Here is a 57,671-nt window from a genome sequence, read left to right as displayed (position 1 = left end):
AATGGTGCGGATCTGCACCTCAAAGATGAAATTTCCGGTGATTTTTGCGTCGTCTTGGAGTGCAGCCTGAAAATCTCGCACAATTTCTTCGCCGCGGGTCTTGAGGATCAGGTGGCGGCTTGAGTAGCCGTAGGTTCCGGATTCGACGGAGCCAATATCTTTCTCGCGATCCGATCGGCAGTCAAAGTCCGAGCGTCGGCGCTTGATAAGATTTGCCGCGTCCCTGATCTCGTAGGGCAACTTCACTATCACTCGCACACCCACGATGTCATGGATTTCGCGTAATGGGTGCGGAAATTCGAGCTGTGGGGCATCATCGGTTTCTTCCCGAGCGCTCATGCGCGAGGCCTTGTCCCTAAAGGATTCGACGGTTTTTACTCGCGCGACGACAAAGAGCGGCTCGGTGTCTGTCTCTTCAAAGAGTGCAGCGATTCGCCCACGCATTGCTTCGGCAACACGCTCAAGTTTGGGACGGGCCACCGCGTAGCGTTCTACGCTGCTCGCCACCGACTCGCGCAATGATTCGTCGAGTGTTTCCCAGGGGGTGCCCACATGTGCCTCCTACAGCTGGTTACTTAGATGCCTTGCCTTGCAAGGTTCTGCGCCTCGTGCCGATTGCAAGAACCCCAAGGCGGGGATAGCGGCACGGCACATCGCGGAAGTGATCTACGTTTCAGCCTATCAACACACAACTTCTCGTGCGGCGGCGCGCCGCACCCAAGCAACCCGATAGTCGCCTGTGAATACTCGGGGAACACAAAACCCCACGCCTACGACGCCGCAGCCCGGAAAATTCCGGTGCAACGCTCAAGGCGTGGGGTTAGCGAAAGCCTAGTTCTTGTTATCTACCTGCTGGGCAACCTCGTCATAGAGCGGGGATGCGCCGGTAGTTTTACCTGCCGGAGTCAGCATCTGGACCTTACCGGTCCCGGATTTTTTGTTTCCGTTAGGTACCGCAGCGGAAGCCGATACCTGTTGGGAGCCGGCGCCGGGCTGAGCCGGGTTTTTGGCAGCGGCACGCTGAGCTTCAACCTTGCTCTCGACACGTGCCCGAGCAATATCTTCTGCAGCCTTGAGGCGTGCTGCTTCAACGCGTTCGGCCTCCGCTACCTGCGCATCGGCCATGGCCTGGGTGAATCCATCGTCATAAGCAAGCGAGTACTTCTCCGATTCGATCGCTTCCTCGTCGTACTCGGCGGCCGCACGCAATTCTGCTGCCTCGGATTTCTTCTGGTACATGTGCACCGTCAGGTGCGTAATTGCCAGCAGCACGACCGGTGGCATCGCCGCAACCAGCGCGGAGACTAGCGGTGGAACCCCATCGGCAATCGAATCGACGGTCAGGATCGCGTGAGTTGAGTTAGCCGCCGTAGAAACGATGGCGCCAAAGAACAGCAACGTCCAGGGATAAACCATGGCACGGCGGTTGTGGCCGTTAAGCGCCACAATGGCGACGGTTGAGGCGACAATCATGCCGTCGATGATGATCGGCCAGATCCAGGCGAGGTTCGGTGCAATGCCCGAACGCTGGGCCAAATCGGTAAGTGCGGCAAACGAAAGGACGAACGCTCCAATGGCAATAACAACAGTTGCTGCAACTGCGGTACGCAAAACGGCCTTATGCGGTTCGTTTGGGATCTTTTCGGTGGTGCTAGCTGTACTCACTGGGCCTTCATTCGTCGTCTGGTCTATTCGCGGTGAACGTGGTTCTGATGCTGCGCATTCCCCAACGCGTTCCGATGATCACAAAACCTTGATGATTCTACGTGCTTTGCCCCCCAGCAGGTGAACAACGTGCGCCATCTCTCCCGTCTCTTTCGACCCACTACGACCAGGTCCTTGGGCTCAATGCCGAGCGGCTGGCCGCTGGCATGGCCGGATATCACCTTCACCGCCGGTGGCCAAGGGGAAATCCTGTGCCAATCATCACCAGCAACTGCCCGCGGCCCCATGCCCCCAAATCCGCACATAGCGGCTATTGTTAACAGTGGGCCTTCATCCCCGTTCTCCCCATGGCATTCCAGCCACCGGAACACAAAAGGCCCCACCCCCAAAAACCCCTAAGCAGCATCGGCATGTGTTCGGTGCGCGAATTCCGTGACTTCGCGCGCCCTTCCATCACCCAGCTTGCAGCTCGTTCGACCCAGCAGGAGAAGCGCACCTCAATGACAGCAATTGCCCCGGACCACGTCGAAGACTCCCTCATGGCACGCCGGTATGAAGAGCAAATCGAGCCGGTTAACCGTCTGCTCGACGAGACGCAGATGTTGCGTCCAGCAACCTCGGTCTCCTACGTGGACCCGGTGCATAACATTGAAGAAGCACGCATTATCTCGCTGTATTCAAACATTGGCGTTGCCAACGAATCGGGCTTCATTGATGCCGGTTCGCAGGAAGCTTCAACCCGCATGCTTGGCATGCAGTGGCAGCTGGGCCTGCGCCCGGAATTCATTCTGCCGTGGAATGTTTCCCCATGGCACACCCCGGGTGAAGCAAATGGCAAGTTCACTCCCCCGGAGATCACCTCGGGACTAAAGCCGCTGCTGCGCCTGCTCAAGGCAGTACCGCGCGCCTCGGTATTGATTGCTCACGGCACCGAGGCGCACCGCCTCTCCGAGCAGCTGCTCAAGACCCAGAACCCACTGCTGTGGCGTCGTGGGTTCAAGACCTACAAGGTCAAATCGCTCGATGGCCGCGCCTTTGCCGGTTCCCCGGAGCGCCAGCAGGCGCACCTAGAAGAAATCTACGCCGCCTACGCCGATGCCATGGCGCGCACCGGCCTTGCCGCAGCAAAGTAACTAGCACTCCCTTCCGTTAGACGGTACGTCGGACCGCCGGCGATTCCGCCACGCGCACCCACCCACGTACTGGATAAACTCGAGGATATGTCTATACAAACCCCCGCGACCATGACTCGCCCGCAGAAAACACAGCTCGGGCTTCTCATGGGTATCGTGGGGGTTTTGTACACTGCCCACTCGTTCCTGCGTTTTCGCAACTACGAATCACGCGGCTACGACCTCGGCATCTTCGATCAGGCCATCCGCCAGTATTCGATATTCAAGGCGCCCATCGTCCCGGTCAAGGGCGTTGACTTTAACCTGCTGGGTGATCATTTCCATCCGATTTTGGCCCTCCTGGCACCGCTGTACTGGATTTGGGATGATCCACGCATGCTCGGCATTGCCCTAGCCGGGTTGCTGGTCTCCACCGCAATCCCCGTTTACCTCTTCACCCGGGAACGTTTCGGACATCTTGGAGCGCTACTCACCGCCGCAGCATTGCTACTCTGGTGGCCATTCCAGGCCATCGTGAACTGGGAATTCCATGAGGTTGCCTTCGGCGTGCCGATCATGGCCTGGATCATCTGGGCGTTCGACAAATCCCGCTATTGGTTGGTCGTCGGACTTTCGGCATCCTTGCTGTTGGTCCGTGAGGACATGGGCATCACCATGGTTGCCGTGGGCATTGTGCTGCTCTTCCACAAACAATGGGCCAAGGCCGCACTGACCGCAGTGCTGGGCCTGGGCGGCTATGTTGTTGTGACAAGCTACCTGATCCCGCTCTTCTCCCCCGCCGGCGAATTCACCTATTGGCAGTACACGGCCCTTGGCTCTAGTGCCGGTGCCGCGATCGTGTACCTGCTTTCCCATCCGCTCAAGTCCCTGGCTATCCTCTTTGACCACCAGCTCAAGGCTGCCCTCTGGCTGTTGTCCTTGGCGCCGCTGGCACTGTTGCCACTTGCCTCGCCCTATGTAATCCTCGGCGCACCGCTACTGCTTAGCCGGCTTTTCAATGATCGGCTGAATACCTGGGCTCCGGTGTATCAGTACGATGCGATCATGGCCCCGATCTTCATCCTTTCCGCGGTTCACGTACTGGGCAAGCTCATCAGGCGGTATAACTGCTCGAAAATCAAGGTTATTGCCCCGGCCTATCTGTTGCTCTTCGGCCTGATTGGTTCACTCTTCTTCCACTCGGTATTCCCGCTGGGCCGCACACTCACCGGCGCCAATTGGGCTCCGGGCTCACTTGTAGCAGCCAAACAACGCGCCGTTGAGATGATTCCCGACGGAGTCTGCGTCGAATCGGCCGACACCCTGGTTCCGCACCTGACAACCCGCACCTACGTTGGTCTGCATGGAGATATTGGTACAGATCTTTCAAGCTGGATGATCATAGACTTTAACGAACAAGAACTCGGTGGCTGGGATCCACTGAATCCGCCCCAGGCTCTGCGCCGCGCTAAGGCGCTGGGCTTTGCCCAGGTTGCACCCATAGATTCAGGAATCATGGTGTTGCACCGTGACGTCCCGGTCAATCCAATCTGTTCGGATTACCTCAAGCGCTAAAGCGTAGGCAGTTTAGTTCCTCAAGGGACTTAAATTCCCTACGCTTTAGCTTTCTGATGTGCCATCTGGGAGCTGCGGAATACTCCTTTATGGATCGACCCAATACATACCCTCTTCCCTACTTTTTGCCTCTAGCCTGAGACCTCGGGAACTCAGAAATCCACTAGAGTCGTCATCAATTCCCTTCATCCCCAGACTCCGAGCGTTACCCTCACATGCGGGCGGGGTTCAAGGCCTCATGCGATGCAAAGATCTAAGCTCCACTTCCTAGCGAAAAGCACAGGACCCAAGATGCCCTAGACACGTCGGCATTGCAGGGCTTGGCGATTTCATGGATTTTGTCAGTTTGAGACACTCCACGTACACAAAAGGCAGAATGAAACTCGCCTGTGAGAGAGTCTCATCCTGCCTTTGTGAACGTGAATCAACGAATATTCCCGTTAGCTGTTAGGCCTTCGTGGTGGCCTTTGCACCAAGCACAAAGCTATCTGGAAGGTTTTCAAGTGGTCCGGCCAGCGGATCATCAATGCCCTCGGCTCGCACCAGATCTTGCTCAGGATTGCGGATGTCCCCGATGATCTTGATGCAGATGTAGCTCAGCATGGCCATGTGCGCCACGATACCGATCCCGTAGAGGATCTCAATGGTCCAGGAACCGCCGAAATATTCCATGTTGGAGACGTACTTGGCGCTCCAGAGCCACACGAACACCCAGTGGAACACCTCGATGGCCTGCCAGAGAAGGAATTCGCGCCACTTGGGCCGGGCCAGCACGTAGAGCGGGATCAACCACATCACAAACTGTGGCGAGTAGACCTTGCCGAAGAGCAGGAACGCGGCGACGATCAGGAACGCCAGTTGAGCCATGCGCGGGCGGCGCTTGGCGGTCAGCCCCAGGTAAGCGATGCCCAGGCAGGCCAGACCGAAGAGTCCGTTGGACAGATAAGACATGGTCGAACCATCCATCCCCGTCCAGACAAATGCCAGCCACATCGAGGAGTTGCCCGCTGGGCGATCCCCGGAGAATGTATAGAAGCGGCTCCACTCGTCGAACGCGGTGATCATGAACGGGACGTTGATCGTCAGCCAAGCCACGACGCCCGAGGTCAGCGACACCCAGAAATGCCGCATCCGCCCGGTGCGCAGGCACAGCACCAGGATCGCGCCGAAAAGGAAGAACGGGTAGAGCTTCGCGGCGGCGCCTAGGCCCAGCAGCACCCCGGCCAGCACGATGTGTTTGCGGGAGAACGCCAAAAGCCCGAGCATCGCCAGCATCACGGCCCACAAGTCCCAATTCAATTGGCTGGTGAGGATGATGCCCGGGGCCAATGCCACCATGATCGCATCGCGGCTGCGGTGCTTTGCCGCGTAGGCAACTGCAATAACCACTACGGCCCAGCAGATGAACGACAGTGCCGAGTTCAGATCAAAGTAGGCAAGCTGGCGTTCGGGCGAGAAGCCCATGCCGGGGATGACCATCGCGGTGAGCCCGGCCATGATGGCCAGCAGCACCGGGTATTCAAGCGCTTGCTCTGCCGGCAGCCCGGTGAAGTAGGGGAAGAGCTTGTCGGCCATGCCGCGGGTGCCAAAGAGCTGGGAGAAGTCCGAATAGCACATGTGCAGGTGCTGTTCGGCATCGGGCCAGCCGTTGATTCGGCACCATTGCTTACTCAGCACCGCAATAACGGCACCGATCACGGTGAGGATGAGCAGTCCGATGATGACCGGACGGGTTGCCTCCCGGGCATTAAACAGGTCTTTAACCGGTTGCATCACGATCCGGCTGCCTCATTTCTTCTTGAAATTTTACGTTTGGAAGTTTTTGTTTCGGTGCGTGTTTCACGGCAGCTGGTTCGCGCTCCGTGGAGGGTGCGTAGCGGATCGGCGCCAAACATACTTGCCGTCTTCGGGTCAAGGAAGACCAGATAGACCATGTAGGCAAGTCCGACGAGGGCCGCGAATATCCTCATCCAGAGCAGTGAGAACCATTGGCCAACCGAGATTTGGTCGACAACGCCAGCCAACACCAACAAGAGGCACAGCACGTAGAGCGCTCGTTCCCAGTTGATTGGATAACGTCGTGAGAGGGCAAAAAATGGGATCAACCAGAGCAGATACCAGGGCTGAATAATCGGGGCCAGCACCACTGCGGCGCCCAATCCGTACCCAGCATAGAGCAGTGGTGGACCAGCGGGCTTGCGGATGGCCAGCCAGAAGATCAATGCCAGCGAGCCGAGTCTAAACAGCGAGAAAACAATGCCGGAAACTGTGTGTAGATCGGCTCCGAAAAAGCTTGTCACCCAGCCGATCAGCATCCCCAGCAGACCCACCGGAGCGTAGGGGAATGCCGCACCTCCGGCATTCGCCATTGCCGAAATCCAGCCAAACCACAGACCAGATGTCCATCCCAAAAATGCTAGCAGAGCACCGGCAACGGCACCGGTAAGTAGCCAGGCACGAATCTTTGTAGAAAACTTCGCGTCCCGGGCGACCATGGCAAGGCCAAGAAATGGTAGGACAAGGACAACTATTGGTTTGATGGCGATGGCCAGGGCTGCCACAAGCACACCCAGGACATGCCGCCGATTATAGACAAGCAGGAAGCCCAGCAGCACCCCGCCAATCATCAACCCATCGTTATGTACCCCGCCAATCATGTTCAACAAGAACAGTGGGTTGGCAACGGAGATCCACAGCGCCCATGCTCCGTCTCCCCCGGTATGTACTGCAAGGCGTGGAATCGCGTATACGCACAGCAGCACCCCTGCTACAGCAACCAAGCGCATCATCGCAACCCCATACTCCGGCACCCCTGCGGAGAGGAAGTAGGTGATACGTGCATACATCAAAAAGAGTGGGCCATAGGGAGAAGAAGATTCGGCCCATAGCGAGTCGGAGCCCTGGGCAAACCAGCCAGGCAGCTGAGATACCCAGTCCTTATAGGGCGAGAGTCCCGCATGCATGAGCCGCCCCTGGCCCAGATACGAGTACACATCCTTTGAAAGGATGGGGAAGGAGAACACCAGCGGAATGCTCCAGGCCATAATTGCGCGTCGCAAGATCTTCAGCGGATCAATATGTGCAGCTTGTGATCGTTGGCGCAAGCGTAACCATGCCCTGAACAGCAACATCGAGCCAAGGGCCAGCAACAACGTGCACAAAATGACACCGAGGGTTTCAACACGTAACGGAAGTAAGTATTTTGAGCGGGAAAGTAGCGATTCCTGCGAACTAGGAATCCAGCCGACACCCCAAGATCCAACCATCACCATCAATGAAGCAAGCAGCCCCTGCCAGATGGCAATATCCGGACTATTTTCTCCGCCGCCGGTTAGACGGCGTAGCCCGGGCACCGTGGCGCTGAATACGCGCACCGATTCTAGGTTGCGTGTTGCTGCAACGATTCGTGAACCCAGAGTTACCCGTTCCACGCCATTGTTGTCTCCCCGGACCCGCTCATGGCGTTTCCCCGGAGCATCATCGGGCGTGGGCTTTTCTTCTTCGCCTACGATCGCCGCGCCTCCGAACCTTTACCGGATGCCGAGGGCCCGGCACCCGGGTGGCTTCCCCCAAAACGTTTAGGTACCAAAGAACTAAAGAGCACCTTGGTGCGCGGATCAATAAACGCTAGGTAGAACATCATGAGCCAGGAGATCGCCGTGGATAGGTGCTTGACCCACGGGTCCAATACTTCTAAGAATTGCCAGATGAAAATCTGGTCTGCTGCTCCAAAGGCAATAAAGAACGCGGTGGTGAAGTACACCCAAAGAAGCTGCCAGTCATTCCTGATTCCGGTGACGGCAAAGAATGGTAGCAACCACAGGATGTACCAAGGCTGAATGATCGGAGAAAGCACTACCAACGCGGAGAAGGCAAGGGCCATGCGTTGGACTAGGTGCGAATGTTTGCCCTTGAAGATCAGGAGCAAAACGATTCCCACCGAGGACAGACGTCCGACCAATTTCAGTAGCGGCAGGATCCAATCCGTGGGCAGCCCGATGGTTGACAGAGCACCGGAAAGTAGATGGTTCAGGGCACCTAGTGGTGCGAAGATTACCGCGCCGGTTCCGGTGCCCAGCATGACACCCAACCAACCAAACCCATACCCATTGGCCCAGCCAATGACCGCCATGATCAGCCCGACGAGTCCTGCGGTGTAGAACCAGTAAAGAATTCTTCGTCGCCAACTGGCTCCTGCCCCCGCCCATAAAAGACCAATAAACGGCAAGAGCACCAGGGTAATTGGTTTGATGCCGATGGACGCGGCGATCAGTACCACGCCGATCACACCACGCTTAGTAGCCGCATAATAGGTTCCCGCGATCGCAAGTCCCACCATCAACGCATCGTTGTGAGCCGAAGCTACAAAGCTAATGAGGAACAGCGGGTTAGCTACCGAAATCCAGGTCGCTTTGGCACCTGAAATTCCGTGCAGGGCTGCAAGTTTTGGAACGTAGTACAGGCACATGATCACCCCGACAAAGGCCACCAAGCGGAATAGGAAGATCGAAAGGTCCGGGCTGGTACCTACCAGCCGGTTTACCCAATATTCAACGTTCAGATACAGCGGCCCGTAGGGGGTTTCGGATTCAGCCCAAGTAATATCGGCACCCAGCTGGAACCAGTTGCTCAGCGTGGAAATACCGTCTTTGTAGGGGTCTTGTCCGGCCGCAACAAGACGGCCCTGCCCGATGTAGGCGAAAACGTCTCGTGAAAAGATCGGCAAGGCCAAGAGCATGGGGATGCTCCAGAGCCATACCGCTTTCTTGATCAATCCCAGGGAGCCTTCCGGCCAACCGGCAAGCTGCTGTCCTAATCGAAGCCAGGCCCTGAAAAGTATCCAGCAGCCCAGGGTCAGTAGCACGGTGCAAGTAATGACACCCGGATAGTCGGTGCGTACAGCAATGAGAAGCGGGTGCCGGTTCAGCGGTGAAGCACTGGCAAGCCAACCCACACCGAATGAACCAAGGGTAATCATCAAGGATCCGATGACACCCTGAATCAGTGGTGAGAGGTGAATACCCTGCCACTTGCGAGCCTTATGCTCCGATGCAGCTTTTTGTGAGCCGTTGATACTGGACCCGGTCTTGTTTTTAAGCAGTTTCTGCTCCGAAGTTACATCGTGCAGGGACGGGGCAGCCGAATCGCTGTGCGGTATCGGTTCCGGATCGGCCGGTATCATCGGATCCATTGGGCGCCTTCCCCCCTGTCTCATAAGTTTCTTGACTCTTTGCTGAATTCTTCGAGAACTTTGTGCGCTAGCTCATCGCCGCTTGATTTTTTACCAAGGCAACGGGTTGAGCGTCTCACAAAGCTGTCGCTAGGCAAGCAGTGACATTGAGCGGCTAGTTTGCCGTGTACCGCAGTCATTGGCGCTTCTGGCCCGTGCGGGGCACACAAAAACACATAAACCTAGTAAAAATCAAGTCCGATCCTAACATTGTGAACCCTGAATTCTCTGGATAGAAGCACGCTTGCGCGCTACCTCACACATCCATCGACTCGGATGTGCACGCCCACCACTCCTCAAGGGCCGAGCAGATGCAGCCGTCGCAGCGAACAAAGCAGAAGCGTACAAGTCATACCCGGAAGCACCGCGTGTGCTCCACACCAGCGAGCCCAACCGGCCATAGGCTTACTACCGTGCCGCTAAACAACCGGCGCTCAGCACTTTTCCCCCCTGCTCACCACAGTCTCAAATATTTCACACCGAGGAGCCTCATTCATGGGTCGACGAGCCAAAGCACCGGAGCAGGCACCGGCACGCAATCACTCACTACTTGGCTGGGGCATCTTTTTGAGCATATTGCTCGGTTTCTTTGCCCCGCGGCTGGGCATGAGCATCAACGCGTCAATAGCACTGGCCGGCACCGGCCTTGTGGTGTTCGTGCTGACCTGGTTCTTGGGTTCGGCAAAATCCTCTTCACGCAGCGGAACCTAAAGCAACATCACGCAAGCTGCCGAGTGGCTCACCGAACGCCGCCGCGTACTCCTAGCTCCCTGCGCCGCCCCGATGCCCCGGTGCATCGGGTAAATTGGGCTTGTGCCTATTACTAACGAAAAAATTGTATGGATCGACTGCGAGATGACTGGGCTGTCCCTGGAAACCGATGCTTTGATCGAAGTTGCGGTCCTGGTGACCGACGCAGAACTCAACATTCTCGGTGCTGGAGTCTCGGTGGTGATCAAGCCGCCGGTAGCGGCCATCGAACAAATGGGTGACTTTGTGCGCAATATGCACGTCGTCTCCGGACTGCTCCCTGAGCTCGATGCAGGTATGTCGATGCAAGAGGCAACCTCCATCGTTATGGATTACATCCGCTCCTACGCCCCGGAAGCAAACAAGGCGCTACTTGCCGGCAATTCCGTGGGGACCGATAAGAATTTCCTGGCCCGCGATATGCCCGAGGTCATCGAGCACCTGCACTACCGCATCTTGGATGTCTCAACTATTAAGGAACTTGCGCGCCGCTGGTACCCCAAGGCGTTCTTCAATGCCCCTGACAAGACCGGCAATCACCGTGCTCTGGGAGATATCCGAGACTCAATCGATGAACTGAAGTACTACCGCGCCACTGTGATGGTGCCTGCCCCGGGCCCAGATAGCGCTTCGGCCAAGGCTGCGGCAGCCGCAATTTCCGCGGAATCTCGGGCTGATTAGGCGCTGTGTCGCAGAACACAGGCCGAAAGGGGCAATCCGAGTTGGCATTGCACCCCCAAGTGTGTGTAATATAGTTCTCGTTGCCAAGCGCTACGGACAAGAGTTCGGAAGGGCAAAGCAACTAGCCTCACGGCGAACTTGGTGGGTATAGCTCAGTTGGCAGAGCGTCTGGTTGTGGTCCAGAAGGTCGCGGGTTCAATCCCCGTTACTCACCCCAATGAAGCCGCTTCCGGACAGTATTTTCCGGAAGCGGCTTTTCTCATTCCCGCACAACGACGTCTCCCCACAACTGGACGGCACAGTACGCAGGTGAGAGAGCATCGAACCAAAATTTGACCCCCTGGAGCTCGAACAGCACCTCGACTCCGCGAGCGGAAGGCCAGCGAGAATGAAACGCACACTCTTGGAAGAAGACCACGAGCAATTCCGCGAGTTGGCCACCGAATTCAACATCCGGGAAATCTCACCGCACTACGCCGCGTGGGACCAAGCGCACATCATGCCGCGCTCGCTGTGGAGTTCCGCAGGTGAGGCGGGCCTATTGGGTCTTGCCATCCCCGAGGAATTCGGCGGCATGGGCATCGATGACTACCGTTACCGCGTGGTGATGGATGAGGAATTCGTGCGCTCCGGACACCTCGGCGTCGCGCTGGCCTTCCACCTACAAGAAGATCTGGTTCTTCCCTACCTGCTGGCTTATGGTTCGCAAGAGCTCAAATCCAAATGGCTGCCGGGTATGGCCGCCGGTGACATCGTCACATCCTGCGCCCTGACCGAACCCGGAGCCGGATCGGATTTACGCTCGGTACGCACCAAAGCGGTACGCGAGGGAGATAATTGGCTGATCACCGGCCAGAAAACCTTCATCGGCAACGGTGTTTCCGGGGATGGCGCGGTGGTGCTGGCACGCACCGATGGTGGCACCGGACGTGGAAGCGAGGATTCTTACTCGCTGTTCATGGTTTCGCGCGGCCCGGGATACACCAACGGCAAGCAGCTGGACAAGATGGGCGTGCGCGCCTCCGATACCGCTGAGCTATTTTTTGATGCTGTGCCAGTTCCCGCCGCTGACCTCATCGGAGAACAAGGAGCGGGGCTTCGCTACGTCAAGGAACAGCTACCCCAAGCCCGGCTTGCCATTGCCGTTGCCGCCTCGGCCGTGGCACGTGCCTCGTATGATCAGGCACTTGCCTATGCCTCCGAACGTCACGCATTTGGTGACTCACTGCTGCAATTCCAAAACACCCGTTTTGAACTTGCCAACATGCTCACCAGCGTCGAGGTCACTCAGGGTTACGTGGATCGTGCGGTGCTTGCCTTTAATGCCGGTGAGCTAGATGAAATTGCCGCTGCGCAGGTAAAATTGTGGGCGTCCGAACAGGCCAAGAAGATTTCCGATGCGGCTCTGCAATTACATGGCGGTTATGGCTACATCCTCGAGTACCCCATCGCCCAAAGCTTCCTTGCCGCCCGCTTGCTGACCATCTTTGGTGGAACAAGTGAGATTATGCGCGAGAGCATCGGCCGCTCACTGGCCAGCGGCCGGTAACCGATACTAGCTTCCCTCCCCCACCCCGTCTTACTAGGAGAAACACCTTGAGCATTCGCCCGGTCACGATTTATGGCGAACCCGTGCTGCACACCCGCGCCGCGGAGGTCACCGAGTTCAACGATGAACTTCGCACCTTGGTTCAGGACATGTATGACACCATGGATGCCGCCAACGGTGTCGGCCTTGCGGCCCCACAAATCGGTGTTGGCCTGCGCATTTTTACCTTTGAGTTTGCGCATGAGGACGAGGCTCCAACCCGCGGTGTGGTGATCAATCCACGTTTGACGCTTTCAAAGATTTCCGGGGCCACCCCCGATGTCGATGAAGACGTTGAGGGCTGCCTTTCGGCTCCTGCGCTGAATTTCCCGCTCAAACGCGCCGAGTTCGCTCGTGTTGAGGGTTTCGATGTTGAGGGTAATCCCATTTCCTTTGAGGCAACCGGCTGGTTTGCACGGATCATGCAACACGAATACGACCACCTAGATGGCTACCTATACGTCGATAAGCTCAATGACAAGTGGGCGCGACGTTGGAAGAAAGCCCAGAAGTCACTCGAATGGGGACTTCCCGGGCTGACCTGGATGCCGGGTACCGATGAGGATCCCTTCGGTCATTAGACCAGCCCTTGCAGGGCTTTTCCCCCGCATGGTGTCCGCTAAGCGGTTGTCCAAGCCTGGCGCCACTACCAACAAGCAGTTTTAGGATAGAACCATGAGCAATTCCTCCACGGTGAATATGACACAAGCTGTGCTGGATTTGTGTGCGGTGCCCGCGGCCGAGCAAGAAATCTGCGCACGGATGCTCTCCGGTCAGGCCGATGCCGGTACGCGCAAGGCCATCGAGTTGCTTGCGGAGCGGTGGGGCGATGCCCAAGCGCCGCTGCTTAAGCACGTTGATGGAATCACCGAGCGCCAGTGGATCGAGGCACTGCTGCGTTTTTCCCCACTGGCAGCCGAACGGCTTGAAGAGGCCGGCGTTGTTCCGATGATCATCGAGGCAACACTCGCTGATTTTGGTAAACAACTTGAGCTGCATCGGCAAACCCATGGTGAATTTGGGCTGACTACCTGGTGGTGGCTGCTCCTACATTTCTCCGGCGCGCTTTTTAGACTCGGTCGGCTTCAATTCCATCTTCACCCGCAGAATCCCTCAGGGGAATCGGTGGTAGGAATCCACATTCCCGAAGACGGTGCCCTAGACCCGGCGGCGGTCGATGCATCACTGAACTTGGCTGCCCACTTTTATGCCGAGCACTATCCGGAAATCCTTATTGATCACGCCTATTGCGACTCTTGGTTGCTGGATCCTGCGCTGGCGGAAGGGTTACCGGGCAGCAATATTGCGGCATTTGCAGCACGTTTCAGTGATGTTCGCCTGCGCGATGCACAGGCCGACGCCCTCTACTTCACCTTCCGGGTACCCGCGGATGCCGATGTTTCCACCTTGCCACAAGATTCGTCGCTGCAGCGATTGGTGCTTGCGCGCATTGCCGCAGGTGGCACATGGCAATGCGGCAAGGGAACCAGCCCTTGGCCGGTGCCAACAAAACCAACGCTCCCGCCACCGGTAACAGTAAGAAACCTGTAGGCTTTTTGCTCTCAGCTTCGGCCAGCTATTCGCTGATCTGTTGGATGAAGAATACCGAACCGTTTTCAATGGCCCCGCTGCATTCCGTGATGGCTTTGCGGTCGGCGTCCGTTATCGGCACTCCCCCACCACCAAAACTAACTTCGTCACCTAGCTTGTATTTGTGTCCCTCAATATCGATTCCCAATGCTCCACCATTGGTTTCGGTCAATACCGTGGTGCCGGGGAACGCCGGAAGCGTCACGGTATTTTCATCACCCTTCACCCCGAGACAATTTCCGGGGCCGGTGACAAGTGTCCCCTCCAACAAGGCCTGCATTGAGGCTTCTTGCAATCCGAAGTTGGAGTGGACGAAGCGTGGTTTTGAATCCGAGACGCTCAGTGTCACTGCCATGGGGCTACTAGAGCTGGGCGCCGGTTCGGGTACATTGGCGGTACACGAGACCAGCAGCGGTAACACCAAAAACCCGGTCAACAACATCGACTTTTTCAAGATGGTCGCATTCCTTAGGTTGGTTGGCTTCCGCAAGCAGGCTGCATGGCATTGGATTCAGCGTAGCTTCTGAATCTGCGGGTTGAGAAGCGCCGTTGCGGCATCGTTAGGCAAAAAGGAACCAAGGGTCTCCCCCGGGCACAAGAAAGCGGGCCGCCCACACCAAGAATTTGATGTGGGCGGCCCGCTGACTAAGCTACTTCCCCCGAATTCATCGGGAGATATCGTAGGGCTTTAGACGGTTGCGGTCTGGGTTGCGGCAATCGCCGGAACCGCTACAGGGTGGGTACCGGCCATGGTTTCAATGACGCGGACCACCTGGCAGGAGTAGCCGAATTCGTTGTCGTACCAAACGTAGACAACTGCGTTCTTGCCGGTGGCAATGGTGGCAAGACCATCGACGATGCCGGCGCGGCGCGAGCCGACGAAGTCGGTGGAAACAACCTCGGGCGAATCGATGTAGTCGATCTGCTTGTGCAGCTCGGCCCCGACCGAAGTTTCGCGCAGGAAGGTGTTCAGCTCGTCCTTGTCGGTGGCGGTCTCAAGGTTCAGGTTGAGGATTGCCATCGACACGTCCGGGGTAGGAACGCGGATTGCATTGCCGGTGAGCTTGCCTTCGAGCTCCGGAAGAGCCTTGGAGACGGCCTTGGCGGCACCGGTTTCTGTGATGACCATATTCAGTGCTGCCGAACGGCCGCGACGCTCACCCTTGTGGAAGTTGTCGATCAGGTTCTGGTCGTTGGTGAACGAGTGAACCGTCTCAACGTGGCCATGGACGACGCCGAAGCGATCGTTCAGTGCCTTCAGAACCGGGGTGATGGCGTTGGTGGTGCAGGATGCGGCGGTGACAATCTTGTCCTCCGCGGTGATATCACCGTGGTTGATACCGTGCACGATGTTCTTCAGGTTACCCTTGCCAGGTGCGGTGAGCAGGACGCGGGAAACGCCCTTGGCGGCCAAGTGCTGGGACAGGCCTTCTTCGTCGCGCCAGCGACCGGTGTTGTCCACCACGATGGCATTGTTGATGCCAAATTCGGTGTAGTCAACGGTGGCCGGGTCATTCGAGTAGATGACCTGGATCAGCGTGCCGTTGGCCAGGATTGTATTGTTTTCCTCATCCACGGTGATCGAACCGTCGAATGGGCCGTGGACCGAGTCACGGCGCAGCAGCGAGGCACGCTTGACGATGTCATCATCCGACCCCTTGCGTACAACGATGGCGCGCAGGCGTAGGCCGTAGCCGCCGCGTTCGATGAGGATACGGGCCAGTAGACGCCCGATGCGGCCAAAGCCGTAGAGCACCACGTCGGTGGGCTCTGCGTCGGTAGCGCCGGCCTTGCCGACCTTCTCGCCCAGTTCTTCGGTGAGGAATGCGGTCAGATCGGTTGAACCGGATTCGCGGAACTTCTTGCTCAGTCGGCCCAGGTCAATGGAAACGGCGCCGACGTTGAGCGAATCGATGGCCTGCAGCAACGGCATGGTCTGCTCGATGGAGAGCTCGACGCCCTCAACACGGCGGACTACACGGTGTGCCTTGAGAATGTTAATTGCCGACTGATTGATCAGTTTGCGGCCGTAGATGGAGGTCACCACGTTGTTGTTGCGGTACAGACGACCGATCAACGGGATCATGGCCTCGGCGAGCTCTTCGCGCCCGCTCCATTCCTGTAGGGCTGCGACAGACTGCTGGGTCACTGAAAATCCTTCCAATTCAGCCGGCTGGTGATCCTTGAGCCGGTTGCTACCGTAAAAGCACCTTTGCAGAAACGGTTGTTTGGGGTATCAGGATCTTTCCCCGTGGGCTAGGCCCGCAACCTATTCTAGTCCGTGTCATGACACATGGGCGCCCATCGGCGGTGAGGTCGCTCACAGATCGGCTTCTTGCGGTCCAGGCCTATGCCAAGGCGGGCCCCGATGCACGCGGCTAAGCGGAGGGGTCTGCAGTATCGGCGATACCTATATCGCTTCCTTGACGAATGTCTGCTGAGACAGTGATTGCGTCACTTGAAGATGACTCCATGGGTTGTTCCCATTACCCAGCCAGTCGAGAGTCTGAGTCCAGAAAGTATCCGAAAATCGCGAATGAAACAAGGCAAAGTGCCCCAGCTCGCTCAGATCATAGGCTTGTGGTTCCAGACGGGCGATCTGGCCGGCAGCCCGCGGGGTGTAAGCCAAGGTTCGATTCATTGCGGCAACGGTAGCGAAGGGATCATCTGTGGCGGCGACGGCAAGAATTTTCGCGGTGAGCGCTTGTTGATGCGCCCGAAGGCGTTCACTAACGCTACGCGGTCGGATCTTTACAAAGTTTTTGCGACTACGCGCCCAATCAAGGGCAACACCGCGGGGTATATCTTCCAGCCAGCCACGTGCCTTGCCATCGACATAGCCATGCAGCAGAGCGATCAGCGGCATCTGCAGATGCCAGCGTGTCACAAATTCTCGACGGTGAGACGCTGCATAGTCCGGCAAATATGCGTGTTGGGCTCCAACCGTCAGAATGCGGGTTAGCCACCGAGATTCTTCTGCCAGGCCCACCCCGAAACCACCGAAACTATGGCCGATGACTTGCATTTCGACGTTCGGATAATTTTCACGTGCCCAGCGAAGGGCCGCATTGACGTCTTGATAGCCCCATTCATACCAGCGGGCGTGAAAGCCTCTGAGCGTTGTTGGTGCCGAAGCACCAATGCCACGATAGTCGAAGGTGATTGCGCAGTACCCATGCTCAGCCAGAAACTTTGCATACCGGTGATAATACTTAGCAAGTACTCCTGTGGCACCAGCAATTACCACGATGCCACGAACCGGCGAATCGACGGGTCTAAAGTGGTCCCCCGTGAGCACGTACTCATCCGAACACGTGATTTTGATAGTTTCGGACCCGATGTGACGGAGTTCTTGGGTCATATCCGCCTATTCCTTGTCCTCGGGATCCGAACCCAAAGATTCGGTCTCGATGGGTCCCGCTGCCGGTTTTGGCCGGGAAGTATTCCCGCTCTCCGCCGCATGGTGTTTGTGAACAAAACCCGCTAAAGGATCACGGTCTTGGCCCTGAGCGCTGCTGATAATCTGGCGTTTTTGCTCTTCGAGCGCCGTGCGGGCCGCGGTACTCCCGGGATTGTAGAGATCATTGAAGGCATCAAAAAGACCCGAGGAGCCACTGCCTGCGCCACTAGATCTTTCCGGGAATCTAAATTTTGAGGCTCCCCAGAGGACCAGTAAACAAAGCACCGGTACCACGATGATCCAAATCAACCACTCCACCCACTGAGTCTATCGAGCACCGTGCCGTAGAAAGCGGAAAATGACGTGATCCAGACTTTCTAGAGCCCACTTCATGCCGATGGCGGGCGGCGAATGTGAAGCAGTTTCGTGACGCAACTGGATCAGCGGCATTCATTGTGCCTCTGCCCCGGCTCCAATCGAAGCCATCCCCCCGTGCGGATCACTTCTGCTACGTATGTTGCCGTGACACTTTCCGTATTTCCGCTAGCTGCAACGCGCGGAAAGTACGTCCTTGATTCGTGAGTGTTCGGCCTTGGTCATCCACAACGAATAATGGTGTTTAACCTGAACCTGCCGAATGACATAGGAGCACCATGCTGAGCGTTGCGGGGGCAACCAGCTTGCTGCGTCACTATCCCCCTTAGACATATTTGATTTGCCGTCCACGGCCAACAGGTTCAGCGGGTCATTGGCAAACTCCACCATGGTTTCGGCATCTAGTTTTTGTGCGCCCTTTTGCCAAGCATCGGATAAGGCAACTACGTGATCAATGTGCACGGCAGTACTGGTGCCTTGGCCTCGTGTGAATTCGATCCTTTGGCCCGTGTAGGGATCCTGCAAGATGCCGCTCAGCACGACGCAATCGTGAGTGCCTGGCTTGGTAACCGTGGAGGTGAGGTCACGACGCAAGATATCGTTTCTGGCGTCGCATCCGTTGCCATCGGGATCTTTCCAGCCCGATCCGAAGTTTTTGCGTGAGTAGCCGGTCTTTGGCGCACGTCCTTTGATTGGAATTTCATCAAGCATCGCTAGAGCGCCACCCACCACTTCGAGCCCTTGCTGCTCGGGCAGGAGCCGTTCGGCAGTCTTTGTCTTATTCGAGCTGGTCGTTGATTCGACGGTGTTCTGGCTAGCCTGAAGAGTTTCCTCCGCTAGGAGTTCCGATCTGACAACCAGCGGTGGAAGCACCGGCTCCTCGGCTCTGATCACGGGTGCCACCGTTGGAGCTTCGGATCTGATCACTAGTGGCTCTGAAGCCACGCTGTTTGGGCTGCTACAGCCCGTAAGCACGAGCCCAAGCAATGCAATAGTAATACCTACGCGCGAAGCTACTACTCGCACGCAACTCCGTCACCGTCGCGGTCAAGCTTACGACTGTAACCCGGTTCACCTCGGTAAATAGGTGCCTTGCCGGCAGCTCGTACCGCCGAGCAGTTCTTGTAGTAGGCACTACCCGAGGACTTTGGCGTTGGCTTTGGTGTGGGTTTTGGAGTTGCCTTGGGTGTGGGTTTTGGAGTTGCCTTGGGTGTTGGCTTAGGCGTGGCCTTCACAGTTGGCTTGGGTGTCGGAACAGGCTTAGGAGCTACAAAACTTCGAACCGATGGAGATGCCGCAGAAGTTGTTGGTGCTGCTTTGGTAATGGTCAGCTCTTTTTTCTCGGCTGCAGCCTTTTCTTTTCTCTCCAGTTCCTGAAGTGCTTCAGCTTGGGCCTTCACATTGGCTTCTACTTCAGATTTGGCTTTAGCTGCAGCCTCGGCCTGTTCTAGAAAGAGTTTGTGGTTGGCAGCGCTGACCCAAATCAGCAATCCGTTGCCATCGAAATCACAGAACAGGGACTCGTTGCCCTGATCCATCACTAATTCGTCGCCATCGCACGTTTTTCCTTCAAAATCTTTCAGCAGGGCTGCTGCTTCTGCCGTGGGAGCAGCGGTTGGCTCCTCAACCGCAATGGCTGGAGCTGGCTCGGAATTTTCCGGTTGAGCTTTTTCTGCCGTTCCATCGGATCCATTGACGCACGCACTGAGAATAAGTACGGCAACGCCTATTCCGGTCCAGCCCTTCCAACCAAGCTTGCGTTTTCGTTTCATCAAATTCTGTGACATCGGTGAGCCCCTTCTCAAACACGAGTAATTTTGGCCCAGCCTATAGAGCAATATCGGTTTATTCCAATTGCCGTGGAAACAAGTGAATTATGACGATCTAGACCCATGTAGGACGCTCGCTTTTATCTCGGCAGACCATTTTCTTGGCTCCTTCATCGGGATGGTGCTTGGTGATGCACTCGGGCCAGCTTTCAGACAGGTGCATTCAGATACGACAAATTTTTGCTAGTCCCACTCACAGTCACGATGCCAACGGGCCACTGCCGCATGACCGCGCTTCACTGGCATAGACAGACAGAGCAATCTCCAAGTAGTTCGTTGACGGTCAAGCGATGCTCCTCGATCTGCCAGCAAATTGACCGAGATTCCTTTGGTGAGTCTCCAATTGAGGACCCGGTCTAAGCCATAGAATCGTTCGAGTTATTTGTTCTTCTGTGCTGTGGGCACTTCATCAAGAAGCTACTTGCGGGGGAATTGGTTGCGTGAAGGGAATCTCAAGCTGATGGGCGTTTCACGAAGGACCCTGCTTGTTTCCGGACTAGCAACCGCTTCCGTGGGGATTGTCGGTGTTGTAGGCGCCGCCGGCGGCCTACTACCCTGGCAACACAACGGCCCAGCATCCGCACCCCCAAATAGCTTGCCACTGCCCACGAATAGTGGGCAGAACATGTTCCCCGACACCAGCAACGTCTGGGGTTTCGGTTCCTCCACCATGGCGTTGTTGGGGCCACACCTACGCAATAGGTTTGTCGGAGCTACGTTCAATGCTCAGGGTAAGGGTGGGGAACGCGCCGAACATATTTGTGCGCGCATGGGTTCAGCACCGGCACAAATTTCTATCAAGAATCATCTGATCCCCGGCAGTGGTGCCGTGGCTGTTAGAGCATGGAACATGCCCGCATCGTCTTCGTTAAAGCCTTTTACGGGTACCCTGGCGGGAATTCGTGGTGTTCTGTCCTCGACTCGATCGACTCTCATTTTCACTCGGACCAAACCCGGGCCTACTCATGCGCTTCCGGCAGGAACGCCATTTATTCCGTTGACTTCCAATGAAGTGCACAACGCTGTGGTCTTATTGAACGCGGGAAAAAATAATCTACGTGATTCGCCGGCGGCCGTCGGGTTGGTCAATACTCTGACCAATGCCGCGTACCAATGGATGGCACCAAGCATCAAACGTTGTGTTGTCATGACGCACTTTGTGAATTCGAATGAACCAGTTGGTTCCCTGCAGTACACAAATGTTCAAGCCGTGAACCACAATATATTGCAAAACTACGGCGAGGTCGCCTTTGATCTGAACGCTTATGTGCTCTCCAAGGAAATATGGAAAGAATCTGGGATCCAACCTACGCGGGCAGATCTGCAGCAGCAGGCCATGGGCGTGAAAGCCACTGGGCTTTCGCGAGATGCAGGGCATCTCAACGATGCAGCAAATGCCGCGGTAGCCGCACGCATTGGTGCGCACTTCATAGCGCTGGGATACTACCCTGCCGCGTGAGCCTGCTGGTCATCACGGTGTGGCTTCAAACGCCGCCCGTTACGAGATCACCGCGAAGCCCGGAGGCATCGTAGGTAAAGATTATATGGACGGGATGACCGATACGCCGGGTTTTGTCCCGCGGCCGGTTACCCGGGATCGCGGTGACGATCATCTATCTAGGAGCGCCGTTACCGACACCCTCAAGCGGCCCACCCGACTACATTGAGCGAACAACCCAGTAGTCTGTCTGACCTTGCTCCGGGTGGGGTTTACCTAGCCACTCCAGTCACCTGGAATGCTGGTGGTCTCTTACACCACCGTTTCACCCTTACCCTTGCGGGCGGTCTATTTTCTGTGGCACTAGCCTGCGGGTTTCCCCGAGTGGGCGTTACCCACCACCCCGTTCTGTGGAGCCCGGACGTTCCTCGGGCCACTTTCGTGGCACGCGATCGTCTGGCCATCCCGTCCAGCAAACAAGTCTAGTCTCTTTTGCGCCATTTCCTGACCAATTGAAATAGCTCTGAGAGACAGTTCAAATAGGTGCAAAGAGTCGGCGGCTATTCTCTGCAGTTAACGAATCTGGGATTGGGTGCCCGTGAGACTAGGCTTGATGGGTGCTGATTTTGCTTCCGCCCTCCGAGGGCAAGAAACCCGCTTCCAGCGGTGAACCGTTTGATACCGACTCCTTGCAGTTCCCCGAGTTGAACCCGCATCGTCATCAATTGCTTGATGCCCTTGCCGAGGTTTCGCGTGGAGAACACGCACTTGAGGTGTTGGGGGTCGGCAAATCATTGGTTGCCGAGGTGACCCGGAATATTGAGTTGCATTCCGAGCCCGCCGCCGCAGCACACAGCGTCTACAGCGGGGTGCTGTTTGAGGCGCTTGGCTATGACAGGCTCAACGCCTGCCAGCAAAAGCTTGCCGATGAAAGCATCTTGGTGATCTCCGCGCTCTGGGGTGCCGTGGGTTTTGCCGATCAAATTCCTGCGTATCGATTGTCAATGTCGGTAAAGTTGCCCGAGGTTGGGAAGCTTGCCAGCTGGTGGAAACCGAAATTGGCCCCGGTGCTCGATGCTCGGGCCGAGGGTGAATTAGTGATCGATTGCCGTTCAAGCACCTATGCCGCGGCGTGGGTGCCAAATCCGGCGATGAGCGTGAGCGTCGCTGTCTTCCAGCTGCGTGGCGGAGTGCGCAAGGTAGTTTCGCACTTTGCTAAGCACACGCGTGGAGAATTAGCCGCTCACCTGCTGACCCGTGGCAGCGAGGTTGGCTCGCCCGAGGAATTACTTGCAGCGGCGCAGGAAAAGTGGGAGGCGCAACTTGTTGCAGGTACCAAACGCAAGGTGCACCAGCTGAACATAATTTTGCCCGAGGATCACGCATTTCGGGCGATTGGCTAAGGCCTAGCTCCCCATAGTTTCACTCCCCAGATGTTCCAGCGCTGAGGCTATTACCCGGCGACCAGTTCAAACTCGAAACCCTCGGAATCCACAAGGTACGCGGCATAATGCATCGGGCCGCCGGCAAAGGGGTGTTTGTCTTCGAACATCAGCGTGAACCCGCGGGTTAGCGCGACCTTGGTGATCGCATCGACATTGCCTTGCGATCCTGCGTGGAACGCAAGATGGTTCAGCCCCGGAGCAAGTCGCTGATGTGGTGTATCGAGGACATCGGGACCGGATTCCAGCACAATATAGCTGTGTGCGCCTTGATAACTGATCCCGGTGGACCACGGTTCGCCCGGCACGTAGCCCAGCTGCGCTAGAAGCCAGCCGATGGTGCTTTGGGAGCGCGCGAAATCACGCACCCAAAGCTCGGTGTGGTGAAGCCTTCCGCTACCGGAGGGCAGCATGGTTGTGCCGGGAATTAAGAGCCCCACTCGCTGTTACGCACCAGGATAGCTCCGGAATCCGGGCAGTAGACAATGTCATCGGCGGCAGCGGCCCTGATTTCGGCCAAGTCCCCCGCGGCAAGCGCGATGCCGCTGGCCTCCGAGGTTCCGTGGAAGAGTCGGGCCGCACCAATGCCACCGCGGGAACGAACCCGCTCGTAGGCACCGATAAGCACCTCGTCGAACGTTGCAGCAAGGTCTTTGCGCGTGTTTTCGGTAGCGGCAAGCTCCCGGGTGAGCGTTGCAACTGAAGCATCGCGACGCGCAGTGTGGTTTGCTACTTCCTCGGCGTGCGTGGCAAGGAATGCGGAGGCGGCATCGTGCTCTGCCTGAATTTCCTCAAGTTCACCCATGAGCTCGAGTTCGTGATCTTCGAGCTCATTGCGGCGCACCGTGAGCGTTTCAATCTCATGGGAGAGCGCCATCATATCGCTGGCCGATCCGGCATTGCGGTCGATACGGTCTTGGTCCTTGTTGATGTGCGCAACAACTTTTTCTACCGCGAGTTCCGATTCTTTCAGCCCCTGTGTCGCCGCGCTAAGCCGCGCACTGACCTCGGTGAGAGCCGCAGCAGATTCAGCATGCTGGGCTACTGCAGCATCAAGGTCGCTGTCCTTTGACGCCTCGGTGATAGAGCGCTTGAGCTTGGTGATCTGCGAATCAAGCTGAGCCACATCTAGGAGTCGAAGTTGTTCCGCCGGTGCTGCCTTTGCCATGCTTTTCCTCCGCCTTGCGCCAAGATTTCTGTGCCGGAGCGCAAAAAATCTTGGGCGATCGTTGATCACTTAGCCCTAAGACTAGTCAGTTCGCGCAAGTGGTGGGCGATTCGACCCGCCGAGATGACCTTTAGGGTGCCACCGGGTACAACGGCATTGCTGCCATACCCGGGGCCGGGTTGAGGTGATCTTTTGGTGGGGGTGTAGGAAATTTTAGGCGGCTTGGGCCTCGGGGTGGAAGACCCAGTTCCGTGTGGGCCTTTGCATGGGGTCCCGTGACTTTGCCTGTACCACGAAGGGGATGTCGTCGATGAAGACGATGGAGAAGTGCCCTGCGTGGTAGGCGGTGTGGCAGATGACGCAGAGCAATGCGCCCTTGCTGACTCTCGTCTGGCCGCCCTCGCTCCATGGGTCAACGTGGTGAGCCTCGGTTCGGTGTGCGGGCATGGAACAGCCGGGATTAATACAGCCACGGTCGCGGGCTGCGATTGCACGTTTTTGTCCCTGGGTGAAGGCTCGACGTTTGCGTCCAAGATCCAGTGGTTGGCCCTTGCCGCCCAGAATTAGTGGCAGGATTCCGGCGGTACAGGCAAGGCGTCGAGCATTTGCCGCGGTGATCAAATCGCCGTTCCCGGTGATGCCGGATCCTTCAAGTGCACCGCGCAGGATTTCGAAGTCAATGGTGACTAGCAGATCAACCCGTGATTTCATGGGCATTTGAGGGTCTTGGGATGCTGTCGGGTCTACGAAGTAATCGATGGCATCGAAAACTTCCTGGTAGAGGCGGCGGCCGCGGATCCTCACATTGGTTTCCGCGCGCGTTTCACCTGGGCGCGGCTCTTCACCGAGCAGAAAATACTCTGGCGGCCCGCCCGTGCTTTTTCCATCCGTACATCCCGTGGCAGGGACGCCAACATCGGTGAATGCCGCCTTGGGCCGATCCTGCACCGGGGTGTTGGGATTACTCGCCCATTCCGGTATTGGTGGTGCTTGCTCATCGGGGGTCTCATTCGACGCAGACGGTTGTGCGTAGGGCTCCGCATCCGAAGTTGGGCGTTTGCCGGAATTGGTGTGCGGGTTCGACAGGTCATCGGCGATGCTCATGAGCTTTGCATGGCCCTCGGCATCGGTAATGAGCTCCCAGTGGTAGCCATCGGCCCGCTTACCTTCGAAGCGCAGGCTCTTGTTGTATTCGATGGCGGCCGCTTCACGTTCTAGTGCGTGGGCATCGAGCCGGTTTTCCGTACTTTTGATCAGTTTGCCTACATCTTGGGCGTTACGTTGCCGCAGCGCATCGGCGACTAGGTCTTCGAGCTCGGTTTCGGCACGTACCGGGTCCGGCTGAGCTTCAAAAGTTGGGCTCATTGCATGAAGTTTGGCAACAGAATTTGCGATATCTTTAGGATCGGCGCTGCCTTCTTGCATGATTTTGCTAAGGGCTGGGAAGTTTGGTGCTTGCTCCTGTCCGTGAGCATCTCGATGAGCAAAGAGTTTTTGGTAGCTGGCGACACGGTAATTCGCCTGAAAGTAGGTGAGCTTGAGCCGGGATTTGAGCAGATCGGCGGTGTCGCGGGTCAGTAACTTACGGCCCGGCGGGATGGTGATATCGGCGGGTAGTTTCAGGGTTCCTACGGCAAATTCGGTGCGGTGCTCCAGCACATTATTCAGCTCGACGAGGGGCTTTTCCGCAAGGGTATGGGCCTGTGCCTCGGCGCAAACACCTGCCGCACGGTATTGTCCCAGTCCACTGAGCCGGTAAATGTCCTCTGTTAGGTGGGCTAGAGCGAGCGCGCGGACCGGTGAATCTGCGCAGGAGGTTGCGGCCCGTTCAAGTTCGGCTTTGAGGATGGGGATCAGGATGGCCAACCGGCGCAACGCATCGATGTGGCCACCTTGGGGTGCCTGAGCATCACTCTGCTCGGCAAGGGTGGCCTCGATGGCGAGGCTGACTGCCTCTACGATGGTGGGCTCTTCCCGCATGATGTCGGCGCCCACGGGGCTGTTGGACATGCATTAATAGTGCGTCAAAAGTAGCACCGATCGAGAAAAACCTTGAAATCTGTGGATAACTCTTGGTGGGGGTAGTTTGGTGCGGACAAGTTGGGCCTTACAGGGCTGTGGCCCACGTACCGAAAGACGGTGCGCGGGCCACAAAAGTATGCGTCGATTCCCAAGTTGACTAGGGCGTGAGGATAAAGTCCCAGGGGTCAGAATTCACCGTTGAGACTTCTATTTCTACCTCGTGTCCCATCTCATCGAGCACATTGGCAAGGGCCTTGGCCGCAGCGGGTAGCCACAGCCACTCACTGGCGAAGTGCGAGACATCGATCAGGTAGGGTTTGCCATTCAGTGATGCTTCACGAGCTTCGGAGGCCGGGTGATGGCGGAGGTCGGCTGTGACATATACGTCCGCTTCCGAGTCGCGGACAGCGTCAAAGAGTGAATCTCCGGCTCCCCCGCACACCGCAATTTTCTGCACGATGCCTGCAGCGTCGCCGGCAACACGCACTCCCCCAGCAACCGAAGGCATGGTCTCAAACACCCGTGCAGCGAAATCGCCGAGCTTCATGGGTTCGGGCAGCATGCCAACCCGCCCGATACCTTCCTCCGGCAGCCCATCCTTGGAAGGAACTAGGGGTGTGGTGTCGATGACGCCCAAGGCATCGGCAATGACATCCGAGACACCGCCGAGCGCCGAATCGGCGTTGGTGTGCGCTGTGACAAGTGCGCAACCGGACTCAATGAGCAGGTGCACGGCCTCGCCCTTGAAACCCGTGGCAGCAACCGAATTCACGGGTTTGAGCAGTAGAGGGTGGTGGGTGATCAGCAGCTGCGTGCCGCGGGAGATGGCATCGGCGATGACTTCGAGGGTGGGATCAACGGCGAACATGATGCGCGTGACGGGGCATTCGGGACGACCGACCACAGGTCCGACTTCATCCCAAGGTTCTGCCAGCGATGCGGGCCAGAGTTCTTCGACGGCAAGAAGCACATCTCCCAGGGTGGGGGTATTGGGTGAGGTAGCTCCCTGTGCGCGATCTGCGTCGGTTAGCACCGCATTGGGATCCAATGAATCAGTGTTATCGGTAGTCTGGGGCGCTTTCTGGGGGCCAGCTGATGCCTCGTGAGCCAATGCCGCTGGTGCACCAGCCGTCGGATCCGTGCTGGTTTCGTGGGGTTCAGCGCTGCCGGGAACGATTCCGGTGGTGCTGGTGGGAGTTGATGCGGGCGAAGATAAGGGCTCGGTGGCACCGGTACGTGCGGAGGCGTCGGCGGTGCCCTGATCGCCGACGATTCGCATACCGTGTGACTGCCCCTTGTTGCTTTGCATGATTCCACCTTAACTGGAACCGTGTGCATTTAGCGCATGTGCGGGAATGAATTGGCGTGGCAGCGACTTGTCTATGGATGTGAATGACTTTTCAATCTCCGCAGATCCGGTTCGTTTTTCTCCTACATCGATGGGTGAGCAGGGCGCATCGATGAGAACATTTGTGCTGGCCGGCGGGTGCTTTTGGTGCCTAGATGCCGTGTACCAGCGCACGCGTGGGGTCACTTCGGTGATCTCCGGATACACCGGTGGGGCCGATCCGGCACCAAATTATCGTTCCGTGTGTAGCGGGAACACCGGGCATGCCGAGGCTGTAGCCGTAACATTCGATCCAGCAATTGTGCCGGCCGAGGTCATTCTTGACATGTTCTTCACAACCCACGATCCGACCACGCTCAATCGTCAGGGCTACGATGTGGGAACCCAATACCGCTCGGCCATGTTCCCGCTTGACACGGAGCAAGACGAACTTTTCCGCGCGATCGCGGCGAAGTTTGCACCGTTGTACCCGAATCCGATTGTTACAGTATTTGAGGAACCCGCAGACTTCTTCGTTGCTGAGGGCATCCACCAGGACTATTACAACCGTTTTTCTTCCGAGGGGTACTGCCGCGTCATTATCGACCCGAAGTTGGCCAAGGCAAGGAAATATTACGCCGCGTGGCTTCAAGAGCCCACTTCGCCACGTGGCTGACTAGGCTTATAACAATCAACTTGACCGTGGGGGCTTGAGCCCGCGGGACCACTTGCACGTAAGGACGAAAGACCCATGGCAAAGATTTACAACGACGTCACCGAGATCGTAGGCCGCACCCCGTTGGTGCGCCTGAACCGTTTGGCCGAGGGCCTGCCGGGCAATGTTGCTGTCAAGCTTGAGTTTTACAACCCAGCAAACTCGGTCAAAGACCGCATCGGCGTGGCCATCGTTAATGCTGCCGAAGCATCCGGTGCGTTGAAGCCAGGTGGCACCATCGTCGAGGGAACCAGTGGAAACACCGGCATCGCCCTGGCCATGGTGGGCGCTGCCCGCGGTTACAAGGTGGTGCTGACCATGCCCGAGACCATGAGTACCGAGCGTCGCGTGATGCTTCGTGCTTTCGGTGCCGAAATCGTGCTGACCCCGGGCTCCGAGGGCATGCGTGGCGCGGTAGAAAAGGCCAAGGAAATCGTTGCAACCACCGAGAACGCGGTGTGGGCACAGCAGTTCGCCAACTCGGCGAACCCGGATATTCACGAGACCACCACGGGTCCGGAAATCTGGGAAGACACCGACGGCGCGGTTGACATCTTTGTCGCCGGTATTGGTACAGGTGGCACCATTACCGGCGCCGGCCGCTTCCTCAAGAAGCAGAAGGCTGATCTGCAGGTCATCGCCGTGGAACCAAAGGATTCGGCGATCCTCAATGGTGGCAAGCCGGGCCCACATAAGATCCAGGGCCTTGGTGCTAACTTCATTCCCGAGGTACTAGATACCGAACTCTACGATGAGGTGCTCGATGCATCGATCGAGGATTCGGTCTCCGTTGCCCGTGCGCTTGGCGTGCAGGAAGGCATCCTCGGCGGCATCTCCGCTGGTGCCGCGGTCTGGGGTGCGTTGCAGGTTGCAGCTCGTGAAGAAAACAAAGGCAAGCTGATTGTCGCGGTGATCCCCGACTTCGGCGAACGCTACATCTCCACCCTGCTCTTTGATGACATCCGCGGCTAAGTAACTAGTCCGACCTCCGGTGGGCCGTTCCTCCATTCATGTTTCATTCCCTGTTTAGCGGGGACGAAGCAGCGAAAGTGGGCGGTCCGCCCTTTGGTGTTTTACGCCCACTAGCGGCAACGCTGATGCAGGATTAGTTGATGCTGCGTTATGGGGATCCACAATTATTTACCTACACGAAGGCCACGAAGTGAGTTTCTTTTCCCGATTGCGTGAGGACCTAGTTGGCGCGAGCGCGCACGACCCGGCGGCGCGCGGCAATGCCGAGAACTTCTTGGCGTATTCAGGTCTACACGCGATTTGGATTCACCGGCTCACCCACCGCATGTGGCAAAAGCCGCAGCTGCGTTTTGGTGCCCGACTAATTTCTCAGGCGGGCCGCTTCATTACGGGTATTGAAATTCATCCCGGGGCCACCATCGGACGACGTTTCTTCATTGACCACGGCATGGGTGTGGTCATTGGTGAAACCGCAGAAATCGGTGATGACGTGATGATCTATCACGGAGTGACGCTCGGTGGACGTTCGCTGGCGAAGGTCAAACGGCACCCGACCATTGGTGACCGCGTAGTTATTGGTGCAGGCGCCAAGGTCTTGGGCCCCATTACCATCGGCGCGGATTCTGCCATTGGCGCCAATGCGGTGGTCGTCAAGGATGCCCCGGCAGATTCGATCATTACCGGAATTCCGGCGAAGAATCGTCCGCGTACCGCCGAAGAGCACAAGCCAGCCGTTGACCCGGCCGAGTACATTGACCCGGCCATGTGGATCTAGGCTACTGAAAAACTAGCGAGCAAGGATTTTAATGGTCTCGGCCCTTCTAATTTATCGGAGAAGGGCCGAGACCATTTTTAGTGTTCCCGAGCGATGCTGTCGGCGAGTTCCGCAACAAGAGGATTCGGTACGCTCATCCGCGTGTCGCGTTCGACCTCAGTCATGGCCGGCAGACGTTTATGTGTCGCTGGCATCCACGTATCAGTTCGGTTGGGATTCTTAGCAGGCGAGCTTAGGCCGGGCGCTTCTCCGGGCTCACGGTCTTGGCCGGATCTCGCTCCACCACATCCCCGAGCGCCTCGTCGATTGCTTTCATGAGTTCCGGAGGGATCGCTACCCCGGAGGCCTTCACGTTCTCTGCGACTTGCTCGGGGCGTGAGGCACCCACCAGTGCTGTAGCAACATTTGGGTTTTGCAACACCCAGGCAATGGCCAGCTGCGAGAGTTTGAGTCCCAGCTCCGCGGCGATGGGCCTCAGCAATTGCACTCGTTCAAGCACCGTCGGATCCATAAACCCGGCAATGTTTCGTTGACCCCCGTGCTCGTCGGTGGCGCGGCTCCCGGCGGGAGCGGGCCGCCCGGGAAGGTATTTGCCCGAGAGTACGCCCTGTGCCATCGGAGACCAGACGACCTGGCTCATGCCCAATTCACTGGCCGCCGGGACAACCTCTGCCTCGATCACCCGCCAAAGCGCGGAATATTGTGGCTGGTTAGACACCAGCGAAAACCCAGCGCTCTGAGCCAGGGCTTGACCCTCACGAAGTTGTTGGGCGTTCCATTCCGAGACCCCAATGTAGAGCGCCTTGCCCGCACGAACCACGTCGGCAAAGGCCTGGATGGTCTCCTCTAAGGGAGTTTCATGATCAAAGCGGTGCGCCTGATAGAGATCGACGTAGTCCATTCCCAGCCGACGCAACGAACCGTTAATGCCTTCCATAATGTGCTTGCGCGACAATCCAGTGTCGTTGGCTCCCTTGGGGCCCACCGGCCAGTAGACCTTGGTGAAAACCTCAAGGGATTCGCGGCGCTGAGACTTCAGTGCCTGGCCCAAGACGGTCTCGGCGGCACCATTTGCATAGACATCGGCGGTGTCAAAAGTGGTGATGCCCGCATCGAGCGCCGCATTCACGCAAGCGATTGCCGTGTCGTTTTCTATTTGCGAGCCATGCGTGAGCCAATTTCCGTACGTAATCTCGGTGATTTTGAGCCCGGAGGCCCCAAGAAATCTGTAGTCCATAATCCCTGAGCCTAGGACCGTGGACAGAGCGCGACAAGACCTTGGGCACGAGGTAGCCTGCCCGTAGTGAAAAGGCCGAGAGATAATCTCGGAGAAGAGTATCCTCCTCGCTGCACTAAATATCCGATAGCCTCGCGTGACCTGGCATCTGCACTGCCGCGATCGGCAGGTTGCTTTGCCAGGCCATTGCAGCGTGCCAGGACGCAACGCCGCAGGCCAGCCTCGAAGAAGCCAAATTTCCAGTTAGCATCTTGAATTTCAGCATGTGCACTCCGCCCGTTTCACCCCTCCACGTTAAGCGCATAATCCTGTATGTTGATCTCATCATGTCGAAAAGTTTGTGACCCTGAACATATTTGCGTGGTTTACCAGAGCAGCTCAACATGTTCATGATGCATTGACCTCCATACGTTTTGGTCTAAGAAGGTGAATGCTGCGCCAAGCAAGTAGCTCCTCAACCTCGCTTAGCTGTCGCAGGCCGATCCACATTTGATCATCACTCACCCGGCACAAGGATGTGCCGCATTCTATGGAGATGGAAAACGATGAGTAACTCCTTCATGAAGGTCGGGCTGGGAGCCATTTTGGCTCTCGGGCTTGCCGTGGCCCCGGCGGCAATCCCACCGGCATCGGCCACCAGCGAGCCAAGCCCCGGCGAAACCCCACTCGCAGCAGCAGCTCTTGACGCCACTTCGGCGCCGCAGGTGATCATCAACGAGGCCTACCTCAACGGCGGCAGCGCCAACGCCACCTACAAGAACAAGTATGTGGAGCTCTACAACCGGACCAATACGGACATCAATCTTTCCGGCTGGTCGCTACAGTACCGTTCCGCAAGCGGGCAGGTAGCCCCCACCGGGCTCGCTCCGCTTTCCTGAATTATCAAGGCCAAGGACTACTTCCTGATCAAGGGAAACTCCAACGGCACGGTGGGTAAGGATCTTCCGGCATCCGATGGTGATGCCAGCGGCTTCGCATTCGCAGGCGGCGGTGGAACCCTGTTCCTCTCGGACACAAGCACCCGGCTTCCGGCAGATCTGCCCACCGGTTCCCTAGTTGGCACGGCAGGGATCATAGACCTGCTCGGTTATGGTTCCTCGAATACCTATGAGGTCGCCGCATCATCGGCCGCCAACGCGAGCTCCTCACTAAACCGCACCGATTTTATCGATACCGATAACAATGCCCATGACTTCAGCACCGCGGCTCCCTCACCCACCGGCGTCGCCGGCGGCGATGAACCGGAGGGGCCACCGGAAAATTCGGGCAGCAAAACCATTGCCGAAATTCAGGGCGAAGGAGCCGTTAGCCCACTGACTGGAACCCTAGTTACCACCACGGGTAAGGTGACTGCCGCCTACCCCACCGGCGGGTTCAACGGATACTTCATCCAAACACCGGGTACCGGCGGCGACATCAATTTGTCTACGCACAAAGCCTCCGACGCCGTCTTTGCCTACTCACCGGCCACCGTCAAGGACGTCAAGGTCGGAGATTATGTCCAGGTCACAGGTCTGGTCAAGGAGTTCGGCGGCGCCAACGACAGCGCAACAACCACCGAAATTGATGTGCCTGCAGCTGGTTTGACCCAGCTCTCCGAGGCGAGCGCCGAGGTCAAGGCGGCCGTCATCACGGTTCCTGCCACCATTGAAAAGCGTGAATCCCTCGAGGGCATGCTGGTGGACCCACAAGGTGAATTCACCATCACCGATAATTACTCGCTGAATAATTACGGCGAACTCGGCCTGGCCACCGGCGCCAAGGCACTCATCCAGCCCACCGCAGTGGCAACGTATGGCTCGGAGGAGTACCACGCCGTCGTGGCGGAAAATGCGGCTCGTGCCATCAAGCTCGATGACGGATCAAGCACCAATTTCCTCTCGGCCAATGGTTCAACGGTTCCGTTACCGTGGCTTAGCGCCCGGACGCCAACGCGCGGGGGATCCACCTCGGAATTCATGGCACCTGTCATCTTCGATAACCGCAATAATTCGTATAAGTTCCAGCCACTAGAAGCGCTGATCCCGGATAACGCCGGAACTGTGCAGCCCATTACCTTTGGCAATAACCGTCAGGCAGCACCGCAGGATGTCGGCGGAAACCTCACCGTTGCTTCCTTCAACGTGCAGAACTACTTCATTCAGACCGGGGACATGGACCCGGCGTGCCAGTTCTACACCGATTACAACGGCAATAAGATCTCCGTCAAGAGCGGCTGCCCGCAGCGCGGTGCCGCTGATGCGGCAAACCTCAAGCGCCAGAGCGACAAGATCGCGGCCGGCATCATTGGCACGGACGCCGACGTTCTATCCCTCGAAGAGATGGAGAACTCGGCAAAGTTTGGCCCGGACCGGGATAAGGCAGTAGCAGCCCTGGTCAAGGAATTGAACGCTCTCGCACCGGGTGTCTGGGATTATGTCCGCTCCCCGGTGGACCGTCCGGCACTAGCCGATGAGGATGTCATCCGCACCGCCTTCATTTACAAGGTGGCCAACGCGGCGCCGGTGGGTGACTCGGTCATCCTGGATGATGCGGCCTTTACCGGCATTGCCCGCCAGCCGCTGGCCCAAGCGTTCAAACCGGTGGGTGCCGACGATTCGGCCAAGGTGCTGTTGATCGTCAACCACTTCAAGTCCAAGGGCTCGGCCATCGGCAACGATACCGATCAGGGCCAGGGCAACTCCAACCTGGCACGTACGGCCCAGGCCAAGGCACTCGTGGCATTCGCCACGGCGCAGCAGGCTGCGCAGAACACCGACAAGGTGCTGCTGATGGGCGACTTCAACGCCTACCTGCATGAAGACCCGATCAAGGTCATGACCGATGCGGGGTACGTGGATCAGGATCCGAAGACCGGCAAGCACACCTACAGTTTCGGTGGCATGGTCGGCTCGCTGGACCATGTGCTGGCCTCCCCAGCGGCCGAAGCGGCCGTGACCGGCGCGGATATCTGGAACATCGACTCCCCCGAATCCGTGGCCATGGGCTACAGCCGGTACAAATACAATGCCATTGATTTCTACGACACCACTGCCTTTGCAGCCTCGGACCACGACCCGGTCATCGTGGGGCTTCAGCTCGGTGCCACCGAGCCATCGGCCAAGAAAATCAACCTGTTGAACATCAATGACTTCCACGGTCGCATTGATCAAAACACCGTGAAGTTCGCCGGCACCATTGAGCAGCTGCGTGCCGCCGAGGGAGAGAAGAACACCGCGTTCCTCTCGGCCGGAGACAATATCGGTGCCAGCTTGTTCGCCTCCGCCTCGCAGAAGGATATTCCCACCATCGACGTGCTCAACGCACTGGATTTGGAAGCCTCGGCCGTGGGCAACCACGAATTCGATCAGGGATACGCGGATCTTGACGGCCGGGTGAATCAGGCGGCCAACTGGGATTATCTGGGCGCCAATGTCTACGCCAAGGGCACCACCACCCCGGTGCTCGATGAATACAAGATCATCGAGGTTGCCGGAGTGAAGGTGGGAATTATCGGTGCCATCACCCAGGAGACCCCGTCGCTGGTCACCCCGTCGGGCATCAGCATGCTCGATTTTGGGGATCCGGTTGACGCGGTGAACCGTGTGGCCAAGCAGATCTCCGATCAAAACCTCGCCGAAGTCATCATTGCCGAATACCATGACGGCGCCGGTGCCGGAACTCCGGACGGGGCCACCATCGATGAGGAGGTCGCCGCCGGGGGTGCCTTTGAAAAGATCGTGACGAAGACCAGCCCGCTGGTCAATGCGATCTTCACCGGGCACACCCACAAGCAGTACGCATGGGATGCACCGATTCCGGGCGTTTCGGCCGATGCCGTGCTCAAGACCCGTCCCGTGCTGCAAACCGGCAGCTACGGCGAGTTCATTGGGCAAATCACCTTGCAGCTCGATGAAACCAACAAGGTTGTTTCCTACACCCAGGGCAACGTGCCGCGCACCAAGACCGATGATGCCACTCTGGTTGAATCGTTCCCACGTGTGGCCGAGGTAAAGACCATCACCGACAAGGCGTTGGCCGATGCCAAGGTCGCCGGTAGTGTCCCGGTCGGTAGGCTCGCTGCCGATATCACCACCGCGCAGACCTACGATCCGGCCACCGGCAAGTACACCCGCGATGATCGTTCATCCGAATCCACCCTCGGTAATCTAGTGGGCGATGCGCTGCTTGATGCGTTGAAGTCTGACCAGACCGGCGGCGCGGAAATCGGCGTGGTCAACCCCGGTGGGTTGCGTGCGGATCTGTTGGTCAAGAACCAGGGTGTCGCGGACGGTGTGATCAGCTACGCAAACGCAAATGCCGTCTTGCCGTTCGTGAACAACCTATGGACCACCTCGTTGAGTGGGGCACAGGTGAAAACCATGCTTGAGCAGCAGTGGCAGACCAACGCCGATGGTTCGATCCCGAGCCGTCCGTTCCTGAACCTGGGGTTGTCCTCAAACATGGATTACACCTACGATTCGACCCGCACGCAGAGCGATCGCATCACCTCGATCACCATTAACGGTGAGCCGGTGGATCCTGATCGTTCCTACCGCGTTGGCACGTTTAGTTTCCTTGCCACCGGCGGGGATAACTTCCGCGTCTTCACCCAGGGCACCAACACCAAGGACTCGGGTCTGATCGACCGCGACGCCTGGATCAAGTACCTGGGCGAGCAGTCGGCAAGCGCGCCGCTGGTACCGGATTTTGCACGCCGCGGCGTGGAGGTCATCGGCAATCCGGCGCGGGTCGATGCCAAGTCCAAGGTTTCCTTCCAGCTCAAAAAGCTGGATCTTTCTTCGCTGGGCAGCCCAAAGAACACCACGGTAAAGGTTGAATTCACCGATTCAAAGGGTAAGAAGCGCGTGGTTGACACGGTAGGTGTGAAGGACGGATCGGCGAACGTCTCCTTTAGCCTGCCAGCCGATGCGCGCACCAGCGGGTCCATCTCCATCAAGGTGGCCCCCAGTGGTACCGCGGTAACCTTGCCGCTGCTGATTACCAACCCCAATGAGAAATGCAAGCCCAACCATCCGGTGAAGATCTGTTCCTAACCATCGGTAATTGAGCATCTAGAAGTGCCTGCCCGTCGACCCCCTTGCGTGGTTGGCGTGCAGGCTTTTTCATGGTGCAAGCGTTGCCGTTGGATTGCGGGTATCCATCATTGGCATCATGATCGATACAGACAAGCCGAACCCCGAGTCGATACCGAAGCCAATGAAGGCCGCGCTCATCCGTTCATTCGGCGGGCCCGATGCGATCGAGTACTCGGATCGCCGGGTTCCACTGCCGGGACCGTAGGAGGTTTTGGTGCGCATGGAGGCGGTTGCCGTGAACCATGTGGATGTGCTTGTGTGCTCCGGTGCCTACGCCACCGGGATAGGTTTTCCGTTTACCGTGGGCCACGACGTGGTGGGATCGTGGGGCGCCGCGGTGCGCAGGTCAGTGGTTTTGCTCTCGGAGATCGATTGCTGTGCAACTGGCCCTAGGTATGGGGGTGTCAGTTTTTCGCGGTAGCTGGGGGCTTCCGATGTTTAGTGGCTTACCGGGTTAGGTACCCGACGGGTGCTCGATTACCACCAGGTGGGTGCCGGGCCAATCGGGTGTGGGACGCCTCGGGCACCATGCCCATCAACCGGCAGGCACAACTTCTCACGATCGGCGGGCGGATCATCCATAGCGCCGGGATCCGCGGGTTCCAAGAAATTGATACCGGGTACCTATACCGACGCGATATTTCTCTTCTTGGTTTTGCCATCAGTAAAGTCTCGGTCGAAGATGCGGCCGAGGCTGCCAGTTACCTGAACGGTATGTTTGCCGGCCCGGGTATCGCTACCCGAGCAGGGAAAATCTTGCCGCTATCGCAATGTGCTCATGCTCATCGAATGATGGAAACCCAATCGCGCCATCAAATGGGCGAAAAAATCGTGTTGTTTCCCGATTCCAGCAAGCTTCTGCCTGCATCAGCATCCACTGGGGGGCGCTTCTGCGCCGCACCAGAATTTTCATAGAGCGAGGAATTGGTGGGTATAGGCGATGGCCATGCCGCCCTCCCCCACGCCCGCGGCAACACGTTTGACCGATCCGGAGCGCACATCGCCAATGGCAAAAACGCCTGAGGCACTTGTCTCTAGTGCAAAGTGGCGGCGTTGCGTCGTGGCCCCGACATCAAGTGATTGGCCGTTGTTCGCTAGGTCATTTCCGGTGAGGATAAATCCATGCTTGTCACACTCGATGCTGTCCGGCAGCCAATCGGTGACCGCATCGGCACCAATCATGACAAAGACCGCGGGTGTGGAAAGCCGGCTGCTGCTCCCGTTGGCGGTATCGAGCATTTCTATCCCTGACAAGCTGCTCTCGCCGTGTAGTGCGACAAGCTGAGTATTCAGTTTCACAGTGATCGCAGCGTTGGCCTCGATCTGGTCGATCAGATAGGTGGACATGCGTGCGGCGAGCGAGGTACCACGCACCAACATGGTGACCGAGCGCGCATGATGGGAAAAGAAGATTGCCGCCTGGCCCGCGGAATTTCCCGCCCCGATAATGCAGATGTCTTGACCCTGGGCCAGCGGTGCATCGCTGAAGGCCGCACCGTAATAGATTCCACTGCCCAGGAAGCGTTCGGTGCTCTCCAACCCAAGAGTTCGCCAGGCAACCCCGGTGGCCATAATAACGGCCCGGGCTTTCAGAAGTTGGCCGCCATCGAGCATCACTTCTAAGGAATCAGGGTCTATGCCGCAGGCGGTACGGGTGACAACGATTTCCGCGCCAAGTCGTTTGGCCTGGGTCAGGGCCCGGCCGGCGAGTTCATCCCCGGTAATTCCGTAGGGAAATCCCGTGTAGTTTTCGATGCGACTTGAGGTTCCGGCCTGCCCGCCGGGAGCCAATTGTTCAATGACAACCGTGCGCAGTCCCTCGGCAGCGCCGTTGACCGCTGCCGTAAGGCCGGCCGGTCCCCCGCCGACTATCACCACGTCGTAATCGCTGGAAGCGGGTGTAACCTCGAGTCCCACGGCTTGGGCGGCAGTGCGTAATTGTGGGTCGGCAAAGCTGGGCCCATCGCGTACCTCAAGCCGCGGGTAGAGGGCACCACCCTCGGGTTTTTCGACCGTAATTCGCTCGAATGGCACATGGTTTCGGGTCAGAAATGTTGCAAGTTCACGGACCTTGGCATCACGTCGCGGGCCAATGACCCGGGCCACGGCATCCGGGGCCTGGGCGGCGAGTTCTTGGAGCGAGTCAAGATAATGCCGGGCCAGCCAACCAACCCGTTCGGGCACCGAGGGCGCCATAGTGGCAAGTGTGTAGTAGCCGGCGACATCGAGCTTGATGATCCGAGCCACACCAGCGGCACGGCCCGCTGCGGGGAATTTGGTGCTCAGTGTCAGCGGGACTTCTCCGAAGAATTGTCCCGGTTTGCGGGTGCCGATGACCTTTTCGATTCCGGCCACGACCTTGGTGATTTCCACGTTTCCCTCGATGACCACGATCAGCGAGCGTTCATCGCCCTCGTGCAAAAAGTATTCGCCGGGCAGCAGATGAATGTCTTCCACGGCTGTGGCCAAATAGCCCAAAACCTCGTCGGGTAGCGGGGCGAAAGTTTTGACTGTGCGCAGTTCTTCGATGCCGATCATATGCGGCTCATCTCCCTGAATAGGAGTGTGGGCCGCGCAAGCAAGGAACGGGAACTGGTGAGCATGGCACCCTACACCTGATTCGAATTTATGCCGCGTTCGGGGCAAGGTCAATGAACATGAGGAGCCAGAACTATTGCAGGCTAACCGCAAATGCATAAAACAGACTAAGAACTCTCAGCTCTGGTCAGGTTTTGATCGAAAATGCCCCGGGATTCGTTTTTCACCCCGAAAATGTGGATCAATCCATTTGCGCTCTTCCATCGCCAGCGAATTGTCTGGTGGAGTTCTGTCAGATTTTGCCAAATCAATGACTCTAGGCGGCTCTTCATCTCTCAAGTCCGTAACCCGGTCTATGTTGCGTCCTTCAAACGCCCTTTTCATCGAATCGGGTTCATCTACCTCTGCTCCAAATTTCAGTGCTTCCACTGCCCAATGTGAAATAGCTTCATTGATGATTCGTAGACGCTGTACGGCTTCGCGTCGGGTGAGCCGAAATGAGTCTAGGTGATCCAAAAGCTCCAGCACGTTGCGGTCATAAACGTCACCGCCCGGTACTAGAGGGGTTTCCGATACGCCAGACCTCATTGGATTGACATCAAACGAAGGTGATAGGCGCCAACCTCGGGAGTGCCGTAGCAAGCCGTGATTTCGCATATGGTCGTCGATATTATTAACCATGGCACCGAACGCTGCACGAGAGAACATCTCATTCGCATCAAGGTTCGGTGCAGCGGAAATTCTAGCAATTTCACGGGTTAATTTGACGTAGTTCGGATGATCATACGTATTTATTTGAAGAGCAGTCCTTGCACTGATGTACGGAATCCGGCTCTCTCCGACGCGGTCGAACCTCTTTGTCAGAAATATTTGGCTATACGCATTTAACCGCATCAACTTAGAAGGCTGAACCTGAATTCCGGCACGCTGTTGCAACTGGATAGCGACCATCTCCCAGAGTTGTAGGTTGCCCCGATCAGAGGTTTTCGGGAACTTTGCCAAAAGCATTGTTCCGTCTTCATCACGAATCCATGCCTTGGGTTGAGCACCACCAGGCGACGAACCAGCTCCGATAAGCAGTCTGCTCTTTTCATCAATGACACCGGTGTCTTCATACGCCTGCGCTTCAATTGCTAGTTCAGCGACATCGCGAAGATCAGCAGATTCACCCCACGAGGATAGAAACTCGCCATTTTCACGAAACCTCAATGCACCTTGGCGTGTTTGATCATTAACCATAAGAAGCCGTGATACTTCTGTATTATTCGGGATCGGAGTTCCGGTTTCCCTCGCGCGTAGGCGCGCCTTCTCATGAAGTAGCCGCTGTCCCCACGCATCCGGTGCAGCGTCAGCAAATGACCCGAATATTTCACGACCCATTGTTGGCCGTTGCTCTCCACGCATCAAAGGTAACTCTGGTGAAATCTCAAAGGAGGTATCGTTTGCGAGCCATGAGTCGAGATAGGTAAAAGTTATGTGCTCGATGGGTGAATGCCGTTCAGATTCAATGTTCATAAACCCGACTTCGGAATTATTCATGAGCACTTCAACTCGGCGAATACTTCTACGACTACGTCCGGCCATCATTTACTCCGTGGCGCTCGTTGACGGTTTAGCATGTATGCACGCGCTCTGCCCAGATCAGTCTCAAGTGGATCGACTGCAACTTCAAGCCGCTCGCTTATGCCAAGAACTTTTACGACATTTAGAAAGGTTTCGAGCTTCCCGCCTGAACCTTGCTCCAGCTTGATGAGTGTACTTCGGGAGATATTAGCTCGTTCTGCAACTAGCTCTTGAGATAACCCAAGAATGATGCGCCAGTCTCGAAGCTGGACACCGATGCGCTCCAGTTCACTCACTTCAACCTCCTAATGTAGCTATACCTACACTTTATCATCGTTAGTGTCATACTCTAGCTACATTAACAATATCTACCATTCAGCTGTGATAAGCCTCAGAAACCACGCTGTTTTAATATTTGTGCTTCGAGCCTGTCGATCAAAATGCCAAAGGGCGACGTTTTGTGGTGTGAACCAAAACGCCGCCCTCAAACAAAAGAAGTAAAGACTAGTGGGTGTCTTCTGCTTCAATTTCGGTCTTATCCCCGCTCCACTGGGTGTGGAACGAGCCTTCCATGTCAACGCGGTTGTAGGTGTGCGCACCGAAGAGGTCGCGCAGGCCCTGGGTCAACGCTGCCGGCAGGCGCTTGCGGCGCAGGCCATCATAGTAGGCAAGCGATGAGGAGAACACCGGAACCGGCACGCCCAGCTGAACGGCGGTTGCTACAACGCGTCGCCAGGCCGGAACTGCCTCGGCAATAGCCGAAGCGAAGGCAGGTGCGAAGAGCAGGTTTGCAGGCTTCTCGTCCGCGGCGTAGGCCTTGGTGATGTCAGCCAGCAGTGCTGCGCGGATGATGCAACCTTCGCGCCACAGCGATGCGATCTCGTCGAGTTTCAGGTCCCAGTTGTATTCCTTGCCAGCGGACGTGAGCATGTCAAGGCCCTGGGCGTAGGAAACCAGCTTGGAGGCGAAGAGTGCCTGACGCACGTCTTCGACGAAGTTCTCGCCAAGTTCAACGGCGATCTCGTTGCCGATGAGCACTTCCTGGCCGATGGCGCGCTGATCGCGCTGTGAAGACAGACCACGGGCGAACACCGATTCGGCGATGGCCGAGGTCGGGGAGCCCAGATCAAGTGCGGACTGTACGGTCCAGCGACCGGTGCCCTTCTGGCCCGCGCTATCGACGATGACATCGACCAGCGGCTTACCGGTCTTGGCGTCGACGTGTGCGAGCACCTCGGCGGCGATTTCGATCAGGAAGGAGGCGAGCTCGCCCTTGTTCCATTCGGTGAAGATTTCGGCCTGGGCTGCTGGCTCGAGGCCGGCACCGGTGCGCAACAGATCGTAGGCTTCGCCGATGACCTGCATGTCGGCGTATTCGATGCCGTTGTGGACCATCTTCACAAAGTGGCCGGCACCGTCGGTGGAGATCCAGGCACAGCATGGTGCGCCGTCGATGGCCTTGGCGGAAATCTTCTCAAGCATCGGGCCCAGGGCATCGTAGGATTCCTTGGAGCCACCTGGCATGATCGATGGGCCCAGCAGAGCGCCCTCTTCGCCGCCGGAAACTCCGACGCCCACAAAGTGCAGGCCCTTGGTCGCTAGGGCTGCCTCACGGCGGCGGGTGTCGACGAAGTTTGAGTTACCGCCATCGATGATGATGTCGCCCTCGTCGAGCAGTGGAACCAGGGAGTCGATGACCGAGTCAACCGGGCCGCCGGCCTTGACCATGATCAGCACGCGGCGCGGGGTCTCGAGGTTTTCGACGAGTTCTGCAAGGGTCTCGGTACGGATGAAGTTGCCCTCATCGCCGTGTGCGGCCAACAGGGCGTCGGTCTTGGCCACCGAGCGGTTGTGCAGGGCAACGGTGTATCCGTTGCGGGCGAAGTTACGGGCAAGGTTTGCGCCCATGACGGCTAGGCCGGTGACGCCAATCTGTGCAGGCATGAAGTCTCCATCGTTTGCGAATATCGAAGCCGGGCAAGATACCGGCACGAAATACGCCGGGCACGGCTTCGTGACTAACCTCTAGCTTAGTTTGTATGCCGCGCTCAGGCCAGAAGAACACGCTCCGTTGGCTTAAGTTGCCCCGAAATTCCGCATGTTTTAGGGTGTTGACCGGTGCATTTGTGGTCGAAATAACCTATAAGGTTGATTCATGCCCAATAGCTTGCACCACCGCGCAGTAGAACACCTAGGAAACCGGATAGTGAATGGAACCATTCGACCCGGTGAAATCATTTTGGCCTCGTCAATCGAGGACGAACTGGGTGTTTCGCGTTCAGTAGTGCGTGAGGCTGTACGTGTGCTTGCATCTGCCGGATTGGTGATTTCTACCAAGCGCGTAGGGATCCGCGTGTTACCTCCCGAGGATTGGAATCCCTTTGACCCGCTGGTGATTCGTTGGCGTTTGGCCTCGGGCGGACTAGGCGCCCAACTGCGTTCGCTGACCGAGCTTCGCGTTGCAGTTGAACCCATGGCCGCCGAACTTGCCGCGGAACATGCGCCGGATGAGTTTTGTGGCGAATTGCTGAACTTGGCGGCACAGATGCGTCATGCCGGTCGGTCCGGTGATCTTGCAACGTTTTTGGAGCTCGATATTCGTTTCCACGCGCTGGTGCTTGCCGCATCGGGCAATGAAATGTTCGCGAATCTTGCCAACCCCATTGGGGAGACACTGCGTGGACGTACCGAGCTGGGGCTCATGCCCGAGCGCCCCCATGAGGAGGCGTTGGCCTGGCACCAGGCAGTTGCCGATGCTATTTCGGCGCACGATCCGCAGGATGCACGCGATGCGATGGAAAAGATCATGCGGCGTACCAATGAGGAAATTTGTGGTGTGTGGGCCGATAAGCCGCGCCTGTTCCCGACGCCACGGATCTAACGAACCCTGCTGAGAGTTTCCCGTGAGTTGAGCTTCCGCCCCCATGAATCGATTGACATTCGATAGATACATATCGATACTCGATACATGAATCGATCAGTCATCTCAGTCCTACGTGTGCTACTTGCCTTGGTCTTCCTGCTTTTGTTGCTCGGACAGGTAATTGTTATTCCTTCCCTGGTTGCGGAGAGTGCCATCGCTTTTCCTGAAGTAGTATTCCTCGCAGCGCCCTACACGTTCATCAGCATCAGTGCCATCGCCTGCGTTCAACTCGCGGTGCTTGCCACCTGGGTACTGCTGTCCAGAGTGGAACAAGACTCAATTTTCTCTGAACGCGCCCTGGGCTGGGTCAACACCATCATCGCCAGCATCGTGACAGCCACCATACTGCTGGTTTTCGCGGGCCTACACATGCTTGTCGTGGTTCAAGCTGGTGGGCCGGGGATATTCCTAGCAACGTGTGCTGCCGGAATTGGCGGTGCAGCGACGGTACTACTCATCATCGTCATGCGCGGGTTGCTGCGTAATGCAACAACGCTCGAGAGCGAGATGGCCGAGGTCGTCTGATGCCAATCATCGTGGATATTGATGTTCTGTTGGCCAAAAATAAAATGTCGGTTGCCGAATTTGCCAACGCCGTCGGGATTTCACCTGCAAACGTTGCCGTGTTGAAAAACGGTCGCGCCAAGGCCGTGCGATTTAGCACGCTTGAGGCAATTTGTAGCGTGCTAAAGTGCCAGCCCGGTGACATTCTTCGCTGGGAATCCGATGAGGGCCAGTCTTCATCCGGTGCGCCACAACATGCCGTTAGAAACGGTTCTTAGCGCTTCACACTCTAGATTTTGCCAACCTTACAGATTGGATACGCAATGAATGATCCAGTAGCAGCGGCTCCTTCCAAGACAAATCATCGCCCGTCATCGAGCGACGATACAACATTCCTTCCGTGGGTCAAGCACTTCGAAACCAACCCGCAGCGACAACTGCTTCATGACGAAAGCATCGATTGGGATGCCGCATCTGAAATGGATCGGTCAACAACTGCAGCATTTATTCATTCACTACAAAGATTTGAGCTCGGTGAGAGCGGGGATGGAAAAGGGCTCTTGTCCAAGGCAGCCAAACATGGTGATCCGATTTATGTAGCGGCGTTGCAACTCTTGGTTGTTGAGGAACAAAAACATTCGGCTCTCTTTGCTCGCGGCCTCGAACGCTTCGGTGGGCAGCGAATTGCGGCTCATTGGTCGGATTCAGTTTTTGTGTTCCTGCGCCGATCACTTGGTTTGCGTACCGAACTCGGGCTCTTTCTGGTGGCCGAGAGCGTATCCATGGGATATTTCACCGCTCTAGCCCAGAACGCACCGGATCCTGTTTTGCGCGGCATTGGCGAACGGGTTGCAACCGACGAACAGGATCATATTCGTTTTCAAACCGACCGGCTCAGAGCAGGGTTCTCAACGACTCCCAAATTTGCGCGCAACGTGGCACACGCCTTGCTAACCCTTGTAGCGGTGGGCGCAAGTACTGTGGTGGTGATTGACCATCGCGCGGCTTTGAGAGCGTGTGGGTTGAGACCAGCAACTTATTGGCGTCACGCAATGCTCAGTTTTCAGCGCGCGGCGCGGGCGGTATTCGATCACTCAACGCCCGCATTTTTGGGTCCGATTCCCAAGGCGCACTAGGCGATCACCTGCATCAGCGTGCCATAGCAATCGGTAGGGATTGTTACGGAACCAGCTTAAATATCGAAGCGCCAGCCCGGGGCTCGAACGGGAGACCGGGATGACGCTTCGATAGTGCGTTGCAACAGTTTTAAGGTGTTGCGAGTGTGGCCGATAATCGGCCTGAGACGTGTCCTAGAACTTCAAAAGAACCTTTCCGGATTCCGCTGAGTTCTTGGCCGTCTCAAATGCCCCCAAGGCATCGTTTACATCGTACTCGTGAGTAACGATGGATGAGACATCGAGTGAGCCATCGGCAAGTGCCGTGATGACTTCGTCGATTTCATCGTTGAACCGGAAGGAGCCAACCAGTTCAAGTTCTCGGGTGATGGCCAAGGAAATCAAGGCCGGCTGCTCGCCCGAAGGCAACAACCCGACCATGACAACCCGACCGCCGCGCACGGCCCCGCGTACAGCCGAAGCCAATCCGCGGTAATTGCCGCTTGCCTCGATGACAACATCTGCCTCAACGGCGGCGATGGCCTCGGCATCGGTGGCCTTCAGGGTTTCGCTGGCACCGGCGGCAGCAGCAATCTCCAGCGGCTTATCAAACATGTCAACGGCGACAATCGACGCGGCTCCCGCACGCTTGAGCACGGCAACTGCCAACGCACCAATGGGACCGGCACCGATGACCATCACACGCTTACCTGCTACATTCCCGGCGCGCGATACTGCATGCCAGGCAACGGCTGCCGGTTCGGCCAGCGCCGCATCACGCAGCGACAGGTTGGCCGGAAGCTCGCGCAACATGCGTACGGGCAGGTTGACCGTTGTAGCAAATGCACCCTCGGTGTGTGGGAAGCGTGCCGCGGAGCCAAGGTAGGTGCAGCCCGGTGAAAGATTCGGGCGATCCTCCGGGTAACGCGCACCGGTTCCACCCGGTGTCGCCGGGTGAATGGCTACCGGGGTACCCACGGCCGGACCTCTCCCATCGGCAGCGGCAACGCTCACGGTTCCGACAATCTCATGACCCAGGATCATCGGTGCCTTGAGGATAGACTCCCCCGCGGCGCCGTGGCTCCAGTAATGCAGGTCAGATCCGCAGATCCCCCCATAAGCGATGGAAATCTGTGCCTCATTGGCAGCGGGTGTCGGTACGTCGATGGTTTCTACGCGCAAGTCGTTTGCCGCGTGGGCAACAACGGCGGTTGCGGTGATGTTAGACGACAACTGTCATTCCTCCGTCGATAAAGATGGTTTGGCCATTGACATAGTTCGATCCGTCAGAGGCCAGCCATACCGCCGGTCCGGCTAGGTCTGCTACGGTTCCCCAACGTCCTGCCGGGGTGCGGCCCAGGATCCATGAGTTGAACTTTTCATCGTCAACCAGGTTCTGGGTCATTTCTGTGTGAATATACCCGGGGGCAATGCCATTGATCTGCAGGCCACTGCCGGCCCATTCGGCGGTCATCGCACGGGTGAGGTTACGCAAACCACCCTTGGCCGCGGTGTAGGCGGATATGGTGGGACGTGCAAGATCGGTTTGCACCGAGCAGATATTGATGATCTTGCCTTCCCCACGCGCCAGCATTCCGCGGGCTGCCTCGCGGCCCACCAAAAATGCGCTGGTCAGGTTGGTGTCAAGCACGCGCTGCCAATCGGCAACCTCGAGATCTAACAATGGAACCCTGTGCTGGATTCCGGCGTTGTTTACCAGGATGCGGATGGGGCCGACCTCGGCCTCAATGGCGGCGATATTGCTTGCTACGGCTTCGGCGTCGGTGACATCAAAGGCGTAGGAGAAGATCTTTTCCGCGCCGTACTTGGCGGAAAATTCTGCTGCGGTCTGTGCAAGTCGCGCGGCATCGCGGCCGTGGAGCACAATGCTGGCTCCGGCATCGGCGAGTCCTGCAGCGAGTTCGCGGCCAATGCCACGTGAAGATCCGGTCACCAGTGCAATGCGTCCGGTGAGGTCAAAAAGGTTGTTGCCCATGCGCTTTCCTTAATGTGAGTCGGGAGTGGAAATAAGTATGGGGGTTCATAGCTGGACATCTCTGCCTAGTACGAACCCCCCTACGTACCGATTTAGGCTACTGCTCCAGCTACCAGGTAGATAGCAAAGGCGATCACGAAGCCGATGACACCAACCAGTGCCTGACCAACGGTCCAGACCTTCAGTGTTGTCTTCACGTCCATGCCGAAGAACTTGGAGACCAGCCAGAAGCCGGAGTCGTTGACGTGGCCGGCGAAGACCGAGCCAGCTGCAAGTGCAAGCACGATTGCCACGACCTCGACCGAGTTGAAGTCGGCGTTGCCAACGACAACCGGCTGCACGATGGCAGCAGCGGTGGTCAGTGCGACGGTTGCTGAACCCTGTGCCACGCGGACCACTGCGGCAATGATGAAGCCGGCAACGATGATTGGTAGACCCATGGCATCCAGCGATGAGGCCACCGCATCACCAATACCGCTGGCGCGCAGGACTGCACCGAACATGCCACCGGCACCGGTGATCAGAATGATCGAGCAGACCGGGCCCAGCGCAGAATCGGTGACTGTCTCAATAAGAGCCTTGTCCTTGTTCTGCTTGAAGCCCAGCAGGTACATGGCAAGCAAGACGGTGATCAGCAATGCAATGGGGGTTTCGCCCAGCAGACGCAGGACCTGAACCCAGGTCTCGGTCTTGTCCACGACGCCGGCGGTGGCCAGCGCGTTAAGCCCGGTGTTCATGAAGATCAGGATCAGTGGGAGCAGCAGCAAGGTGATAACTGTGCCAAGCGAAGGCTTGGAGGCGAAATCGTGTTGCTGCTTTTCGCTGCCGGCAAGGATGTCCGGGATGGCGATGTTGTACTTGCGTCCTACGTACTTACCGAAGAGGTGACCGGCGAAGTACCAGGTAGGGATGGCAACTACGAGGCCCAGGAGCAAGACCAGGCCGACGTTGGCTTCGAGCAGACCGGAGGCTGCAACCGGACCCGGGTGCGGCGGCACAAAGATGTGCATGACGGAGAATGCGGTTGCGGCCGGGAAGGCGTAGCCCAGGAAGGAGCCACCCAAGCGGCGTGCGACAGTGAAGATGATCGGCAGCATGACAACAAGGCCGGCGTCAAAGAAGATTGGGAAGCCGAAGAGCAGCGAAGCCACGGAGAGTGCAAGCGGTGCACGCTTCTCACCAAACTTGCTGATCAACGCGTTGGTCAGTACCGCTGCACCACCGCTTGTTTCAAGCATGCGGCCGAGCATTGCGCCCAAACCAACGAGCAGAGCCACCGAGGCAAGTGTTCCACCGAAACCACCGGTGAGTGTTGGGACTATCGCGCCAACCGGGATACCTGTGGCAACTGCCGTCAGCAGCGAAATGACAACAAGTGCCACGAACGCGTGGATGCGCCACTTAATGATCAGCAATAGCAGCAGCAGGATTGCACCGGTTGCGATTGACAGGAGCGCTGGTGTGCCCAGCGTCCAGTTCATAACTAACTCGTCGGTCATCATTGTCCTCATGAGATGCGGTGATTATCTTGGGCGGGAGTGCCCGGCAAAGCTTTTTACAAAGATTCCAGCTGGCGGGCCACGGCCTGAACGATCTCGTCCGGGCTGAGCTCCACGTTGACCTCGATGGCTGATTCGTCGGAGGTAATAGCTTCGAGGGTACTTAGCTGGGAAGCCAAAAGTGTTGGGGGCATGTATTCGTGACTGCGTTCATCGAGACGATGCTGGATGAGTTCCGGGGTACCGGTCAGGTGCACGAAGAGTGTGCTGGGGGCCAGCGATCGCAAAAGGTCGCGGTAGGTGTGCTTGAGTGCCGAGCAGGCGATGATCGCCGGGACTCCATTTGCGACGCTTTGGGCAAGTTTCGTGCCGATGGTTTCTAACCACGGGCCACGATCATTGTCGTCAAGCGGGTGTCCCGCGGCCATTTTGTCCTTATTGGACTTGGGGTGCAGATCATCGCCGTCGATGAAGACCAAGTCGAGTCGGGCAGCAAGCTTTTGGCCGACAGTTGACTTACCGCAACCGGAGACACCCATAACAATCATGGGTGGGTAGGCGGGGTTGGTCATCATCACTCCATCGTGGTTAGAAACTATTGTCAGACATAAGATGAACTTCACACCTATAAGTCTGATTTATACAGCCTAGGACCCGATAGAAGAATGTGTCAACCGAAGAAGTCTCATGAATTTCGCATAAACAATCGACGGACCTCTCAACGCCTGAATCCAGCCGATTCGCCCGGGCTCACCCCGACACAATCCGGCGCCTAGGATGATTCGCGGAGGTTCCACCCAGCCTTTACCAAGGTTTCCTGCCTAGCGTGGGAAATCCACGCAAGATCAACGAAGGGAACACCCATCATGGGACTCGGAGACAAGATCAGCAACAAGGCTCAAGAAGCTGCCGGAGCAGCCAAGGAAAAGCTTGGCGATATCAGCGGCAACGAGAAGTTGCAGGCCGAAGGCCTCAAGGATCAGGCCGCGGCAAAGGCCAAGCAGGTAGGCGAAAACGTCAAGGACGCGGCGAAGGACATTACCGGCGGATAATTCCCAGAACCCTCTACCTTCAGGCGGGCTTGAGCTGCGCACCACATGCGCAATTCAAGCCCGCCTTGCCGTTCCAACAGACTCCCGGTCGGGGCGAAGCGCACTACGGGCGTAACCTAAGCGCATTTGAGACCCCCATGAGTTGCGTGAGTAATTTTACTCACACTAAACTCATAATCTACAGACTGTAGATTATGCGTGGCTTATCACCGCGCAGCACTTGCCCAGGAGCAATTTTGCGCGTGTACCCCTTACCGGCTAACCGAATCCGCCAGGCAGCCGAAGTTCTTGCAGCCGCCTTCGCCAAAGAGCCAACCATCATGCGCATGGTTCCGCCCAATCGACACAAGCGCCACGAAAAGATCGCCGCCTATTTTCGCTGGAGTCTTCGATCAACAGGACTCGAAAATGTTGATATCGCGGTTTCAGCAGCCGACGATTCAGTGCTGGGGGTAGCGCTCTGGGAGCCACCCCTGCATCGAGCACACACACTCAAAGCCGCGCTCATACTGCCCGCCGCATATATGGCACTAGGCCGCCGAGGGCTCAACGAGCTCGCTTCCTACGAGCGCGCTGTGGCCCCCTATGCGCTAAAATTTCCGCATTGGTATTTGGCCGATATCGGAACCTCTCCCCAAGCACGCGGCCGCGGAGTTGGAAAACTCATGATCGATCACCGTTTGCGCATTATCGACGCAGCAGGTGAGCACGCAGCTCTTACCGCAACCAGCGACGGTAGCCGAAAACTCTATGAGCGCCATGGATTTACACCGCTGCACGAGCTACGCCTTGTCGATGGCTCGGTACTGACGATGATGCTTCGTCCACCGGTTCACCGGCCTTGACTTCACCGAAACCAGTATCCTCCAGCATCGATAACGCCCCGGTGAATTGCCACCAAATAGCCCCCCCAACACCGCCGAGGAAATCATAAATGCCATCAACTAACCGCCGAGCGGGCCGTCCGCGCGGGGATCATGGGCTGATTACACTCTCAATGATTGGCCACGCCACCCTTGCCGCACTGCGCACCGGGGCGCCTCATGAGGGTGCGGCAAAAACGCTCAGTGTCTCGCAGATCGCGGGCTTACTCGGTGTCCGCTCGCAGTCGCTTTATCATCACATCTCTGGCGTACCCGACGCGGTAAATGCTGCACGTGGGGTTCTGATCGCCGACATGGATCTGCATGTCTTGAAGAATGGTTCATTCCGGCAGGCAGCAATCGAGTTTGCAGTGGAGTATTACAAGGCCTTCCATCCGCTCGCGGCTTGCCTCGGTACATTTTTCCGGCACCGAGTAACCGACCCGCATACCCTTGCCATGTATGAGTTATTTCTTCACCGTGCTGCCGAAGCTTCGGTGCCCGCTGCACAAAGATTACCCCTACTCCTTGATATTGAGTATGCGGTATTTTCAATGATCTACGAACAGAGCGCGTTGAACTCTATGCTTTCCCTGAGCAGCACCGATGACCAGCATTATCCGTGGCTTGCCGCGGGCCTAGCCGCCCATGCTACGGATAGCCTGGCCACCGACACACGTTTGCGTGCACGAGTCACTCAGCTGATCCAAACCGCAACAGCGGAACCGACCCACCGCAACTAAGCCCCACTCGCCAGGTGGCGAACATCACTGATCGCACAGCTAGTCGGAAACCAGAAAAGCTTCGTGGCTTAGATTAAGATCTAAGCCACGAAGCTTTTTCCTTGGTGGGCCCTACCGGGATCGAACCGATGACATTCACGGTGTAAACGTGACGCTCTACCAGCTGAGCTAAAGGCCCTCCTGCGCCTGAACTTCTCGAAGAGATTCGAATCAGTTCGTTGCGACAAGTAAATAATTTAGTACACACAAGGCTGACTTGGCAAATCGAGTCGCCGCGCGTCGGGCATTCAGCACTTCGATGAGCCCTAAACAGTCCACCAAGCGCCGCGAAACTCGCGAGTTTCAAGCACTAGAACATGGCACTGTGATCTACCTTGCACTTTTTGAAATTGTCCGAATACGGCCCCGCACTGAACCAAACTGACTTCACAGACCTCTTGAAACACTGCGACCAGGCCCTTGTCAAGGAGCATCTTCTAGGTCCGTCATCTTGGCCAGTAGATCCGCTGCAATTTCTGCACGATGGTATCTAGCCGCAGACCGCGCCACGTCGACCATGGAATCCGCTGCTTTATTTCGCAGGTTACCGGTATGCCCTCGCACAAGCTCAAACTCGACACCGCATTTCGACCTTAGAAACTGTTCGATAGAGCGTTCACGGGCTTCTTGGGAAATACCGCAATACCCCGGAACAGGCGTGTGCTGATCTGCCAACAGTTGTGCCATCAAGAGAGCCGACTCGCAGCCTCTTGGAATTACAGCACGCTCCGCAGTGGGCCCGGCGGCTACATACAACGTCTTAAAGATCGCTTCGAATTCCAGCAGAATCGCCCGAATTGCGCTGGGTAACTACCGAAGTGCGAAATCCCCAAGCTCACTGCCCGCAGCTAACGCCGCGGGTTCCCTACGAAGCGTTAGTGGTAGCGACGATATCGGCCAAGATCTCGAGTTATCGGCTGCGGGTTTCGACTCGAGGCTACCTTCGTCCGATAGCCGGTGCGCAGATCACGCACAACCACTAGCCGATGACTAAGAGACTTCTTGCCTGAGTTTTCCCAAGCCGCAAGAGGCGCCAGCGATTCCGAACGGCTCGGTGTCCCCGAGCACTGTGACAGGTTGCCTTGCCGTGCCAAGCAAGTGCATTGTGGCGACCATCAACACCCTTGTCGCACCCCCTACCAGCAAAGGCCTCGTATACTCGCCGTGGCTAGTAATACGAGGCCTTTGCTTGGCTCAGGATCTACCCGCTCGTGGGTAGCCGTGGTTTAGCGCTGGTTATAGCGAACGCGCACAAAGTACAGACCAACAAGTGAGATCACTGCAATGGCCATGTAGTACAGTCCCGGGGCACTCAGCGAACCTGTGACGTTCAGTAGCCAGGTGAGCACCAATGGTGCAATGCCGCCCAGTAATGTCACACCCACGTTGTAGGTCACTGCCAGCCCGGTTCCGCGAATTGATGCGGGGAATAGCGAGGAGAGCAAAGCGGGAAGCGGTCCGAAGTAGAACGCCATAATCACACCCAGCAAGCCGATGACCAGGACAAGTGTTGGCACCGTCGGCTTGGTGACCATGAGTTGGAACAGCGGCCAGGCAAGCAGCAGCGCACCGATTGCCGCGTAGGTCATCACCTTTGCCGGTCCCACGCGGTCGGCAAGGTGCCCAACAAACGGCACACCTACGAGTGTGACAAGGCCCGCGACCACACCACCGAGGAACGCAGCAGTGGCAGGGATCTTCAGGTTTGTCACAGCGAATGTCGGCATGTAGAGAATCATGTAGACGGAGATTGTTGCAACACCAATGACCGCAGAACCAGCAAGCAGGCGTCCGTAGTGGTTCACAATCAGCGTCTTGACCGGGGAGGATTCCTTTTCACCGTGAATGAACTCATCGGTCTCGGAAAGTTTGGCGCGAATGTACAGTCCGACGGGGCCAATGAGCAACCCGACGAAGAATGGTACGCGCCAGCCCCAGCTATTCAGTGCGTCTTCGGACAGCCATTCGGTCAGCGCAAAGCCAAAGGCCGAAGCCAGCAGCATTGAGGCGCCCTGACTTGCCACCTGCCAGGAAGAATAGAACGCTTTCTTATGCGGTGCGGTTTCAATCAGGAATGCGGTTGCCGTACCAAATTCGCCACCCGCGGAGAAGCCCTGGATGAGGCGTGAGATCAAGATGATGACCGCTCCCCAGATGCCGACCATTGCATAGGTGGGTGCCACGGCCATGATCAGCGTGCCGAGCATCATCAGCATCAACGTCAGTGTCAAAGCATTCTTGCGTCCCTTGCGGTCCGCATAGCTGCCCAACACCATGCCGCCCAATGGGCGGATGAGGTAGGAAATCGCAAACGTGGCGAAGGTGAGGATCAGTGCGAACGCCGGGTCCGATTCCGGATAGAAGTTCTTGGCAATGACCGTGGCAAAGGTTGCATAGACGATGATGTCGAACCACTCAAGGGCGGCACCGATCGAGCTACTGATCACCGCCTTCTTGGCTGCTTGTAATTGCTGCGGAGTTACGGCTACTGGTGCACTCACGATTTCCTCCTTGGAATGGGGTTGCTCAGCGGGCTAGGCACTGAGAGCGCTCACGAGGTTTTCGATGAATGCTTCACAGGCAGCAATCTGCTCCAGTGCGATGAATTCATCAGGCGCGTGAGCCTGGGCGATGTCGCCGGGGCCGCAGACAACCGTGGGGATCCCGGCATTGAAGAACAGGCCGGCCTCGGTGCCGTAGGTTGCCTTATCCGGGCTTGGAGTTCCCCCAAGCTCGGCGGCCAGGGAGACGATCGCAGCATCGGCCGGGGTGTCGAGCCCGGGGGTCTGGGCCAGTACGGCGAAGTCAACGCGGGCTTCGGGGTTCTGCTCCTTCATGAGTGCCTCGATACGAACTGCTTCGGCACGGAAGTTTTCGATGAGCACTACCGGGTCATCGGCACCGATGGAACGGAATTCAAAGTGCAGGGTGCACAGTGCCGGGATGGTGTTTACCGCTATGCCACCGGCAATCTGGTTCACCGTGGTGGTGGTGTAGGGAACGATGAACGCCTCATCCAAGGCACCGGTGCTGGCGAATTCCTTGGCCCGGGCATCGACGAACGCCGCGAAATCGGCTGCCGCGGCAATCGCATTCACTCCCTGGGTAGTCAGCGAGGAATGTGCGGCAATGCCGTGGAAATCTACCTTGATAACGTTGACAGATTTGTGTCCGCGCACCACGCGCATGGAGGTTGGTTCCCCCACGATGGCCCCGCGTGGCTTCAGACCATCGGCGGTGATTGCGGCGACGAGGTCTATCGCGCCAATGCAGCCGACCTCCTCGTCGTAGGAGAAGGCCAGGTGGATGGGTTCGGTGAGTTTGGCTGCAATCATCGAATCGAGTTTGGCCAGCACCACGCCCACGAAGGATTTCATATCACAGGTGCCGCGGGCATAGAGCTTGCCGTCGCGAACCTCCGGGGTGAACGGATCCGAGCTCCAGTCCTGTCCGTCAACCGGAACCACATCCGTATGCCCGGAGAGCACAATGCCGCCGGTACGCGTGCCATCTGCCGCGGGGATGGTGGCCAGCAGGTTGGCCTTCTGGCCGGTTGCATCGTGGATCAGCTTGGATTCGATACCCAAGGCATTGAGCCGTTGCACCACGTAATCGATCAGCGGCAGGTTACTGTCGCGGCTGGTGGTGTCGAAATTGATGAGCGTGGTGATTTCTTCAAGCGTTGCTTCGCTGGGGGTCAGTGACATGTTGTGCTCCTGGTATTCATCGAGACATTCCTCAGGTGCCCGCAGATTCCGCGGGCGGCTAGTAAAGAGTCTCTCATTACGGGCCCGACATGTCTCTGGTTCCTGACTCGTGGCGTCACTGCCACTTCGTGAGTCACGCGCAGTATCGTCATATTTTGCCTATGCGCACCAAGCGAGAGGGGTCGCGGCTCTCCAGACGAGTTTCAAGGCACTCAGCCCCCATGGACAAGATTGACTTCAAGAAGACGCTCAGCGGTTGTCGTGCTCCCCACGGTACATTCGAGATCACAGAGGTCCCAACGATGAAGTACCTGATGATCAATGGACATCAGGATCCCAACAGCTCGGACGCTTACCCTGCGGCCATTGCCATTCCTTATCCCGAGGCCTACGAGAGTTAGATCGCCAGCAAGCGTGAGCTGGGGGCGCGACTACGTAGTTCCGCCGCTCGAAGGTTAGTGGCGGACCGCGGATATTGATGCTTTTACCGTCGCAAGGGATAAGTCTGTGGGGCATTAGACCGTGATCCTGATGGTCCCGCAGCGGATCAGGCAAGATATGTTTGCCGTGGGTCTAGCCCGGGCCGGAGCGAAGAATGCCCCGATTCGCCGACCATGTTCGGCTACAGTCATTCGCGGAAGAACGCTGCGTTCAGCAGACATTACATGCGGGTCCCTTCGATGATGAGGGCCCAGGCCTAGAACAGAGGAAACATGTTTTATTCCGGATCAGTCCCGTCCTCAATTCGGGGCTTCGGCAACTAACGCAAAAAACCCCGCACCTTCTTGACCTAAGTCTTGATGATGCGAGGCTTTTCTTGTGGTGGGCCCTACCGGGATCGAACCGATGACATTCACGGTGTAAACGTGACGCTCTACCAGCTGAGCTAAAGGCCCTCACTCGACACTACTGGTTCGTTCGAAAATAACTTCCGTTCGAAGTGTTCGTGACAAGTATCTAACTTAGCCTATGAACCACCCTAGTTGTCGAATCGACGCAATGTGATCTTCGACAACTTATCTATTTGAGTAGTTCAAGGGCCTGTCTATAGCGCGTGATGGCACGCGCCTGATGGATGGGTGAGCTAAAGGAGTCGATAATACGTTCGCCCTGAATGAGGAATGTATTGCGCGTTGCCGCGCCAGACTCAAGATTGAAGGCTCCGTAGCGTTTTGCTACGGCTCCGTGTGGCCAAAAATCGGCCAGCAGATCAAATCCGCAATGGATCTGCTCCGCATAAGTTCGCAAAGCAAACTTGTGATCAACCGAGATTCCCAAGATGCGTACACCCTGAGCGGTGAATTCACTATGAATTTTTTGAAGCTCTTCAAGCTCCGACCCGCAGACCGCAGAAAATGCGAAGGGGTAAAAGACTAAGAAAAAGGCATCTTCGCCCATAGCGGAAGACTCAATGAGCTCTCCGTACTGATTGGACAGGGCAAATGCCGGAGCATGCTGCCCTGCCGCGGGCGCCGGAAGCGAACTTCCGGTAACCAATTGTTCGGTATTCAATGCCGCTAGTTCTTGCGGCGTGCCACAAGTCGTGTTGCCGACCAGTCTTCAGAAACACCTTCGGTGTTTGTTACGTGAAGACCTGCCGTTGGTGCATCTGCCTGAATCGAGGCCGGTGATACATAACCGTCGCGCCCCGATTTAGGGGTCAACAGCCACACAACGCCCTTGTCGTCCAGGCTGATAAGTGAATCAACGAGGGCATCTACTAGATCCCCATCATCGTCACGCCACCAGTAGACGATTCCGTCCACGATCTCGTGGTCTTCTTCGGTAAGTAGCTCCGATCCCACTGCGTCCTCGAGGGAATCGCGCAGATCAAAGTCCACATCGTCGTCGTATCCGAGTTCCTGAATCAGGTCCCCGTCCTTGAAGCCCATTTTCTGTGCGGCTTCGTGCTTTGCCGGTACGGCGTCGCTCACGTCACTCCTCCTGCTGGTGTCAAGCGTCTGGATACAACCAAACACCCTTTTTGCGCTCCCATCAAGCGCAGAGCCCCCAACACGCCGAAATAGTGACGACTTCGATGTGTTTTTTGCTCTTCGGAAGGCGCCTAAGCCCGTTTAAGACCCAGATCAACGTGTTACAGAACACCGTGAGTATATATCGGGGCCTCCGGCGCATTAGAGTGGAAGTGACGGTCCGCGACCAACCACCCTTGGGTAACGGGCCACACTTTGGTGCTAAAAACGCCACTGTGTGTTGCATAGATACGACTTCAGTGCGACGCACAGCCCCCGCTGTACCCCCATAACGAGGAGAAGATGGACGTGGCTGTAGAGGAACATATTTCTCACATCCGTAGCGGCTTGACCAGCCAGTTGCCAGACCGGGATCCGGAAGAGACCGCCGAGTGGATTGAATCCTTCGACGATCTTGTGGAGACACAGGGCACCGAACGTGCCCAGTACATCGTCCGTTCGCTCTTGCAGCGCGCAGGCGCAAAGTCCGTGGGCGTTCCCATGGTCACCACTACCGACTACGTGAACACCATCCCCGTCGACCAGGAACCAGAGTTCCCGGGCGATGAAGCGATTGAACGCCGCTACCGCGCCTTCATGCGCTGGAACGCAGCGGTCATGGTGCACCGTGGCCAGCGCCCGGGAGTTGGGGTAGGCGGACACATTTCCACCTACGCCGGTGCTGCAACCCTGTACGAAGTGGGCTTCAACCACTTCTTCCGTGGTAAAAACCATGAAGGCGGCGGAGACCAGGTCTTCTTCCAGGGCCACGCCTCGCCCGGTATGTATGCTCGCGCCTTCCTCGAAGGCCGCTTGAGCGAAGAAGACATGGACGGCTTCCGTCAGGAAAAGTCCCGTCAGGGCCACGCACTGCCGTCTTACCCGCACCCGCGCTCACTTCCGGACTTCTGGGAATTCCCCACCGTCTCCATGGGCATTGGCCCGATGAACGCGATCTACCAGGCGCAGTCAAACCGCTACCTGCAGAACCGTGGCATCAAGGACACCAGTGACCAGCACGTCTGGGCCTTCCTGGGCGATGGCGAAATGGACGAGCCAGAATCACGTGGCCTGCTCCAGCTTGCCGCCAACGAAAAGCTCGATAACCTCACCTTCGTGGTCAACTGCAACCTGCAGCGCCTCGATGGCCCGGTGCGCGGTAACGGCAAGATCATGCAGGAACTTGA

At 57.2% G+C, this 57,671-nt stretch carries 53 protein-coding genes, 3 tRNA genes, 1 other RNA gene and 1 pseudogene (1 of these 58 running past the window's edge); 26 read left to right on the top strand and 32 right to left on the bottom strand.

What is annotated here, in order from left to right:
* Both CQ018_RS17975 and CQ018_RS17970 read right to left on the bottom strand, forming a co-directional pair.
* Window positions 1-552, bottom strand: partial view of a GTP pyrophosphokinase family protein gene (locus CQ018_RS17975; protein ID WP_105551381.1) — the 5' end (the start) only. Its footprint begins 678 nt before the window's first position; only the first 552 of its 1,230 coding nucleotides appear in the window; its start codon is at window positions 550-552; its stop codon lies off the left edge, out of view.
* 279 nt (window positions 553-831) lie between these two features.
* Complete coding sequence (locus tag CQ018_RS17970; protein WP_258142722.1) at window positions 832-1,665, bottom strand: DUF2637 domain-containing protein; 834 nt, start codon at window positions 1,663-1,665, stop codon at window positions 832-834.
* Window positions 1,666-2,165: 500 nt separating this feature from the next.
* On the opposite strand from CQ018_RS17970, the gene CQ018_RS17965 reads away from it, so the two are divergent.
* Both CQ018_RS17965 and CQ018_RS17960 read left to right on the top strand, forming a co-directional pair.
* Window positions 2,166-2,798 carry a hypothetical protein gene (locus CQ018_RS17965; RefSeq protein WP_105551410.1) on the top strand — a complete coding sequence of 211 codons (633 nt, stop codon included), beginning with the start codon at window positions 2,166-2,168 and terminating at the stop codon, window positions 2,796-2,798.
* Window positions 2,799-2,885: 87 nt separating this feature from the next.
* Window positions 2,886-4,352: a DUF2079 domain-containing protein gene (locus tag CQ018_RS17960; protein WP_258142718.1), complete on the top strand. Its 1,467-nt coding sequence runs from the start codon at window positions 2,886-2,888 to the stop codon at window positions 4,350-4,352.
* Between the two features lie 447 nt (window positions 4,353-4,799).
* Here CQ018_RS17960 and CQ018_RS17955 read toward each other — a convergent pair whose 3' ends face one another.
* From CQ018_RS17955 to mptB (CQ018_RS17945), 3 genes are all read right to left on the bottom strand, one after another.
* Window positions 4,800-6,125 carry a glycosyltransferase family 87 protein gene (locus CQ018_RS17955; protein ID WP_105551379.1) on the bottom strand — a complete coding sequence of 442 codons (1,326 nt, stop codon included), beginning with the start codon at window positions 6,123-6,125 and terminating at the stop codon, window positions 4,800-4,802.
* Entirely contained in the window at window positions 6,125-7,783 is a 1,659-nt protein-coding gene (gene mptB / locus CQ018_RS17950; RefSeq protein WP_105551378.1) for a polyprenol phosphomannose-dependent alpha 1,6 mannosyltransferase MptB, read from the bottom strand. The genes CQ018_RS17955 and mptB (CQ018_RS17950) overlap by 1 nt, the downstream gene beginning before the upstream one ends.
* Window positions 7,784-7,857: 74 nt before the next feature.
* Window positions 7,858-9,543, bottom strand: a complete 1,686-nt coding sequence (mptB, locus tag CQ018_RS17945) for a polyprenol phosphomannose-dependent alpha 1,6 mannosyltransferase MptB (RefSeq protein WP_258142716.1) — start codon at window positions 9,541-9,543, stop codon at window positions 7,858-7,860.
* A gap of 534 nt (window positions 9,544-10,077) precedes the next feature.
* Here mptB (CQ018_RS17945) and CQ018_RS17940 point away from each other — a divergent pair.
* The 6 genes from CQ018_RS17940 to CQ018_RS17915 all read left to right on the top strand — a co-directional run bounded on the left by CQ018_RS17940 (window position 10,078) and on the right by CQ018_RS17915 (window position 14,152).
* A complete protein-coding gene (locus CQ018_RS17940) occupies window positions 10,078-10,293 on the top strand; it encodes a hypothetical protein (RefSeq protein WP_105551377.1) in 216 nt (71 codons plus the stop codon).
* A gap of 102 nt (window positions 10,294-10,395) precedes the next feature.
* Window positions 10,396-11,013 (top strand): oligoribonuclease, encoded by a 618-nt coding sequence (gene orn / locus CQ018_RS17935; RefSeq protein WP_105551376.1) that lies wholly within the window; start codon window positions 10,396-10,398, stop codon window positions 11,011-11,013.
* A 141-nt stretch (window positions 11,014-11,154) separates the two neighbouring features.
* Window positions 11,155-11,230: transfer RNA gene (locus tag CQ018_RS17930), tRNA-His, on the top strand.
* A gap of 171 nt (window positions 11,231-11,401) precedes the next feature.
* A complete protein-coding gene (locus CQ018_RS17925; protein WP_105551375.1) occupies window positions 11,402-12,562 on the top strand; it encodes an acyl-CoA dehydrogenase family protein in 1,161 nt (386 codons plus the stop codon).
* Window positions 12,563-12,609: 47 nt separating this feature from the next.
* Complete coding sequence (gene def, locus CQ018_RS17920; protein ID WP_105551374.1) at window positions 12,610-13,182, top strand: peptide deformylase; 573 nt, start codon at window positions 12,610-12,612, stop codon at window positions 13,180-13,182.
* Window positions 13,183-13,276: 94 nt separating this feature from the next.
* Window positions 13,277-14,152, top strand: a complete 876-nt coding sequence (locus tag CQ018_RS17915; protein WP_105551373.1) for an acyltransferase domain-containing protein — start codon at window positions 13,277-13,279, stop codon at window positions 14,150-14,152.
* Between the two features lie 25 nt (window positions 14,153-14,177).
* Here the strand turns inward: CQ018_RS17915 and CQ018_RS17910 are convergent, their stop codons facing one another.
* The 6 genes from CQ018_RS17910 to CQ018_RS20760 all read right to left on the bottom strand — a co-directional run bounded on the left by CQ018_RS17910 (window position 14,178) and on the right by CQ018_RS20760 (window position 19,753).
* Window positions 14,178-14,645 (bottom strand): hypothetical protein, encoded by a 468-nt coding sequence (locus tag CQ018_RS17910; protein ID WP_181149994.1) that lies wholly within the window; start codon window positions 14,643-14,645, stop codon window positions 14,178-14,180.
* A 234-nt stretch (window positions 14,646-14,879) separates the two neighbouring features.
* Entirely contained in the window at window positions 14,880-16,340 is a 1,461-nt protein-coding gene (locus tag CQ018_RS17905; RefSeq protein WP_105551371.1) for a glyceraldehyde-3-phosphate dehydrogenase, read from the bottom strand.
* Between the two features lie 261 nt (window positions 16,341-16,601).
* Window positions 16,602-17,552: an alpha/beta fold hydrolase gene (locus CQ018_RS17900; protein WP_105551370.1), complete on the bottom strand. Its 951-nt coding sequence runs from the start codon at window positions 17,550-17,552 to the stop codon at window positions 16,602-16,604.
* 6 nt (window positions 17,553-17,558) lie between these two features.
* Entirely contained in the window at window positions 17,559-17,909 is a 351-nt protein-coding gene (locus CQ018_RS17895; RefSeq protein WP_105551369.1) for a hypothetical protein, read from the bottom strand.
* Window positions 17,910-18,134: 225 nt separating this feature from the next.
* A complete protein-coding gene (locus tag CQ018_RS17890) occupies window positions 18,135-18,911 on the bottom strand; it encodes an HNH endonuclease family protein (protein WP_308729254.1) in 777 nt (258 codons plus the stop codon).
* A gap of 71 nt (window positions 18,912-18,982) precedes the next feature.
* A complete protein-coding gene (locus CQ018_RS20760; RefSeq protein ID WP_308729253.1) occupies window positions 18,983-19,753 on the bottom strand; it encodes an excalibur calcium-binding domain-containing protein in 771 nt (256 codons plus the stop codon).
* 502 nt (window positions 19,754-20,255) lie between these two features.
* Here CQ018_RS20760 and CQ018_RS17875 point away from each other — a divergent pair.
* A complete protein-coding gene (locus CQ018_RS17875; RefSeq protein WP_105551367.1) occupies window positions 20,256-21,254 on the top strand; it encodes a hypothetical protein in 999 nt (332 codons plus the stop codon).
* 86 nt (window positions 21,255-21,340) lie between these two features.
* Here the strand turns inward: CQ018_RS17875 and rnpB are convergent.
* An RNA gene (gene rnpB, locus CQ018_RS17870) (RNase P RNA component class A) lies at window positions 21,341-21,701 on the bottom strand.
* Between the two features lie 149 nt (window positions 21,702-21,850).
* Here rnpB and CQ018_RS17865 point away from each other — a divergent pair.
* Window positions 21,851-22,636 carry a YaaA family protein gene (locus CQ018_RS17865; RefSeq protein ID WP_105551366.1) on the top strand — a complete coding sequence of 262 codons (786 nt, stop codon included), beginning with the start codon at window positions 21,851-21,853 and terminating at the stop codon, window positions 22,634-22,636.
* Between the two features lie 50 nt (window positions 22,637-22,686).
* Here the strand turns inward: CQ018_RS17865 and CQ018_RS17860 are convergent, their stop codons facing one another.
* From CQ018_RS17860 to CQ018_RS17845, 4 genes are all read right to left on the bottom strand, one after another.
* The gene (locus CQ018_RS17860; protein WP_105551408.1) at window positions 22,687-23,088 is read right to left on the bottom strand and encodes a VOC family protein; all 402 of its coding nucleotides are present in this window, start codon (window positions 23,086-23,088) and stop codon (window positions 22,687-22,689) included.
* Between the two features lie 14 nt (window positions 23,089-23,102).
* Entirely contained in the window at window positions 23,103-23,843 is a 741-nt protein-coding gene (locus tag CQ018_RS17855; RefSeq protein WP_105551365.1) for a zinc ribbon domain-containing protein, read from the bottom strand.
* A 213-nt stretch (window positions 23,844-24,056) separates the two neighbouring features.
* Window positions 24,057-25,853 carry an HNH endonuclease signature motif containing protein gene (locus tag CQ018_RS17850; protein WP_105551364.1) on the bottom strand — a complete coding sequence of 599 codons (1,797 nt, stop codon included), beginning with the start codon at window positions 25,851-25,853 and terminating at the stop codon, window positions 24,057-24,059.
* 169 nt (window positions 25,854-26,022) lie between these two features.
* Window positions 26,023-26,898 (bottom strand): Nif3-like dinuclear metal center hexameric protein, encoded by an 876-nt coding sequence (locus CQ018_RS17845; RefSeq protein ID WP_258142731.1) that lies wholly within the window; start codon window positions 26,896-26,898, stop codon window positions 26,023-26,025.
* 427 nt (window positions 26,899-27,325) lie between these two features.
* Between CQ018_RS17845 and msrA the strand changes: the two genes are divergently transcribed.
* From msrA to epsC, 3 genes are all read left to right on the top strand, one after another.
* On the top strand, window positions 27,326-27,868 hold the full coding sequence (gene msrA, locus CQ018_RS17840) for a peptide-methionine (S)-S-oxide reductase MsrA (protein ID WP_105551407.1): 543 nt from the start codon (window positions 27,326-27,328) through the stop codon (window positions 27,866-27,868).
* A gap of 75 nt (window positions 27,869-27,943) precedes the next feature.
* Complete coding sequence (gene cysK, locus CQ018_RS17835) at window positions 27,944-28,879, top strand: cysteine synthase A (protein ID WP_105551362.1); 936 nt, start codon at window positions 27,944-27,946, stop codon at window positions 28,877-28,879.
* A gap of 190 nt (window positions 28,880-29,069) precedes the next feature.
* Window positions 29,070-29,654 carry a serine O-acetyltransferase EpsC gene (gene epsC, locus CQ018_RS17830; protein WP_105551361.1) on the top strand — a complete coding sequence of 195 codons (585 nt, stop codon included), beginning with the start codon at window positions 29,070-29,072 and terminating at the stop codon, window positions 29,652-29,654.
* A gap of 232 nt (window positions 29,655-29,886) precedes the next feature.
* On the opposite strand, the gene CQ018_RS17825 is transcribed toward epsC, so the two are convergent.
* Window positions 29,887-30,891, bottom strand: a complete 1,005-nt coding sequence (locus tag CQ018_RS17825) for an aldo/keto reductase family protein (RefSeq protein WP_105551360.1) — start codon at window positions 30,889-30,891, stop codon at window positions 29,887-29,889.
* 545 nt (window positions 30,892-31,436) lie between these two features.
* Between CQ018_RS17825 and CQ018_RS20675 the strand changes: the two genes are divergently transcribed.
* Window positions 31,437-31,769, top strand: coding sequence for a lamin tail domain-containing protein (locus CQ018_RS20675; RefSeq protein WP_258142711.1), 333 nt, complete (start codon window positions 31,437-31,439; stop codon window positions 31,767-31,769).
* Between the two features lie 51 nt (window positions 31,770-31,820).
* A complete protein-coding gene (locus CQ018_RS17815) occupies window positions 31,821-35,927 on the top strand; it encodes an ExeM/NucH family extracellular endonuclease (protein ID WP_258142710.1) in 4,107 nt (1,368 codons plus the stop codon).
* A 69-nt stretch (window positions 35,928-35,996) separates the two neighbouring features.
* Here CQ018_RS17815 and CQ018_RS17810 read toward each other — a convergent pair whose 3' ends face one another.
* Window positions 35,997-36,191, bottom strand: a complete 195-nt coding sequence (locus CQ018_RS17810; protein WP_105551358.1) for a hypothetical protein — start codon at window positions 36,189-36,191, stop codon at window positions 35,997-35,999.
* On the opposite strand from CQ018_RS17810, the gene CQ018_RS20880 reads away from it, so the two are divergent.
* On the top strand, window positions 36,190-36,390 hold the full coding sequence (locus tag CQ018_RS20880; RefSeq protein ID WP_105551357.1) for a hypothetical protein: 201 nt from the start codon (window positions 36,190-36,192) through the stop codon (window positions 36,388-36,390). The genes CQ018_RS17810 and CQ018_RS20880 overlap by 2 nt on opposite strands.
* Before the next feature lie 107 nt (window positions 36,391-36,497).
* Window positions 36,498-36,884, top strand: a complete 387-nt coding sequence (locus tag CQ018_RS17800) for a hypothetical protein (RefSeq protein ID WP_146111952.1) — start codon at window positions 36,498-36,500, stop codon at window positions 36,882-36,884.
* Here the strand turns inward: CQ018_RS17800 and CQ018_RS17795 are convergent.
* The 4 genes from CQ018_RS17795 to gndA form a co-directional block, all read right to left on the bottom strand.
* Window positions 36,879-38,507: an FAD-dependent oxidoreductase gene (locus CQ018_RS17795; protein WP_105551355.1), complete on the bottom strand. Its 1,629-nt coding sequence runs from the start codon at window positions 38,505-38,507 to the stop codon at window positions 36,879-36,881. The two genes, CQ018_RS17800 and CQ018_RS17795, sit on opposite strands and share 6 nt — an antisense overlap.
* Window positions 38,508-38,684: 177 nt before the next feature.
* Complete coding sequence (locus tag CQ018_RS17790) at window positions 38,685-40,046, bottom strand: type II toxin-antitoxin system HipA family toxin (RefSeq protein WP_181149991.1); 1,362 nt, start codon at window positions 40,044-40,046, stop codon at window positions 38,685-38,687.
* A gap of 44 nt (window positions 40,047-40,090) precedes the next feature.
* Window positions 40,091-40,366 carry a helix-turn-helix domain-containing protein gene (locus CQ018_RS17785; protein WP_105551353.1) on the bottom strand — a complete coding sequence of 92 codons (276 nt, stop codon included), beginning with the start codon at window positions 40,364-40,366 and terminating at the stop codon, window positions 40,091-40,093.
* Window positions 40,367-40,574: 208 nt separating this feature from the next.
* Window positions 40,575-42,014 carry an NADP-dependent phosphogluconate dehydrogenase gene (gndA, locus tag CQ018_RS17780; RefSeq protein ID WP_105551352.1) on the bottom strand — a complete coding sequence of 480 codons (1,440 nt, stop codon included), beginning with the start codon at window positions 42,012-42,014 and terminating at the stop codon, window positions 40,575-40,577.
* Window positions 42,015-42,225: 211 nt separating this feature from the next.
* Here gndA and CQ018_RS17775 point away from each other — a divergent pair, with 211 nt between their 5' ends.
* The 4 genes from CQ018_RS17775 to CQ018_RS17760 all read left to right on the top strand — a co-directional run bounded on the left by CQ018_RS17775 (window position 42,226) and on the right by CQ018_RS17760 (window position 44,633).
* Window positions 42,226-42,951 carry a FadR/GntR family transcriptional regulator gene (locus CQ018_RS17775; protein ID WP_105551351.1) on the top strand — a complete coding sequence of 242 codons (726 nt, stop codon included), beginning with the start codon at window positions 42,226-42,228 and terminating at the stop codon, window positions 42,949-42,951.
* 87 nt (window positions 42,952-43,038) lie between these two features.
* Window positions 43,039-43,518, top strand: coding sequence for a DUF2975 domain-containing protein (locus CQ018_RS17770; RefSeq protein WP_105551350.1), 480 nt, complete (start codon window positions 43,039-43,041; stop codon window positions 43,516-43,518).
* Window positions 43,518-43,775, top strand: a complete 258-nt coding sequence (locus CQ018_RS17765; protein WP_105551349.1) for a helix-turn-helix transcriptional regulator — start codon at window positions 43,518-43,520, stop codon at window positions 43,773-43,775. Before CQ018_RS17770 ends, CQ018_RS17765 begins: the two co-directional genes overlap by 1 nt.
* 45 nt (window positions 43,776-43,820) lie before the next feature.
* Window positions 43,821-44,633, top strand: a complete 813-nt coding sequence (locus tag CQ018_RS17760) for a ferritin-like domain-containing protein (RefSeq protein ID WP_105551348.1) — start codon at window positions 43,821-43,823, stop codon at window positions 44,631-44,633.
* Window positions 44,634-44,807: 174 nt separating this feature from the next.
* Here the strand turns inward: CQ018_RS17760 and CQ018_RS17755 are convergent, their stop codons facing one another.
* The 4 genes from CQ018_RS17755 to CQ018_RS17740 form a co-directional block, all read right to left on the bottom strand.
* Window positions 44,808-45,845, bottom strand: coding sequence for an L-idonate 5-dehydrogenase (locus tag CQ018_RS17755; RefSeq protein WP_105551347.1), 1,038 nt, complete (start codon window positions 45,843-45,845; stop codon window positions 44,808-44,810).
* Window positions 45,835-46,608: an SDR family oxidoreductase gene (locus CQ018_RS17750; protein ID WP_105551346.1), complete on the bottom strand. Its 774-nt coding sequence runs from the start codon at window positions 46,606-46,608 to the stop codon at window positions 45,835-45,837. Before CQ018_RS17750 ends, CQ018_RS17755 begins: the two co-directional genes overlap by 11 nt.
* 92 nt (window positions 46,609-46,700) lie before the next feature.
* Window positions 46,701-48,110 carry a GntP family permease gene (locus CQ018_RS17745; RefSeq protein WP_105551345.1) on the bottom strand — a complete coding sequence of 470 codons (1,410 nt, stop codon included), beginning with the start codon at window positions 48,108-48,110 and terminating at the stop codon, window positions 46,701-46,703.
* A gap of 53 nt (window positions 48,111-48,163) precedes the next feature.
* Entirely contained in the window at window positions 48,164-48,730 is a 567-nt protein-coding gene (locus CQ018_RS17740; protein ID WP_308729249.1) for a gluconokinase, read from the bottom strand.
* 243 nt (window positions 48,731-48,973) lie between these two features.
* Here CQ018_RS17740 and CQ018_RS17735 point away from each other — a divergent pair, with 243 nt between their 5' ends.
* From CQ018_RS17735 to CQ018_RS17725, 3 genes are all read left to right on the top strand, one after another.
* Window positions 48,974-49,159 (top strand): CsbD family protein, encoded by a 186-nt coding sequence (locus tag CQ018_RS17735; RefSeq protein WP_105551343.1) that lies wholly within the window; start codon window positions 48,974-48,976, stop codon window positions 49,157-49,159.
* 242 nt (window positions 49,160-49,401) lie between these two features.
* Complete coding sequence (locus CQ018_RS17730) at window positions 49,402-50,004, top strand: GNAT family N-acetyltransferase (RefSeq protein ID WP_181149989.1); 603 nt, start codon at window positions 49,402-49,404, stop codon at window positions 50,002-50,004.
* Between the two features lie 89 nt (window positions 50,005-50,093).
* Complete coding sequence (locus CQ018_RS17725; protein WP_105551341.1) at window positions 50,094-50,765, top strand: hypothetical protein; 672 nt, start codon at window positions 50,094-50,096, stop codon at window positions 50,763-50,765.
* 102 nt (window positions 50,766-50,867) lie between these two features.
* Here the strand turns inward: CQ018_RS17725 and CQ018_RS17720 are convergent.
* The 3 genes from CQ018_RS17720 to argE form a co-directional block, all read right to left on the bottom strand.
* Window positions 50,868-50,943, bottom strand: a tRNA-Val gene (locus CQ018_RS17720).
* Between the two features lie 1,087 nt (window positions 50,944-52,030).
* Complete coding sequence (locus CQ018_RS17710) at window positions 52,031-53,305, bottom strand: MFS transporter (protein WP_258142707.1); 1,275 nt, start codon at window positions 53,303-53,305, stop codon at window positions 52,031-52,033.
* A 33-nt stretch (window positions 53,306-53,338) separates the two neighbouring features.
* Window positions 53,339-54,511, bottom strand: a complete 1,173-nt coding sequence (gene argE, locus CQ018_RS17705; RefSeq protein WP_105551338.1) for an acetylornithine deacetylase — start codon at window positions 54,509-54,511, stop codon at window positions 53,339-53,341.
* Between the two features lie 221 nt (window positions 54,512-54,732).
* On the opposite strand from argE, the gene CQ018_RS17700 reads away from it, so the two are divergent.
* Window positions 54,733-54,912: a hypothetical protein gene (locus CQ018_RS17700; RefSeq protein WP_105551337.1), complete on the top strand. Its 180-nt coding sequence runs from the start codon at window positions 54,733-54,735 to the stop codon at window positions 54,910-54,912.
* A 419-nt stretch (window positions 54,913-55,331) separates the two neighbouring features.
* Here the strand turns inward: CQ018_RS17700 and CQ018_RS17695 are convergent.
* From CQ018_RS17695 to CQ018_RS17685, 3 genes are all read right to left on the bottom strand, one after another.
* A tRNA-Val gene (locus CQ018_RS17695) sits at window positions 55,332-55,407 on the bottom strand.
* Window positions 55,408-55,531: 124 nt separating this feature from the next.
* Window positions 55,532-56,023 (bottom strand): redoxin domain-containing protein, encoded by a 492-nt coding sequence (locus CQ018_RS17690; RefSeq protein WP_258142704.1) that lies wholly within the window; start codon window positions 56,021-56,023, stop codon window positions 55,532-55,534.
* Window positions 56,024-56,028: 5 nt separating this feature from the next.
* Window positions 56,029-56,445, bottom strand: a complete 417-nt coding sequence (locus CQ018_RS17685; RefSeq protein ID WP_374954217.1) for a DUF3052 domain-containing protein — start codon at window positions 56,443-56,445, stop codon at window positions 56,029-56,031.
* Window positions 56,446-56,787: 342 nt separating this feature from the next.
* Between CQ018_RS17685 and CQ018_RS17680 the strand changes: the two are divergent.
* A pseudogene (locus tag CQ018_RS17680) lies at window positions 56,788-57,671 on the top strand (pyruvate dehydrogenase (acetyl-transferring), homodimeric type); the annotation flags it as partial.

The sequence above is a fragment of the Arthrobacter sp. MYb227 genome (assembly GCF_002975435.1).
In the GTDB taxonomy this organism is placed as follows: Bacteria; Actinomycetota; Actinomycetes; order Actinomycetales; family Micrococcaceae; genus Paeniglutamicibacter.
The sequence above is the reverse complement of the archived record's forward strand: the minus strand, read 5'-3'. Positions and strand labels throughout refer to the sequence as shown.

Bases quoted from the DNA above. Each gene is read 5' to 3' on its own strand.
- CQ018_RS17810 (WP_105551358.1), bottom strand. From the start codon at position 36,191: ATGCGCACCAAAACCTCCTACGGTCCCGGCAGTGGAACCCGGCGATCC.
- CQ018_RS17745 (WP_105551345.1), bottom strand. From the start codon at position 48,110: ATGATGACCGACGAGTTAGTTATGAACTGGACGCTGGGCACACCAGCG.
- gndA (WP_105551352.1), bottom strand. From the start codon at position 42,014: ATGCCTGCACAGATTGGCGTCACCGGCCTAGCCGTCATGGGCGCAAAC.
- CQ018_RS20760 (WP_308729253.1), bottom strand. From the start codon at position 19,753: ATGTCACAGAATTTGATGAAACGAAAACGCAAGCTTGGTTGGAAGGGC.
- CQ018_RS17775 (WP_105551351.1), top strand. From the start codon at position 42,226: ATGCCCAATAGCTTGCACCACCGCGCAGTAGAACACCTAGGAAACCGG.
- CQ018_RS17925 (WP_105551375.1), top strand. From the start codon at position 11,402: ATGAAACGCACACTCTTGGAAGAAGACCACGAGCAATTCCGCGAGTTG.
- mptB (WP_258142716.1), bottom strand. From the start codon at position 9,543: ATGGATCCGATGATACCGGCCGATCCGGAACCGATACCGCACAGCGAT.
- CQ018_RS17700 (WP_105551337.1), top strand. From the start codon at position 54,733: ATGGACAAGATTGACTTCAAGAAGACGCTCAGCGGTTGTCGTGCTCCC.
- CQ018_RS17940 (WP_105551377.1), top strand. From the start codon at position 10,078: ATGGGTCGACGAGCCAAAGCACCGGAGCAGGCACCGGCACGCAATCAC.
- CQ018_RS17955 (WP_105551379.1), bottom strand. From the start codon at position 6,125: ATGCAACCGGTTAAAGACCTGTTTAATGCCCGGGAGGCAACCCGTCCG.
- CQ018_RS17800 (WP_146111952.1), top strand. From the start codon at position 36,498: ATGCCCATCAACCGGCAGGCACAACTTCTCACGATCGGCGGGCGGATC.
- CQ018_RS17900 (WP_105551370.1), bottom strand. From the start codon at position 17,552: ATGACCCAAGAACTCCGTCACATCGGGTCCGAAACTATCAAAATCACG.
- CQ018_RS20880 (WP_105551357.1), top strand. From the start codon at position 36,190: ATGGAGGCGGTTGCCGTGAACCATGTGGATGTGCTTGTGTGCTCCGGT.
- CQ018_RS17825 (WP_105551360.1), bottom strand. From the start codon at position 30,891: ATGGACTACAGATTTCTTGGGGCCTCCGGGCTCAAAATCACCGAGATT.
- CQ018_RS17860 (WP_105551408.1), bottom strand. From the start codon at position 23,088: ATGCTGCCCTCCGGTAGCGGAAGGCTTCACCACACCGAGCTTTGGGTG.
- msrA (WP_105551407.1), top strand. From the start codon at position 27,326: ATGAGAACATTTGTGCTGGCCGGCGGGTGCTTTTGGTGCCTAGATGCC.
- CQ018_RS17915 (WP_105551373.1), top strand. From the start codon at position 13,277: ATGAGCAATTCCTCCACGGTGAATATGACACAAGCTGTGCTGGATTTG.
- CQ018_RS17770 (WP_105551350.1), top strand. From the start codon at position 43,039: ATGAATCGATCAGTCATCTCAGTCCTACGTGTGCTACTTGCCTTGGTC.
- CQ018_RS17965 (WP_105551410.1), top strand. From the start codon at position 2,166: ATGACAGCAATTGCCCCGGACCACGTCGAAGACTCCCTCATGGCACGC.
- CQ018_RS17725 (WP_105551341.1), top strand. From the start codon at position 50,094: ATGCCATCAACTAACCGCCGAGCGGGCCGTCCGCGCGGGGATCATGGG.
- CQ018_RS17760 (WP_105551348.1), top strand. From the start codon at position 43,821: ATGAATGATCCAGTAGCAGCGGCTCCTTCCAAGACAAATCATCGCCCG.
- CQ018_RS17855 (WP_105551365.1), bottom strand. From the start codon at position 23,843: ATGGCAAAGGCAGCACCGGCGGAACAACTTCGACTCCTAGATGTGGCT.
- CQ018_RS17875 (WP_105551367.1), top strand. From the start codon at position 20,256: ATGGGCGTTTCACGAAGGACCCTGCTTGTTTCCGGACTAGCAACCGCT.
- CQ018_RS20675 (WP_258142711.1), top strand. From the start codon at position 31,437: ATGAGTAACTCCTTCATGAAGGTCGGGCTGGGAGCCATTTTGGCTCTC.
- CQ018_RS17960 (WP_258142718.1), top strand. From the start codon at position 2,886: ATGTCTATACAAACCCCCGCGACCATGACTCGCCCGCAGAAAACACAG.
- CQ018_RS17765 (WP_105551349.1), top strand. From the start codon at position 43,518: ATGCCAATCATCGTGGATATTGATGTTCTGTTGGCCAAAAATAAAATG.
- CQ018_RS17735 (WP_105551343.1), top strand. From the start codon at position 48,974: ATGGGACTCGGAGACAAGATCAGCAACAAGGCTCAAGAAGCTGCCGGA.
- argE (WP_105551338.1), bottom strand. From the start codon at position 54,511: ATGTCACTGACCCCCAGCGAAGCAACGCTTGAAGAAATCACCACGCTC.
- CQ018_RS17750 (WP_105551346.1), bottom strand. From the start codon at position 46,608: ATGGGCAACAACCTTTTTGACCTCACCGGACGCATTGCACTGGTGACC.
- CQ018_RS17850 (WP_105551364.1), bottom strand. From the start codon at position 25,853: ATGTCCAACAGCCCCGTGGGCGCCGACATCATGCGGGAAGAGCCCACC.
- CQ018_RS17795 (WP_105551355.1), bottom strand. From the start codon at position 38,507: ATGATCGGCATCGAAGAACTGCGCACAGTCAAAACTTTCGCCCCGCTA.
- cysK (WP_105551362.1), top strand. From the start codon at position 27,944: ATGGCAAAGATTTACAACGACGTCACCGAGATCGTAGGCCGCACCCCG.
- CQ018_RS17790 (WP_181149991.1), bottom strand. From the start codon at position 40,046: ATGAATAATTCCGAAGTCGGGTTTATGAACATTGAATCTGAACGGCAT.